50 protein-coding genes and 1 tRNA gene (1 of these 51 only partly in view) are annotated in these 56,784 nt (G+C 63.3%); 20 read left to right on the top strand and 31 right to left on the bottom strand.

Annotated elements, in window-relative coordinates:
• Both AC0ZT5_RS23150 and rnd read left to right on the top strand, forming a co-directional pair.
• Positions 1–913 carry the 3' portion of an MFS transporter gene (locus tag AC0ZT5_RS23150; RefSeq protein WP_488498330.1) on the top strand. The gene continues 332 nt to the left of window position 1, outside the view, so the window shows 913 of its 1,245 coding nt (coding positions 333–1,245); the start codon falls outside the window, past its left edge; the stop codon is at positions 911–913.
• 75 nt (positions 914–988) lie between these two features.
• The gene (gene rnd, locus AC0ZT5_RS23145) at positions 989–2,140 is read left to right on the top strand and encodes a ribonuclease D (RefSeq protein WP_477286384.1); all 1,152 of its coding nucleotides are present in this window, start codon (positions 989–991) and stop codon (positions 2,138–2,140) included.
• 50 nt (positions 2,141–2,190) lie between these two features.
• Here rnd and AC0ZT5_RS23140 read toward each other — a convergent pair whose 3' ends face one another.
• The 3 genes from AC0ZT5_RS23140 to guaB are packed head-to-tail and all read right to left on the bottom strand — an operon-like array spanning position 2,191 to position 4,711.
• Positions 2,191–2,610: an MAPEG family protein gene (locus AC0ZT5_RS23140; RefSeq protein ID WP_488498329.1), complete on the bottom strand. Its 420-nt coding sequence runs from the start codon at positions 2,608–2,610 to the stop codon at positions 2,191–2,193.
• Positions 2,611–2,634: 24 nt separating this feature from the next.
• Positions 2,635–3,258, bottom strand: coding sequence for a hypothetical protein (locus AC0ZT5_RS23135; RefSeq protein WP_488498328.1), 624 nt, complete (start codon positions 3,256–3,258; stop codon positions 2,635–2,637).
• Positions 3,209–4,711, bottom strand: coding sequence for an IMP dehydrogenase (gene guaB, locus AC0ZT5_RS23130; RefSeq protein WP_477286390.1), 1,503 nt, complete (start codon positions 4,709–4,711; stop codon positions 3,209–3,211). The genes AC0ZT5_RS23135 and guaB overlap by 50 nt, the downstream gene beginning before the upstream one ends.
• A gap of 301 nt (positions 4,712–5,012) precedes the next feature.
• Here guaB and AC0ZT5_RS23125 point away from each other — a divergent pair, with 301 nt between their 5' ends.
• Entirely contained in the window at positions 5,013–6,434 is a 1,422-nt protein-coding gene (locus AC0ZT5_RS23125; protein WP_488498327.1) for an MFS transporter, read from the top strand.
• Positions 6,435–6,455: 21 nt separating this feature from the next.
• Here AC0ZT5_RS23125 and AC0ZT5_RS23120 read toward each other — a convergent pair whose 3' ends face one another.
• Positions 6,456–7,208, bottom strand: coding sequence for an RlmE family RNA methyltransferase (locus AC0ZT5_RS23120; RefSeq protein WP_477286394.1), 753 nt, complete (start codon positions 7,206–7,208; stop codon positions 6,456–6,458).
• A gap of 58 nt (positions 7,209–7,266) precedes the next feature.
• Positions 7,267–8,616, bottom strand: a complete 1,350-nt coding sequence (locus AC0ZT5_RS23115) for a Ppx/GppA phosphatase family protein (protein ID WP_488498326.1) — start codon at positions 8,614–8,616, stop codon at positions 7,267–7,269.
• 379 nt (positions 8,617–8,995) lie between these two features.
• On the opposite strand from AC0ZT5_RS23115, the gene AC0ZT5_RS23110 reads away from it, so the two are divergent.
• Positions 8,996–9,928, top strand: a complete 933-nt coding sequence (locus AC0ZT5_RS23110) for a lysylphosphatidylglycerol synthase domain-containing protein (RefSeq protein WP_488498325.1) — start codon at positions 8,996–8,998, stop codon at positions 9,926–9,928.
• A gap of 172 nt (positions 9,929–10,100) precedes the next feature.
• Positions 10,101–10,174, top strand: a tRNA-Gln gene (locus tag AC0ZT5_RS23105).
• Positions 10,175–10,752: 578 nt separating this feature from the next.
• Here the strand turns inward: AC0ZT5_RS23105 and AC0ZT5_RS23100 are convergent.
• Positions 10,753–11,025, bottom strand: a complete 273-nt coding sequence (locus AC0ZT5_RS23100) for a hypothetical protein (RefSeq protein ID WP_488498324.1) — start codon at positions 11,023–11,025, stop codon at positions 10,753–10,755.
• Positions 11,026–11,267: 242 nt separating this feature from the next.
• Between AC0ZT5_RS23100 and AC0ZT5_RS23095 the strand changes: the two genes are divergently transcribed.
• Both AC0ZT5_RS23095 and AC0ZT5_RS23090 read left to right on the top strand, forming a co-directional pair.
• Positions 11,268–11,738 carry a nucleoside deaminase gene (locus tag AC0ZT5_RS23095; protein WP_477286402.1) on the top strand — a complete coding sequence of 157 codons (471 nt, stop codon included), beginning with the start codon at positions 11,268–11,270 and terminating at the stop codon, positions 11,736–11,738.
• Positions 11,739–11,813: 75 nt separating this feature from the next.
• Positions 11,814–13,499 (top strand): hypothetical protein, encoded by a 1,686-nt coding sequence (locus tag AC0ZT5_RS23090; protein ID WP_488498323.1) that lies wholly within the window; start codon positions 11,814–11,816, stop codon positions 13,497–13,499.
• Positions 13,500–13,508: 9 nt separating this feature from the next.
• On the opposite strand, the gene AC0ZT5_RS23085 is transcribed toward AC0ZT5_RS23090, so the two are convergent.
• The gene (locus tag AC0ZT5_RS23085; RefSeq protein ID WP_488498322.1) at positions 13,509–14,195 is read right to left on the bottom strand and encodes a D-lyxose/D-mannose family sugar isomerase; all 687 of its coding nucleotides are present in this window, start codon (positions 14,193–14,195) and stop codon (positions 13,509–13,511) included.
• A gap of 190 nt (positions 14,196–14,385) precedes the next feature.
• On the opposite strand from AC0ZT5_RS23085, the gene AC0ZT5_RS23080 reads away from it, so the two are divergent.
• A complete protein-coding gene (locus tag AC0ZT5_RS23080; protein ID WP_477286407.1) occupies positions 14,386–15,444 on the top strand; it encodes a D-TA family PLP-dependent enzyme in 1,059 nt (352 codons plus the stop codon).
• A 57-nt stretch (positions 15,445–15,501) separates the two neighbouring features.
• Here the strand turns inward: AC0ZT5_RS23080 and AC0ZT5_RS23075 are convergent, their stop codons facing one another.
• From AC0ZT5_RS23075 to hutI, 9 genes are all read right to left on the bottom strand, one after another.
• Entirely contained in the window at positions 15,502–16,254 is a 753-nt protein-coding gene (locus tag AC0ZT5_RS23075; protein WP_488498321.1) for a heme ABC transporter permease, read from the bottom strand.
• A gap of 259 nt (positions 16,255–16,513) precedes the next feature.
• Positions 16,514–18,295, bottom strand: coding sequence for a glucan ABC transporter ATP-binding protein/ permease (locus AC0ZT5_RS23070; protein ID WP_488498320.1), 1,782 nt, complete (start codon positions 18,293–18,295; stop codon positions 16,514–16,516).
• Between the two features lie 514 nt (positions 18,296–18,809).
• Positions 18,810–27,392: a glycoside hydrolase family 94 protein gene (locus AC0ZT5_RS23065; RefSeq protein WP_488498319.1), complete on the bottom strand. Its 8,583-nt coding sequence runs from the start codon at positions 27,390–27,392 to the stop codon at positions 18,810–18,812.
• 267 nt (positions 27,393–27,659) lie between these two features.
• Positions 27,660–28,247 carry a HutD/Ves family protein gene (locus AC0ZT5_RS23060; protein ID WP_488498318.1) on the bottom strand — a complete coding sequence of 196 codons (588 nt, stop codon included), beginning with the start codon at positions 28,245–28,247 and terminating at the stop codon, positions 27,660–27,662.
• Positions 28,248–28,258: 11 nt separating this feature from the next.
• Positions 28,259–29,932: a urocanate hydratase gene (hutU, locus tag AC0ZT5_RS23055; protein ID WP_488498317.1), complete on the bottom strand. Its 1,674-nt coding sequence runs from the start codon at positions 29,930–29,932 to the stop codon at positions 28,259–28,261.
• Complete coding sequence (locus tag AC0ZT5_RS23050; protein WP_488498316.1) at positions 29,929–30,303, bottom strand: hypothetical protein; 375 nt, start codon at positions 30,301–30,303, stop codon at positions 29,929–29,931. The genes hutU and AC0ZT5_RS23050 overlap by 4 nt, the downstream gene beginning before the upstream one ends.
• Positions 30,304–30,326: 23 nt before the next feature.
• The gene (gene hutG, locus AC0ZT5_RS23045; protein ID WP_488498315.1) at positions 30,327–31,139 is read right to left on the bottom strand and encodes an N-formylglutamate deformylase; all 813 of its coding nucleotides are present in this window, start codon (positions 31,137–31,139) and stop codon (positions 30,327–30,329) included.
• 2 nt (positions 31,140–31,141) lie between these two features.
• Positions 31,142–32,680: a histidine ammonia-lyase gene (hutH, locus tag AC0ZT5_RS23040; RefSeq protein WP_488498314.1), complete on the bottom strand. Its 1,539-nt coding sequence runs from the start codon at positions 32,678–32,680 to the stop codon at positions 31,142–31,144.
• Positions 32,677–33,912 (bottom strand): imidazolonepropionase, encoded by a 1,236-nt coding sequence (gene hutI / locus AC0ZT5_RS23035; protein WP_488498313.1) that lies wholly within the window; start codon positions 33,910–33,912, stop codon positions 32,677–32,679. Before hutI ends, hutH begins: the two co-directional genes overlap by 4 nt.
• A gap of 98 nt (positions 33,913–34,010) precedes the next feature.
• On the opposite strand from hutI, the gene AC0ZT5_RS23030 reads away from it, so the two are divergent.
• Positions 34,011–35,363: a formimidoylglutamate deiminase gene (locus AC0ZT5_RS23030; protein ID WP_488498312.1), complete on the top strand. Its 1,353-nt coding sequence runs from the start codon at positions 34,011–34,013 to the stop codon at positions 35,361–35,363.
• Positions 35,360–36,100 carry a histidine utilization transcriptional repressor HutC gene (gene hutC / locus AC0ZT5_RS23025; RefSeq protein ID WP_488498311.1) on the top strand — a complete coding sequence of 247 codons (741 nt, stop codon included), beginning with the start codon at positions 35,360–35,362 and terminating at the stop codon, positions 36,098–36,100. Before AC0ZT5_RS23030 ends, hutC begins: the two co-directional genes overlap by 4 nt.
• 44 nt (positions 36,101–36,144) lie before the next feature.
• Here hutC and AC0ZT5_RS23020 read toward each other — a convergent pair whose 3' ends face one another.
• On the bottom strand, positions 36,145–36,489 hold the full coding sequence (locus AC0ZT5_RS23020) for a RidA family protein (protein ID WP_477286429.1): 345 nt from the start codon (positions 36,487–36,489) through the stop codon (positions 36,145–36,147).
• Between the two features lie 237 nt (positions 36,490–36,726).
• On the opposite strand from AC0ZT5_RS23020, the gene aztA reads away from it, so the two are divergent.
• From aztA to AC0ZT5_RS23000, 4 genes are all read left to right on the top strand, one after another.
• Positions 36,727–37,545: a zinc ABC transporter ATP-binding protein AztA gene (gene aztA / locus AC0ZT5_RS23015; protein WP_488498310.1), complete on the top strand. Its 819-nt coding sequence runs from the start codon at positions 36,727–36,729 to the stop codon at positions 37,543–37,545.
• Positions 37,545–38,420, top strand: coding sequence for a zinc ABC transporter permease AztB (aztB, locus tag AC0ZT5_RS23010; RefSeq protein ID WP_095085859.1), 876 nt, complete (start codon positions 37,545–37,547; stop codon positions 38,418–38,420). The genes aztA and aztB overlap by 1 nt, the downstream gene beginning before the upstream one ends.
• Before the next feature lie 28 nt (positions 38,421–38,448).
• Positions 38,449–39,390, top strand: coding sequence for a zinc ABC transporter substrate-binding protein AztC (aztC, locus tag AC0ZT5_RS23005; RefSeq protein ID WP_488498309.1), 942 nt, complete (start codon positions 38,449–38,451; stop codon positions 39,388–39,390).
• A 124-nt stretch (positions 39,391–39,514) separates the two neighbouring features.
• Positions 39,515–39,853 (top strand): protein tyrosine phosphatase family protein, encoded by a 339-nt coding sequence (locus AC0ZT5_RS23000; protein WP_477286436.1) that lies wholly within the window; start codon positions 39,515–39,517, stop codon positions 39,851–39,853.
• A 13-nt stretch (positions 39,854–39,866) separates the two neighbouring features.
• On the opposite strand, the gene AC0ZT5_RS22995 is transcribed toward AC0ZT5_RS23000, so the two are convergent.
• Positions 39,867–40,334, bottom strand: a complete 468-nt coding sequence (locus AC0ZT5_RS22995; RefSeq protein ID WP_095085868.1) for an Lrp/AsnC family transcriptional regulator — start codon at positions 40,332–40,334, stop codon at positions 39,867–39,869.
• A gap of 136 nt (positions 40,335–40,470) precedes the next feature.
• Here AC0ZT5_RS22995 and hppD point away from each other — a divergent pair, with 136 nt between their 5' ends.
• Entirely contained in the window at positions 40,471–41,583 is a 1,113-nt protein-coding gene (gene hppD / locus AC0ZT5_RS22990; RefSeq protein WP_488498308.1) for a 4-hydroxyphenylpyruvate dioxygenase, read from the top strand.
• A gap of 52 nt (positions 41,584–41,635) precedes the next feature.
• On the opposite strand, the gene AC0ZT5_RS22985 is transcribed toward hppD, so the two are convergent.
• Genes AC0ZT5_RS22985 through hmgA form a run of 5 tightly spaced genes read right to left on the bottom strand, consistent with a single transcriptional unit; the run spans position 41,636 to position 45,695 of the window.
• Positions 41,636–42,178: a DinB family protein gene (locus AC0ZT5_RS22985; RefSeq protein ID WP_488498307.1), complete on the bottom strand. Its 543-nt coding sequence runs from the start codon at positions 42,176–42,178 to the stop codon at positions 41,636–41,638.
• Entirely contained in the window at positions 42,175–42,468 is a 294-nt protein-coding gene (locus AC0ZT5_RS22980; protein ID WP_488498306.1) for a hypothetical protein, read from the bottom strand. The genes AC0ZT5_RS22985 and AC0ZT5_RS22980 overlap by 4 nt, the downstream gene beginning before the upstream one ends.
• A 4-nt stretch (positions 42,469–42,472) precedes the next feature.
• Positions 42,473–43,486 (bottom strand): fumarylacetoacetate hydrolase family protein, encoded by a 1,014-nt coding sequence (locus AC0ZT5_RS22975; protein WP_488498305.1) that lies wholly within the window; start codon positions 43,484–43,486, stop codon positions 42,473–42,475.
• Positions 43,483–44,370 (bottom strand): MBL fold metallo-hydrolase, encoded by an 888-nt coding sequence (locus AC0ZT5_RS22970; RefSeq protein ID WP_488498414.1) that lies wholly within the window; start codon positions 44,368–44,370, stop codon positions 43,483–43,485. Before AC0ZT5_RS22970 ends, AC0ZT5_RS22975 begins: the two co-directional genes overlap by 4 nt.
• Positions 44,371–44,381: 11 nt before the next feature.
• Positions 44,382–45,695 carry a homogentisate 1,2-dioxygenase gene (hmgA, locus tag AC0ZT5_RS22965; protein ID WP_488498304.1) on the bottom strand — a complete coding sequence of 438 codons (1,314 nt, stop codon included), beginning with the start codon at positions 45,693–45,695 and terminating at the stop codon, positions 44,382–44,384.
• A 91-nt stretch (positions 45,696–45,786) separates the two neighbouring features.
• Here hmgA and AC0ZT5_RS22960 point away from each other — a divergent pair, with 91 nt between their 5' ends.
• A complete protein-coding gene (locus AC0ZT5_RS22960) occupies positions 45,787–46,242 on the top strand; it encodes a MarR family winged helix-turn-helix transcriptional regulator (RefSeq protein ID WP_488498303.1) in 456 nt (151 codons plus the stop codon).
• On the opposite strand, the gene AC0ZT5_RS22955 is transcribed toward AC0ZT5_RS22960, so the two are convergent.
• The 3 genes from AC0ZT5_RS22955 to AC0ZT5_RS22945 are packed head-to-tail and all read right to left on the bottom strand — an operon-like array spanning position 46,239 to position 48,935.
• Positions 46,239–46,664, bottom strand: coding sequence for a hypothetical protein (locus AC0ZT5_RS22955; protein ID WP_488498302.1), 426 nt, complete (start codon positions 46,662–46,664; stop codon positions 46,239–46,241). The two genes, AC0ZT5_RS22960 and AC0ZT5_RS22955, sit on opposite strands and share 4 nt — an antisense overlap.
• On the bottom strand, positions 46,661–47,695 hold the full coding sequence (gene tdh, locus AC0ZT5_RS22950; protein WP_040584004.1) for an L-threonine 3-dehydrogenase: 1,035 nt from the start codon (positions 47,693–47,695) through the stop codon (positions 46,661–46,663). Before tdh ends, AC0ZT5_RS22955 begins: the two co-directional genes overlap by 4 nt.
• A 52-nt stretch (positions 47,696–47,747) precedes the next feature.
• Complete coding sequence (locus AC0ZT5_RS22945) at positions 47,748–48,935, bottom strand: glycine C-acetyltransferase (RefSeq protein WP_488498301.1); 1,188 nt, start codon at positions 48,933–48,935, stop codon at positions 47,748–47,750.
• Positions 48,936–49,244: 309 nt separating this feature from the next.
• On the opposite strand from AC0ZT5_RS22945, the gene AC0ZT5_RS22940 reads away from it, so the two are divergent.
• Positions 49,245–51,314, top strand: a complete 2,070-nt coding sequence (locus AC0ZT5_RS22940) for a putative bifunctional diguanylate cyclase/phosphodiesterase (RefSeq protein WP_488498300.1) — start codon at positions 49,245–49,247, stop codon at positions 51,312–51,314.
• A gap of 64 nt (positions 51,315–51,378) precedes the next feature.
• Positions 51,379–52,119 carry a polysaccharide deacetylase family protein gene (locus tag AC0ZT5_RS22935; RefSeq protein WP_488498299.1) on the top strand — a complete coding sequence of 247 codons (741 nt, stop codon included), beginning with the start codon at positions 51,379–51,381 and terminating at the stop codon, positions 52,117–52,119.
• 7 nt (positions 52,120–52,126) lie between these two features.
• Here AC0ZT5_RS22935 and AC0ZT5_RS22930 read toward each other — a convergent pair whose 3' ends face one another.
• Complete coding sequence (locus AC0ZT5_RS22930; RefSeq protein WP_488498298.1) at positions 52,127–52,555, bottom strand: MarR family winged helix-turn-helix transcriptional regulator; 429 nt, start codon at positions 52,553–52,555, stop codon at positions 52,127–52,129.
• A gap of 115 nt (positions 52,556–52,670) precedes the next feature.
• Between AC0ZT5_RS22930 and AC0ZT5_RS22925 the strand changes: the two genes are divergently transcribed.
• Together AC0ZT5_RS22925 and queF are read left to right on the top strand one after the other, a co-directional pair.
• Complete coding sequence (locus tag AC0ZT5_RS22925) at positions 52,671–53,078, top strand: hypothetical protein (RefSeq protein ID WP_488498297.1); 408 nt, start codon at positions 52,671–52,673, stop codon at positions 53,076–53,078.
• A gap of 239 nt (positions 53,079–53,317) precedes the next feature.
• On the top strand, positions 53,318–53,779 hold the full coding sequence (gene queF / locus AC0ZT5_RS22920; RefSeq protein WP_488498296.1) for a preQ(1) synthase: 462 nt from the start codon (positions 53,318–53,320) through the stop codon (positions 53,777–53,779).
• A 111-nt stretch (positions 53,780–53,890) separates the two neighbouring features.
• On the opposite strand, the gene AC0ZT5_RS22915 is transcribed toward queF, so the two are convergent.
• The 4 genes from AC0ZT5_RS22915 to AC0ZT5_RS22900 all read right to left on the bottom strand — a co-directional run.
• Positions 53,891–54,499, bottom strand: coding sequence for a hypothetical protein (locus tag AC0ZT5_RS22915; protein ID WP_488498295.1), 609 nt, complete (start codon positions 54,497–54,499; stop codon positions 53,891–53,893).
• A gap of 4 nt (positions 54,500–54,503) precedes the next feature.
• Positions 54,504–54,983 carry a DUF3828 domain-containing protein gene (locus tag AC0ZT5_RS22910; protein ID WP_488498294.1) on the bottom strand — a complete coding sequence of 160 codons (480 nt, stop codon included), beginning with the start codon at positions 54,981–54,983 and terminating at the stop codon, positions 54,504–54,506.
• A 197-nt stretch (positions 54,984–55,180) separates the two neighbouring features.
• Complete coding sequence (locus AC0ZT5_RS22905; RefSeq protein WP_477286472.1) at positions 55,181–56,290, bottom strand: mandelate racemase/muconate lactonizing enzyme family protein; 1,110 nt, start codon at positions 56,288–56,290, stop codon at positions 55,181–55,183.
• Positions 56,291–56,388: 98 nt separating this feature from the next.
• Positions 56,389–56,784 (bottom strand): cobalamin-dependent protein (locus AC0ZT5_RS22900; protein ID WP_488498293.1); only part of this gene is annotated, 396 nt, incomplete at its 5' end.

Raw genomic sequence — 56,784 nt, 5'->3', positions numbered from 1 at the left:
CACCATCGTCGAAAGCTGGCTGAATTCCGGCGTCAGCAACAACGACAGGGCGCGCGTGCTGGCGATCTACAGGATGGTCGACACCGGTTCGGTGACGGGCGCCCAGTTCCTGATCCCGGTCTTCGGCGCCGGCGGCTTCACCATCTTCGCCATCATGTCGATCATGATCACGCTCTCGCTGGTGCCGGTCTCGCTGGGCGACCGCTCCAATCCGACGCCGCCCGAGGACGTCAAGCTCGACCTGGCGCGCGTCTGGCGGATTTCGCCGCTGGGCTGCTTCGGCTGCATGGCCGTAGGTGTAACCAACAGCGCCTTTCGCACATTGTCGCCGGTCTATGCCGAGCAGATCGGCATGTCGGTGGCCGATGTCGTCACCTTCGTCAGCGTCGGCATCTTCGGCGGCGCCATCATCCAGTATCCGCTCGGCTACCTCTCCGACCGCTGGGACCGGCGCCGGGTGCTGTTGATGACCACCTGCTGCGCGATGCTTTCAGCACTGGCGCTGGTGTTCATCGCCGGCAGCAATCCGCTGCTCAACTTCGTCATCATCTTCATCTTCGGCTGTTTTGCCATGCCGCTCTATTCGCTGTCGGCGGCGCATTCCAACGACCGCGCCGACACTGGCGAGTTCGTGCTGATCAACGCCGCCTTGATGTTGTTTTATTCCTTCGGCGCCATTGGCGGACCGTTCGCCGCTTCGACGGCGATGCAGTATTTCGGACCGAGCGCGCTGTTCGTGTTCAGCGCCGTCGTCTATGCGATCTTCATCGCCGTCATCCTCTACCGGATGCAGGCTCGTTCTGGCGTGCCGGCAGGCAAGCGCAGCCGGTTCACCGCGTTGTTGCGCACATCGACGATTTTCGCGCGGCTGGCCAGAAGAAACGGCGATTCCGATGGGCCGGGAAGCCCATGACGATGGCGCCAAAGCTTGACGAAAGCGCTTCCGGCTGAAATCTAGGAAGACCTTACTCCTGTCAAAAGCGATTTGATGCACGTCATCACCACCCAGAAAGAACTCGAGACCGTTCTCGCCGCTTTCGAAAAGTCGGATTTCGTCACCGTCGACACCGAATTCATTCGAGAAACGACCTTTTGGCCGATCCTGTGCCTGATCCAGATGGCCTCACCCGGCGTGACGGCGCTGATCGACCCGCTGTCGCCCGAGATCGACCTGACGCCGTTCTTCAAGCTGATGGCCAATGAGGCGGTGGTCAAAGTCTTCCACGCCGCAAGGCAAGACATCGAAATCATCGTCCATCTCGGCGATCTCGTTCCGCATCCGGTGTTCGACACCCAAGTCGCGGCGATGGTCTGCGGCTTCGGCGACAGTGTTTCCTACGATCAGCTCGTGCAGCGGATCACCGGCGCGCGACTCGACAAGTCATCGCGCTTCACTGACTGGCGCCACCGGCCGCTTTCCGACAAGCAGCTCGACTATGCGCTGGCCGACGTCACCCATCTGATCGAGGTTTACCAGCATCTCAGCGCCGAGCTGGTGCGTGAGAACCGGGCTCACTGGCTGAACGAGGAGATGGATGTCCTGACCTCGCGCGAGACCTATGATCCGCATCCCGAGGACGCCTGGAAGCGGTTGAAGATGCGGCTGCGCAAACCGCAGGAACTGGCGATCGTGCAGGCCGTGGCCGCATGGCGCGAACGCGAGGCGCGCGAACGCGACGTACCGCGCGGCCGCGTGCTCAAGGACGACGCGATCTACGAGGTCGCGCAGCAGGCGCCGCGCGACGCGGCAGCCCTTGGCAAGCTACGCACGACCCCAAAAGGCTGGGAGCGCTCCTCGACGGCGACGGCCCTGCTAGGCGCGGTCAACGCCGCGCTTGCCTTGCCCAAGGAGCAGATGCCGAAGCTGCCGAAGAACTTCCAGCCGCCCGAAGGCTCGAGCGCAGCCGCGGAACTGTTGAAAGTGCTGCTCAGGATCGTTGCCGAAAAGGAAGGCGTCGCCTCGAAAGTGCTGGCCTCCAGCGACGACATCGACCGCATCGCGGCCGAGGGCGAGGAGGCCGACGTGCCCGCCCTGCAAGGCTGGCGGCGCGCGGTGTTCGGCGAAGCCGCGCTGAAGCTGGTGCGCGGCGAGATCGGCTTCAAGTTCGACAAGCGCAAGATCGCGGTTTTCGACCTCTAGGCGCTTACCCGCTTTGCGGCGACCCTCCCGCACAGGAGGTAAGCAGATGCTTACACGGCTCCGAGCAGATGCAATGCAAACCAGATCCAGGCGAGCGCCAGCACGGTAGCACCGAGGAAGAAAGAGCGGCTGCGCAGCCGCAGATTGTTGCTGGTCAGGTGGACCCAGGCGTGGAAATAGCGCGACGCGACAAAAATCCACATCAGCGCCAGGGTCAGGAAGTTGACGCCGTTGGTCACGTGCAGCGTCAGGCACAGCACGTAGAACAGCACCGGCAATTCGAACTGGTTGATGAGATTGCTGGCAACGGTGATGCTGGAGGCCGGCTCGGTCGAGCGCACCTTGTACTGACCGACCTTGGCTTCACCTGACCTGACCGCCCCGTATCTGCGGTGACCCAGGACGATATAAACGATGTAGATCAGCAGCACCTGCGCCAGCAACGGCCAGAAGATCGTGGTCTGGTTCATGAACTGCCCTGCCCCGTTTTGGCGTCACGCCTGGTGTTTCTGGCCCGCCAGCCAGAAAGCGGCGATGACGGTCAGCGGGACGGCGAGAAGCGCGAATTTGGTGACGATCAGCGCTGACGCGAGAGACAGCGAATCCGGATTGGCCGACAGGAAATCGGACAGCAGGCTCGCCACCGCGATGTTCTGGGCATAATCGGCCAGCGTGTAGGGCAGCACCAGAATCAGCGCGAAGATCGACTGCAGCTGCCCCGGCAACACGCGGAAATTGTTCAATCGCCGGCCGGTGGCCAGGATCAGGCTGACCAGTGTCACCGACAACAGCGCCGGGAACAGCAAATCAAAGGTCAGATAGTGCCAGACGAGAATGATCTCGCCGCCGCGCCGGCCGAGCGCCGTCAGCCAGGCCATGCCTTCGTCCGGCGTGAAGCCGAGAAAGCGCATATCAAGCGACGCCAGGCCGCCGCTCAATTGGCGGAAATAGAAGAATTCCAGCACCGTCATGGCGATGAAAACCGCCGCCGACAGGAAACAGAGCGCGGCGGCGTGGCGCGACAGCCGCAGGATCGTTGCGGTCAGGTTGCGCCAGAGCCCGTACGGATCAGGCTCCGCCGGGATAATTCGGGCTTTCGCGGGTAATCGTGACGTCATGGGCGTGGCTTTCACGAAGTCCGGCGTTGGATATGCGTACAAAAGTGGCGCGTTCGCGGAAATCGGCAAGATCGCGACCGCCGACATAACCCATAGCGGCTTTCAGCCCGCCTGCAAGCTGGTGCAGCACGCCAGACACAGGTCCTTTATAGGGAACTTGCCCCTCGATGCCTTCCGGGACCAGTTTCAGCGTGTCGCGCACCTCGGCCTGGAAGTAGCGATCGGCGGAGCCGCGCGCCATGGCGCCGACCGAGCCCATGCCGCGATAGGCCTTGAAGGAGCGGCCCTGATGCAGATAGACCTCGCCCGGGCTTTCATCGGTGCCGGCCAGCAGCGAGCCGATCATGGCTGCACTGGCGCCGGCGGCGAGCGCCTTGGCGAGATCGCCGGAATATTTGATGCCGCCATCGGCGATCACCGAGACGCCTGATTTGTGCGCCGTCTCGACCGCCGACATGATGGCCGAAAGCTGCGGCACACCGACGCCGGCGACGATGCGGGTGGTGCAGATCGAGCCCGGGCCAATGCCGACCTTGACGGCATCCGCACCGGCGTCGATCAGCGCCTGCGTGCCTTCGGCGGTTGCGACGTTGCCAGCCAGGATGCGAACCGAGTTGGAGAGCTTCTTGGCGCGCGTCACTGCGTCGAGCACACGCTGCGAATGGCCGTGCGCGGTGTCGATGACCAGAAGGTCGACGCCGGCATCGATGAGACGTTCGGCGCGCTCGAAACCGTCATCGCCGACGCTGGTGGCGGCGGCGGCGCGCAAGCGGCCCTGCGCGTCCTTGGTGGCGTGCGGGTTGAGCTGCGACTTCTCGATGTCCTTGACGGTGATCAGCCCGACGCAATTGCCTCGGCTGTCGACGACGACCAGTTTTTCGATTCGGTGCTGATGCAGGAGGCGCTTGGCCTCGTCCTGGTCGACATTCTCTTTGACCGTGATCAGGTTCTCACGCGTCATCAGTTCGTAGACCTTCTGCGTCGGATCGGACGCGAAGCGCACGTCGCGGTTGGTCAGGATGCCGACCAGCCGACCGACCTTCTGGCCGCCGGTGCCGCCATTCTCGACCACCGGAATGCCCGAAATCGAATAGGTGCGCATCAGCGAAAGCGCGTCAGCAAGGGTGGCGTCGGGGCCGATGGTGACGGGATTGATCACCATGCCGGATTCGAACTTCTTGACCTGCCGCACCTGCTCGGCCTGCTCGGCCGGCGAGAAATTGCGGTGGATGACGCCAATGCCACCGGCCTGGGCCATGGCGATGGCAAGTCGCGCTTCGGTGACGGTGTCCATCGCCGCCGACAGGATCGGCACATTGAGGTCGATGTCGCCGGCAATGCGCGTGCGGACATCGGTCTCTCCGGGCATGACCTCGGAATGACCGGGCTGCAGAAGCACGTCGTCAAAGGTGAGCGCCAGTGCGCCGGTGGACGTTTCGATGATTTTTGCCATGGCCAGTCCTCGGAATACAAAAAAGCGCTTGACCAGGATGGACAGCGCCGACTCGTCTTCTTCCCTTTCAGGATTGGCGCTGGCTCGTAACACGTCCCGCCGCCGATGAAAAGCCGATGATTTCACGCTCCCGTAAAGGTGACGTGACGCCGAACGGACGTCATCCGCGGTTCCGGTCGCACAAAAGTGACAGCAAATTAATGCGACATCCCCCCCAAGCCGTGATAACCGCCCTTCGTGTCGGCTTGCCCCCAAGGTCGGCAAGCAATTGACGACGAAACATCCAGTCCGGACGCGTTCCTTGAACCGCACCATTCCGCTCATACTGGCGGTCGCACTTTTCATGGAAAACATGGATTCGACCGTCATCGCCACGTCGCTGCCGGCGATCGCCATCGACATCCACACCAGCCCGATCGCGCTAAAGCTGGCGCTGACGGCCTATCTGGTGTCGCTGGCGATCTTCATTCCGATCAGTGGCTGGATGGCCGACCGCTTCGGCGCCAAGAATGTCTTTCGTGCCGCAATCGCGGTCTTCATCGTCGGCTCGATCGCCTGCGCGCTTTCCGGTTCGCTGCCGGCTTTCGTGGTGTCACGTTTCCTGCAAGGCATTGGCGGCGCCATGATGACACCGGTCGGGCGACTGGTGCTGGTGCGCGCGACACCGAAAAGTGAACTGGTCGCGGCTATGTCCTGGCTGACCGTTCCGGCGCTGGTCGGGCCGCTGGTCGGACCGCCGATCGGTGGCTTCATCACCACCTATTTCACCTGGCACTGGATCTTCCTGATCAATGTGCCGATAGGCCTGATCGGCATCTGGCTGGCGACGCGTTTCCTGCCGCAGACCGAACCAACACAGAACCCGCCACTTGATTTCATTGGCTTCGTGCTGAGCGGTCTGGCGGCATCGGGTGTGGTGTTCGGCCTGTCGGTGGTCAGCCTTCCGTACTTGCCGCCGCTCGTCGGCATCATCACGGTAGGGGTCGGCCTGGCGTCGGGGGCGCTCTATTTGCTGCATGCGCGCCGCGCCAAAAACCCGCTGCTGGCGCTAGAACTGTTCCGCAACCAGGTGTTCCGCTCGTCGGTGCTGGGCGGCTCACTGTTCCGCATCGGCATCGGCGCCGTGCCGTTCCTGCTGCCGTTGATGTTCCAGATCGGCTTCGGGCTGACGCCCTTTCAGTCGGGGATGATCACCTTCGTCTCGGCGATCGGCGCCATCGGCATGAAATTCGTCACCGCGCTGATCTTCCGCGTCGCAGGCTTCCGCCGCGTGCTGGTCGTCGGTTCGCTGGTCGCCGCGGCGTCGATTGCCATCAACGGGCTGTTCACACCCGACACACCCTATCTGCTGATGCTGGCCATGCTTCTCGTTGGCGGCTTCATCCGCTCGATGTTCTTCACTGGCGTCAATGCACTTGCCTATGCCGAGGTTTCGGCTGAAGACACCAGCAAGGCGACGCCGATTACCGCCGTCTTCCAGCAGCTTTCGATCGCGCTCGGCGTGGCGCTGGCCGGCGGCATCCTGGAAGTTTCGACGTCAATCCATGGCGGTCCGCTTTCGCTGGACGACTTCCACATCGCCTTCTTCATCGTGGCGGCTGTATCGGCGGCGGCGGCGCTGTCGTTCGTGCGGCTGGCGCCCGATGCCGGCAACGCCATCTCCGGCCATGGCCGGCTGAGCACGCCCAAGACGCTGGAACCGGTGAGCCCGCCTGGCAATTGATGCCGACCCGGAAGGCAGCCGTCAGCCTTCGGACCGCTCCTGCTCAGCGCTTTCAACCTGGGCACCATCCGGCGCCGTGCGTCCCTTGAAATCCTTGGCCAACAGATAGAGCTCGACCGATTCGTCGCGCGACGCCGGCGGCTTGACGTGATGGACCGAGCGGAAATTGCGCTTGAGCATGGAGAGCAGTTCGTTTTCGGCGCCGCCCTGGAAGGTCTTGGCGAGGAAATGCCCGCCCGGCTTCAGGACCGACAGCGCGAAATCGGCCGCCACCTCGCACAGATGCATGGTGCGGATATGGTCGGTCCTCTTGTGGCCGGTGGTGGGTGCCGCCATGTCGGACAGCACGACATCGGGGTCGCCGCCCAGCGCCTCGGCCAGCTTCTGCGGTGCCAGCGGATCGAGGAAATCCATCAACAGCACCGGCGCACCGGGAACGGCATCCATTTCCAGATAGTCGATGCCCACGACATGGGGCTTGTCGGCTGTCGATTTCGTGCGCGCCGCCGCGACCTGGCACCAGCCGCCGGGGGCAGCACCCAGATCGATCACCTTCATGCCGGGTTTCAGCAGATGATGCTTGTCGTCGATCTCGATCAGTTTGTAGGCCGCGCGCGAGCGATAGCCATCCGCCTTGGAGCGCTGGACATAGGGATCGTTGATGTGGCGCTGCAGCCAGCGGCGCGACGATTCCTTCAGGCCGCTCTTCTTCTTGATCCGCGTCTTCAGCACGCGAATGCTCGCAGACCCTGGTTTTTCCGGTTTCTTGGTCATTGCCTAATTTCTTGCCTGAGCATGGTCTCTGCCGAAAACCGGTCGCCACTTTTCGGGATCATGCTCTGCCACGTCCATCGTTGCGCCAGACGCCGTCATCGGCCATCAGTTCGCTCAATATGCCCTCGCGCAGGCCACGGTCGGCGACGCGCAGCCGCTCCGACGGCCATACCGCGCGGATCGCCTCGAGGATAGCACAGCCGGCCAGCACCAGATCGGCGCGATCAGCCCCGATGCAAGGGTTGGCGCAGCGCTGCTGGAAATCCCAGCCGACCAGCTTTTCGACCATGCGATCGACGCTGTCGCGGTCCATCCACAGCCCGTCGACGCGCCGGCGGTCGTAGCGTTCGAGGTCAAGGTGGACGCCGGCCAGCGTCGTCACCGTGCCCGACGTGCCGAGCAGATGGAAATTCGGACTGGCCTTGAGATGGCTCAACCGGTCGCGGCCGTCGAAGCTGGCCAACCGGCCGGCGACGTCGTCGACCATGGCGGTAAAGATCTCGCGTGTCACGATGCGGCCGCCGAAACGCTCGGCCAGCGACACGACGCCGACCGGCAGCGACGTCCACGACACGATATGGTGAGCGAGCCGCGGCGAACGGTGGCCGCTGAGGTCGATCAGCGCGATTTCGGACGAACCACCGCCGATGTCGAACAGGACGACGCCTTGCGTGTCGCGCTCGACCAGCGAACCGCAGCCGGAAACCGCCAGCCGCGCTTCGGTCTGGCGATCGATGATCTCGAGCTTCAGACCGGCCTCGCGCTCGACGCGATCGAGGAATTCAACGCCGTTTTCAGCCGAGCGGCAGGCCTCGGTGGCGATCAGCCGGGCTTTTCTGATCTTGCGGTTGCGCAATTTGTCGCCGCAGATCTTCAACGCCTCGACCGCGCGGTCCATCGCCGGCTGGCCGAGCCGGCCATTGGCGGTGAGCCCCTCGCCCAGCCTGACGATGCGCGAAAAGGCATCGATGACGCGGAACTGGCCATGCCGCGTCGGCACCGCAACCAGCAGCCGGCAATTGTTGGTGCCGAGGTCGAGTGCCGCAAACACCGGAAGCTCCTGCAGCGGCGGCCGGTGGGCGCCCGGTTCGTGCCGTGCCGGCGCAACCGCGGGCAAGGCCACCGAATTGGGAAGTTTTGTCGCCTCGGCTGCCGAAGGGGCGTTGCCGGGCACAGGCGATCGATTCCCTATTGGATGCGCCTCATCGCGCGCAAAAACCTTGCGCCCGCGCCTTCGCTTGCGCCGCTTCTTGGGCTTGCCCTTCTGGTTATGGGTTGCGTCGCTCGCCTGCCCGTCGGCGGAGCGGGACTCCGTCGGGCGGCTTTGCCGCCATGAGCCTGCTGGCCCTGGGGAAGCGCTGGACGCACCCACCTCCGGCGCGCCGGCGCCGGTGTCGCGGTCTTCCACTGTCGTTCCTTCCAGCACCGCGCGAACCGATGACGGACGCAGCAGGCGCTTTGACGTGTTTTAAGTTGCCGCCAGACTAACAGTGCCGCGCCCGATCACCAAGAGCCGCGCGCTCAATTTTGCCGGCTCGGCGCGTGAACCGCCTTTGAGGCCGTGCCACGCAATGTACCCGTAAGCCTCGATTGGTAGGCGCAATGCCGGCTGGCGTCCTGTTGGGCCGCCCTCGACGCAGACAAATCCTGCTGGCTGCCGCAACGCAAAGCGTTCGCGGTTGAATAGCCGGCTTCAATGAGGCATTTCTGAAATGAGCGTAAGAATCCGGCGCAACCGGCCTCTCGACAGCAAAGGAAGCGGACCCGCAACGCATGGCAATCAGGCAATGAACTGGAGACGCTATTTCTGGCCGGTCGTCGGCATTGCGGCGGTGATTTTCTCGCTGCTCCTGCTCTGGCACGAACTGCGCGGCATCTCGCTCGACGATGTCTGGGGCGGCATATCGGCGATTCCGGCTCGCCGCTGGATTCTCGCGGCGCTGTGTTCGGTCGTCGCCTATGCCTCGCTCGCCGGCTACGACCACATCGCGCTCTTGCATATCGGCAAGAAAGTGTCGTGGCTGTTCGTCACGCTCTGTTCCTTCACCACCTATGCGCTGTCGCACAACATCGGCGGGTCGGTGTTCTCCGGCGCCGTCATCCGCTACCGCGCCTATGGCACCAGGGGCCTGACCGGCCAGGATGTCGGCGTGCTGGTGGCGATCTGCTGGATCACCTTCGTGCTGTCGACGATTCTCGCCTCCGGCCTCGTATTGGTCTTCGAGCCTGAGATTCTCGACCGGTTTTCCGGCATCGCCCATCACGGCCTGTCGGAAGCGGCGGGGATCGTGATGCTGCTGCTCGTCGCCGCCTACATATTCGGCAGCTGGCTGCATCTGCGCCCACTGAAGATCGCCAGCTTCCAGTTGCACTATCCGGCGCTGCCGATCGTCGCGCGGCAATTGCTGATCGGCCCGGTCGAACTGCTGGCGGCGGCTGCGATCATCTTCTTTGCCCTGCCATCTATCCACAATCCCGGCTATTTTGTCGTCCTTGGCGTTTTCCTGGTCTCGTTCTCGATCGCGCAGATCTCGCATGCGCCGGGTGGGCTCGGCGTGTTCGAAGTGGTGTTCCTGGCGGGGCTGTCCGACATGGATCCGGTCGGCGTGCTGGCGGCCCTGCTGGTGTTCAGGCTGTTCTACCTGGTCATCCCGCTGATTCTGGGCCTTGGTATCGTGCTGTTCTTCGAACGGTCGCAGTTCAGCCGAAGCGAGTCCTGAAGCGCAGGGTTGGACCCCAGGCCGGCGCGAAGCCTGAACATGACATCTGAAACCACCTGACGAAACCTGCCATTGAACCGCTCAGCAGGCTTGACTATTTTCCGCTGGCGGCTACAAGGCAGCGCTCAAGCGGCTTGGCCGCTCGGCCCGCACGGTTCATGACCGCGCTTGCTGGGGAATAGGTTAACGGTAGACCCACGGACTCTGACTCCGTTAGTCCTGGTTCGAATCCAGGTTCCCCAGCCAAGTTTTTACCCAATTAAATCAAGCTGTTAAGGAACATGATGGCGACGGAAACGTGTTGCATGGGGTTTCCTGCCCTGTAGCGCGCAAACGCTTGCTTTCCGGGCATGTCCCGTCCCGTCCCTTGCTGTCCATGCAACACGACTGCAACACGGAATAGTGGATTTGTTCCCGCCATGTTCGCATAGAAAAAGCCCCGTCCGGTGCCAATAGTCGCGGTGCCATTTCTTTCCTGCAACTATCGGCAGGTCCACGCGACATGGACGACACGGGGTTGGTTAAAGGCAGCATGGAAAATAATCTATCTGGGTATGCAGATCTGGTGGGGCTCGTTCTCGTTACGGCCGGCATTTACTGGGCCGCGACGTCGCGCGGAAGACAGCGTTTTGACGCCTTGATGGAGATTTCGCGCATGTCAGAGAGACTGGGCAGGCCAATACTAAGGCGGTTGAGGAGAACACGGCCGCGATCCGTGACCTTATAGGCAAGCTGGACGAGCAGAAAGGTTAGACCCGCCACCGTGAGGCAGCGGGCTCGATCGTGTCGCTGGATAAAGAAAGGCCCTGAAGCCGAAGCCGCCGTCAATTATAGCCAGTTTGAAACCACGGACTGGTGTCATCATACCCCAAGCGCGGATTATAATGATCCAGGAAGTTGGCCCCATTTGACGGTCGCGCAAGCACGGTGCCTGTCGATTTGCAATCCAGTTTCGGGGTCGGCTTGCTGCCAGCCTTCATATGAGCTGCAGAACACGAGGTTGCAGCCTGAGCTGTGGCCACCTTTTTCTTCTCTTTCGCAACAGCTGCTCCGGTGGCGGCCAATGCCATTGCTACGCCAAAGACAACGAGTTTCATTGAAACGCCCTCACCCTTGTACAATCCGATATGATTGCGCCCAGTTACCGCAACGTCAATCACCTTTTGTCGGCAACGACGGCGAACAGTGCCAGTAAAAAGAGCCCGCCACCCGCCCGCCCCAAGAGCTTGGGGCAGGTGGACGTTCAAGCGACGGTTAGCTCTTGCCAATCGCGTCGCTTTGGCCGCAATCTCGGCGCGAAGAGCCGCTCATCGGATGTCGGCGTGATGGGGATTTTGCCATGACCCGAGATCAGATGCTCGCCCACCTCCGATCCGCCGACGCGGTCGCGCGCGAGGCGGCGGCGCATGGGCACCATCCGTTCGGTTGCGTGCTGGTCGGGCCGGACGATCACGTGCTGATGCGGCAGGGCAATCTCGACACGGTGCGCCATGCCGAGACCGAGCTCGCCCGGCGCGCCGCGGCGACCTACGAGCCGGAGTTCCTGTGGCAATGCACGCTGGTCTCGACCGGTGAGCCCTGCGCGATGTGCACCGGAACACTCTACTGGGCAAATATCGGCCGGCTGGTCTACGGCTTCGAGGAGAGCAAGCTCCTGGCGCTTACGGGGAATCACGCGGAGAATCCGACGATGAGCCTCTCTTCGCGCACCGTACTCGACTCCGGCCAGAAAAAGATCGAGGTCTTTGGCCCCTTCCCCGAAATCGCGGACGAGCTGATCGCTCCGCACCGCGATTTCTGGAAGCGCTGACGTGGTGTCCAGCCCTCGGCCGGAGCGCTCTGTAATCTCACTGTGACCAAAGCGCTCGGAGAACTCGGGGGCTTAATGGATCGCTTCAACCTCGGCAGCTACCGCCGCCCCATCTCTACCCGCTCGGCGGAAACCCAGCGCTGGTTCGATATCGGCCTGAACTGGTGCTACGGCTTCAACCATGAGGAAGGCATCAAGTGTTTTGAGAAGGCACTCGCAACGGACCCTGATTGCCCGATGGTGCATTGGGGCATCGCCTATGCCGCCGGACCTTTCTACAATCTGACCTGGAAGGAGCATGGCGAGGCCGAGGCGAACAGCGCGACGAAGCGCTGCTTCGAGCATCTTCAACTCGCACGCGCCAATGCGGCTTCCGCCAGCGAGGTCGAAAGGCGACTGATCGAGGCGCTGGCCTGCCGATTCCAAAAACCGCATCGGGTGACGCCCCCGGAATTCGAGCAGTGGGATGACGCCTACGCCGCCGCGATGCGGCTGGTCTATCAAAGCTTTCCCGACGACCATGACGTGATGGCGCTGCTGGTCGAGGCGCTGATGATGCGCACCGTGCGGCGGCTGTGGGACCTCAAGACCGGTGCGCCGGCGCCGAACTCGGACGTGGTCGATGCGCTCGCGGTTTGCGAGCGGTCGATCCAGCTTGCCGACGAAGCGGGCATTGCGCAGCATCCGGCGATCGTCCACCTGCACATCCATCTCCTGGAAATGTCCACCATGCCGGAACGCGGCATGCGCTCGGCCGACCTGCTCGGAGAAATGTGCCCCGATGCCGGGCACATGAACCACATGCCGGGTCACATCTACGTGCTGTGCGGCGCGTACGAGAAGGCCAAGCTCGCCAGCGAGAAGGCGGTTCGCGCCAACGACCTCTATCTCGCCTATGCGGACGAGCCGACCTACTATTTGCTCGGCTGCTGCCACGACCTGCATCTGATGATGTTCACCTGCATGTTGCTCGGCCAGTCCAGGCCGGCGCTGTGGGCCGCCGACAAGGTGCGCAGCCTGGTGACGCGCGATGTGGTCTGCCTTCCCGACCGGCCCAAGCTCACCCAGACGGTGGAAGGCTACCACGCCATGAAATCGCATGTTGAGGTGCGCTTCGGCCGCTGGCGGGAAATCATCGACGAGCCGGTGACCGGAGAGCCCGGCCTCTATGTGCTGACGGCGGTCATGCAGCACTATGCCAAGGGTGTGGCGCACGCGACGCTCAGGCATTTCGCCGAGGCGGAACGCGAGCGCGAAAAATTCCACCGGCATCTGGAAGGCATTCCTGCCGAACGGCGCTTCCTCAGCAACCCGACCCGCGCCTCGCTGGCTGTCGGCGCGGCTCTCCTCGATGGCGAGCTTGCCTATCACCAAGGCCGCCATGAGGAGGCGTACGTCCATCTGCGGCAAGCGGTCGAGCTTGACGACAATCTGTCCTACACCGAGCCGTGGGCGTGGATGCACCCGCCGCGCCATGCGCTGGCGGCGCTGCTTCTCCACCAGGGTCACGCACAAGAGGCCGAACAGGTCTATCGCGACGATCTGGGCCTGAGCGGCAAGGTGCAGCGCTGCGCCCAGCACCCGAACAATGTCTGGGCGCTGCACGGGCTGGTGGAATGCCTGAAACGACGCAGCGAGACCGAAGAACTGCCGGCGCTGCAGGCAAGCCTTGCCGTTGCGCTGGCCAAGGCGGACGTGCCGATCAGCTCGTCCTGCCTGTGCAGGACGAGCGTGCAGTCAGCGCCCAGCTGCTGTCACTGAGCCCCGAAGCTACCCCAGCCACTTCTCATAGTCGGACACCAGCAGGTGCACCGGGGCGACATCCTCGTCGATGTTGGAGAAACGGCCGATCTGCTCGCGGAACACATTGTCGGTGAGATCGTCATTGACGGTCGACACCTCGCCGATCAGCACATCCTTGCCCTCGGCCCAGAAGGCGTGCCAGACGCCGGGCAGCAGTGTGACGCTCTGGCCCGGATCGAGCTTCAGGAGCCCGCCCGCCGGCAGCCTGTGGATGGTTCCGTCGACTGGCACCGACACCTCGGCCTTGGGATCGATGCCCCCTTCGCGATCGTGCATGAACAGTTCCAGCACCAGCTTGCCGCCGCCGCGATTGATGATGTCCTCGGCCTTGATGTTGTGGCGGTGCATGGGCGACAGCTGGTCCTTGCGCGAGATCATGATCTTCTCGGCATAGAGCATGCCCATGCCCTTCTTCATGTCTTCGTAGCGGCCGTTGCGAACGGTGAACAGGAACAGGCCGAGTTCATCGAACTTCTCCTGGCCGTAATCGGTGATGTCCCAGCCGAGCCGTGAGGTGAAAACCGCCGAGGAATCGACCTGGCGCGCCTTCGCCTCCTGCGGCGACCAGTAGGCGAAGGGCGGCATGATATAGCCGAACGAGCGGATGAAAGCGTCGGCTTCGCGGATGATGTCGTTGATGGCGGAGCGTTTCATGATCATGGTCCTTCGTGTCGACTTTTCCGACATTCGCATAGCCGAAGCCCGATGCGGTGTCGATCCATCTTGCCGCCCTGCCCTGCCTTTGCGGCGTGAGCGCATGGACCACAAATCCGCTGCGCTGGCCGCGTGACATCACGCGCTTTCAGGATCATAAACCCAGCGGATTTCCATGGGGTGACAGACGATGCCGACCATCCACGATCTCGATACGCCATCGATCCTGATCGATGCCGTGCGCGCCGAAGCCAACATTGCCCGCGCCCAGGCCCATGCCGACAAGAACGGGCTGAAGCTGCGGCCGCATATCAAGACGCACAAATTGCCCTATTGGGCGAAGAAGCAGGTCGCTGCCGGCGCCGTCGGCATCACCTGCCAGAAAATCGGCGAGGCCGAGGTGATGGCCGACGCTGGCCTGACCGATATTTTTCTTCCCTACAACATTCTCGGGCGGGCCAAGCTGGAACGGCTTCTGGCGCTGCATGGCCGTGTCACCCTGTCGGTGACGGCTGATAGCATGGACACGATCGAGGGGCTGGCGGCCACCTTCACCGATGCCGGCCATCCTCTGCCGGTGCTGGTCGAGTTCGACACCGGCATGGGCCGCTGCGGCGTGCAGACGGCGGATGAAGCCGTTGCGCTGGCAAGACAGATCGACAAAGCCGGCGGCCTTGCCTTCGGCGGGCTGATGACCTACCCAGCCGCTGGCCGCGCGGCGGAGGCCGAAGCGTGGCTTGCGGACGTCAGGCAGGCCTTGGCCGCTTCGGGCCTCGCCTGTGACCGCATCTCCAGCGGCGGCACGCCGGACATGTGGCGCTCCAACGAGGCATCGGTCGTCACCGAGTATCGCCCTGGGACCTACATCTATCTCGACCGCTACCAGGTCGCCAAAGGCGTCGGCACTCTCGACGATTGCGCGCTGACGGTGCTGTCGACGGTGGTCAGCCATCCCACAGCAACGCGCGCTATCCTCGATGCCGGCAGCAAGGCACTGTCCAGCGACACGCTGGGGCTCGCCGATTTCGGCGAACTGCTCGGCGTTTCGGGAGCGCGGGTGACCGGCTTGAGCGAGGAGCACGGCACGGTCACGCTTTCAGACCATGCCAAGCTGCGCATTGGCGAACGCGTCCGCGTCGTTCCCGACCATTGCTGCGTCGTCACCAACCTGTTCAACGAGGTCAATCTGATCGACGGCGACAAGGTGCTGGAGACACTGCCGGTGGCAGCGCGCGGACGGATGGGCTAACCCCACGCCAGCGAGTGCTGCCGCCCGCAGCAAGATTTTTTGAGAACTCGCCGGTCGTCAGCTAGCCTGTCGTGCCGCCACACGCCGCATGGCTATAACCCGGCGGCGGCGAATTTCCGTGCGCATCGCCATCAGGTGCAGCGCGAAGAACAGCACCGTGAAGCCGACGGCCATCACCAGCAGCGGCCACAGCAGGCTGGGGTCGATGGTCGGCCCGCCGAGCCTGAACACCGAAGCCGGCTGGTGCAGCGTGTTCCACCAGTCGACCGAGAATTTGATGATCGGGATGTTGATGAAGCCGACCAGGGTGATGATGGCGGCGGCCCAGGCGGCGCGTCCGGCATCGTCAATCGCGCGGGTCAGCGCGATGATGCCGAGATACATCAGGAACAGCACGAAGACCGACGTCAGCCGCGCATCCCAGACCCACCAGGTGCCCCACATCGGCTTGCCCCAGATCGAGCCGGTGATCAGCGCCAGCGCCGTAAAGACCGCGCCGATGGGGGCCGCCGATTTCAGCGCCACATCCGCCAGCGGATGCCGCCAGACCAGAGTGCCAAGTGCGGAGAACGCCATCAGCGTGTAGCACATCATGGCGAGCCAGGCGAAAGGCACGTGGATGTACATGATGCGAACGGTAATGCCTTGCTGGAAATCCTCAGGCGCGGCGAAACTCATATAGAGCCCGACGGCAAGGACCAGTGCGGCGATGGACGCCAGCCATGGCACGACCCTGTCTGCCAGCCCGACAAAGCGCGTCGGGTTGGCAAGATCCATCCAGCCGGTCAGGCGTGAAGTCGTGTCGCTCATGCGGCTCTACATAGACCGCTCGTGCGCTTGGGGCAATCGAGCGGTGGTGTCGCAGCACTTCCCTTCTCCCCTTGTGGGAGAAGGTGGATTGGCGTGCAGCGCCAAGACGGTTGAGGGGTGCTGGAAGAAATAAGCGTTGGTGACCCTGTTAGCCGTGCGTCTGAAATCTCGTTTGCGCCAAGCTGGAACCCCCCTCATCCGACCGAGCTTCGCTCGGCCACCTTCTCCCACAAGGGGAGAAGGCAGAGGCTCTACCTTGTCAGGCGGCTGCTTCCTGCTGTTGCTGCACGGTGCGGCTGAGGCGGCGGACCTCCTCGTCGTTGAGCAGGCCGCCGGCGCGCAGCAGGCTGGCAAAGCGGCCATTGCGCATCGACAGTTCGGCGAAGCCGCCCATCTCGACCACCCTGCCCTTGTCCATGAACACGACCAAATCGGCGTCGCGAACAGTGGTCAGGCGGTGGGCGATGATGAAGGTGGTGCGGTCGCGCCGCAATTCGTCGATCGCTTCCTTGACGCGGTCCTCGGTCTCGACGTCGAGGGCGCTTGTCGCCTCGTCGAGCACCAGGATAGGGGCATCCTTCAGCACGGCGCGGGCAATAGCGATGCGCTGGCGCTCGCCACCCGACAGCTGGCCGCCACGTTCGCCGACAAGCGTGTCATAGCCATTGCTCTTGGACAGGATGAAGTCCTGCGCGGCCGCCGCGTTGGCGGCGGCATGGACTTCGTCATTGGTCGCGTCAGCCCGGCCGACGCGGATGTTGTCCTCGATCGAACGATTGAGCAGGCCCGCATCCTGGAACACGGTGGCGATCGAATGGCGCAGCGACTTGCGGGTCACGCTCCGGGTGTCGATGCCGTCGATCAGGATACGGCCATGGGCCGGCGAGAAGACACGCTGCAGCAGATTGATGAGCGTGGTCTTGCCGGCGCCCGTCGGACCAACGATGGCGACCGTCTGACCGGCCTGGACCTCGAAGGAGACGTCGTCGATGCCCTGGCCCGAATTGGCGAATTCGAAGCCAACATTCTCGAAGCGGACATGGCCGGTGACGTTGGTGAGATCGCGCAAGCCGTCCGGCTCGGCCGCGTCGGCCGCGGAATCCTCGAGGTGGTAGAAGTCCTCGAGCTTGGCACGGGCCTCCGAAATCTGGTTGGCGAAAGCCGACATCTGGTCGAGCCTGGCGATCAGCAACGTGGCAAAGCCGGTGAAGGCGATGACGTCGCCGATGCGCAACTGGCCATGGGTGACCAGATAGGCGCCGATCAGCAGCACCACCATCATCGAGATCGTCGACGACAGACGGTGCAGCGCATTGGCCATCGCCCACCAGTCGAGCACCGGGTTCTGCGCGTCGAGCAGGTTCTTGACATAGCGGCGCAACGTCTCCGCCTCGTGGCCGAGGCGGTTGTAGCTCTGCAGCACGGCGACGTTGGAGACCGAGTCCGTCACATGCGCGAACACCTTGTGGTAGTGGCGCTCAACCGCGGCCTGACCTTCCTTGGTCCGCTTCATCACCAGCCGGCCGATGCCGACATAGAGCACACCGAGCGCCAGCAGCACCATCGACATGCGCAGGTCCATGCTGATCGCGGTCGGGATCAGCAGGAACAGCGCGACTGCCGTCGACAGGTGCTGACGCATGAATTCAAGCCACAGGCTGAACAGCGTCTCGACCGCGCGCAACAGGGTGTGCAGGGCATTGGAGGTGCCGCGCTGGTGGTGCCAGGCAAGCGGCATGGTGATCACGCGCTCGAACGACTGGCAAAGCACCTCGCTGCGACGCTTGTGGGCAAAGCGATCTGCACCGCGCGCCACCAGGACGAAGGCCACGATGTTGAAGGCGCCGAGACCCGCCCACAGGGCAAGCGTGGCAAACACCGAACCGCGTTCGGAAATCGCATCGATCACTCGTCCGAACATGATCGGCTCGAGGATGGCGATGATCGCGAGGGCGACGTTGGCCGAACAGATCAACGCGACGCGTTTCCTGTCTGCGGCCAGATAACCGAGCGCTCGCCAGTAGATTTGCAGAAGGGTCACCCCAGTTACTCCGCCATGCTGTTTATTGTGCACTGCATCATTTGACTCGTATCGGTTGATACGTCGCAAAACAATGGCCGTGTACCTCTTCAGTTCCCAATTCGCGAACAAAAGATGGCGACGTTCCGAAATCTGCCGTGATCACCTAACGGTTTGAGAAGACAGGTAAAATGTCAGGCATGCGGCGAAATCATGGCAGCTGACACGTGCTGCCACAATTTTAATCAACATCGATGTCTGGCGGATGACCAAGGCCGAAACGGCCTTCTACACAGTATAGCGCGAGACAAAAGCGGCCCCGCGCCCGCCAACGGCGACGAGAGACCAAGCCCGGCCGGCCGGGGCGGCGCATGCAGTAGGCATCAAGCCTTTGATTTTATGTGCTTTTCATAGGCACGCCCTTCACCCAAGGCGATAGCCACGCCGGGTGGCATGGCGCCTTTCATCCTGTCGTGGTCCCGAAAACCGCCCCCGGGCTCTTGAGCCCAAGAGCACGCTTTCTGGGCAAAATGCCTCAGGCCGGGATCCTGATGACGACGTCGGTAACTTCGCCATCCTTCAGTTCGACTGCCGAAACCTTGGTCTTGGCCCCATTCAGCTCCAGCGAGACCGCCTTGGCCTTATTGTCGCGGACGACGCGAACCTTGAGTTCCGCCCCCAGCATCTTGAGGGTTGCCGAGTAACCGTCCCAATGGCGGGGGAGTTTTGGCTTGAACTGAACACGCTTGCCGCGCCGTTCGATGCCGAGGATCCCTTCGACCGCAGCCCTGTAGAGCCAGCCGGCCGAGCCGGTATACCAGGTCCAGCCGCCACGGCCGCCCTTGTCGTCCCCGGCGTAGATGTCGGCTGCCACGACATAGGGCTCGACGCGATAGTGCTCGGCCGAGGCCTCGTCGGTCGCATGGTTGACCGGGTTCAGCATCGAGAAACAGCGATAGGCCTCGTCGGTCCGCCCCATCTCGGCGAGCGCGATGACGAACCACGTGGCGGCGTGGGTGTACTGGCCGCCATTTTCGCGGACACCGGGCGGATAGCTCTTGATGTAACCCGGTTCCTTGTCCGTCTTCGAGAACGGCGGCGTGAACAGCTTGACGATCTTGAGCTTGTCATCGACGAGCAGTTTGGTCGCCTGCTCCATCGCCGTCGTCGACCGGGGCGGATCACCCTCTCCCGAAAGCACGCTCCAGGACTGGGCGATCGAGTCGATCTTGCACTCCTGCGAGGACCGCGACCCGAGCGGCGTGCCGTCGTCGAAGCTGCCGCGCCGGTACCATTCGCCATCCCATGCCGTGCTTTCAAGCGCCCGCTTCAGCGCATCGGCGTGCTTTGCCCAGGCTTGCGCGTGCTTGGCATCGCCTTCGGTCTTGGCAATTGCGGCGAAGTCGCCCAGCGTCTTCAGCAGGAACCAGCCGAGCCAGACGCTCTCGCCCTTGCCGTGCTCGCCAACGCGGTTCATGCCGTCGTTCCAGTCTCCGCCGAGGATCAGCGGCAGCCCGGCGGGACTGCTGCGCTTGATGGCAAGATCGAGCGCCCGCGCGCAATGGTCGTAGAGCGACGCCGTCTTCTTCAAAATTTCCGGGGTGAAGAAGGCATCGTGCTCGCCCTCGCCCAGCGCCTGCCCATCGATGAAGGGCAGTTGCTGCTTTAGGATGGTGGCATCGCCGGTGACCAGCAAATAGCGCGCCGTGGCGTGGGCCAGCCAGACCACATCGTCGGAGATCATGGTACGCACGCCGGCCCCGGTGCGCGGCAGCCACCAATGCTGCACGTCGCCTTCGGGGAACTGCCGCCGCGCCGCGTTGAGGATCTGGTCGCGCGCCAGTTGCGGGTCATGCGCAAGCAATGCCAGCGTGTCCTGCAACTGGTCGCGGAAGCCGAACGCACCGCTTGCCTGGTAGAAGGCGGAGCGGGCGCGGATGCGGCACGCGAGGCTCTGATAGGGCAGCCAGTGGTTGACCATGGCGTCGAGCGCCTTGTCCGGCGTCTCGACCTGGATGGTGTCGAGGAAGCCGCGCCATTCGCGCTCATTGTCGGCCAGCCGCCGGTCGAAATCCCTAGCCCGATGCTCCTGCACCAGGGCGCTGGCCTCCTCGACGGTCTCGGCATCGCCGAGCAGCCAGAGCAGCGTCACGTCGCCGCCCGCCGGGATTTCGATGTCGCGGGCAATCGCCGCGCAGGGGTCGTCTCCGGCCTCGACACGGCCCGACAACGCCGCGCCGCTCAGCACCGCCTGTGGAAGCTCGCTGGAGCCATGCCGGCCGAGGAACTCCGAACGGTCGGTGGTCACCGAATGGACGCCGCCGTCGGCGGCAAGGAAAGCCACCCGCTCGCTGAAATCGAGCCCGTAGGGATTTTGCGCCAGCAACGCACCGGTGGCAGCGTCGCGAGACGGGACGATGGTTGCCGCCGTGCGCGAGCGATGCCCGCCGAGCACCCATTCGGCATAGGCGTAGACCCGCAGTCGCGCCGGCACCGAGCCGGAATTCTGGATGCGCAGCCGCGAGATCTTCACCGGGTCGATCGGGTCGACGACATGGGTGAGGTCCATCGACAACGGGCCGCGCCGCGAACGGAAGGTCGAGAAACCCTGGCCGTGCCAGGCCTCGTAGGTCATCGAGGGGTCGCGTACCATGGCGGCGAGCGGCGAGAACGCCTTGCCGCTGGCCTGATCGTATATGTAGATGCCCTCGCCCGGCCGGTTCGAGACCGGATCGTTCGACCACGGCGTCAGCTGGTAGTCGCGGCTGTTGCGGCTCCAGGTGAAGGCGGCGCCCTCGGCGGAGGTGTGGAAGCCGAACGAAGCGTTGGAGACGACGTTGATCCATGGCTGCGGCGTCGTGCGCCGGCCAGCCAGGCGCACGACATAGTGCCGCCCGTCGCCGTCGAAACCGCCAAAACCATTCCATTGGCTGAGGCCGCTTCCATCGGCGCTGACATCCGCCACGGCCTGCGAGGCGTGCATCACGGGCACCGGCGACGGCAATTCGCGCGCGACCGCCAATGCTGCCGGCTGCAGGGCGTCGCGCGCCTGCAGGGCGGCCGCCTCGGCCCGCTCGATCTGGTCGAAGATGGTGCCGTTGCGCGTGTGCAGGACGACGCGGGCGACAGCGAGCAGCGTCTTGTAGGTGGTCTCGTCCATCAGGTCGCGGCGCACCGCGAAAATGTGCTGGCGAGGCCCGAGTTCCTTGCCGCGCAGGCGGCTGTTTTCGCACAGCGTCTCCACTGCCCGCTGCAGGTCCTGGACATAGGACGACGCCTGCTCGTTGACGACGACGAAGTCGATCATCATGCCGCGGGTGCGCATGTATTCCTGGAAACGCAGCGCCTGGGCGACGATTTCGAGATCGGCGACGTCGCCGATCCTGACCAGGAAGATCGGGAAATCGCCCGATATGCTGGTCGGCCACAGGCTCGACTGCTTGCCCAGCCCCGTTGCAATGGATTCGGCCGGAAGACGCAGGAACGGATCCGGATAGATCAGATAGCGCGCCAGTTTTTGCACATTGGCGGCATCGGTCAGGCTGAGGCCCATATGGCGGGTCTGCACCTGGCTGCGCGTCCAGGCGAGCATGGCCTGGCGGGCAAAGCTCTCCGGATGGTCAAGCCGGGCAAGGGCCTCTTCCAGTTCGGCGCGGCTGGCGCCGACGACGGTCCAGAAGGTCAGCGATATCTTCTTGTTGGCAGGCACGCGCACCTGGCGGCGCAGCGCTGCGACGGGATCGAGCGTGAAGCCCGAATGGCCGCCAAGCCTGGCGCCGGGATCGAACGCGGCCGCGTCGACGATGGTGCGGCCGCGGCCGATGAAGGCACGCCGGTCGGTCTCGGCTTCGGCATCGCGCGCCGATCCGGACGGATCGGTGACGAAATGCACCATGGCGATATCGGGCTCGCTGGTGTCCCGCTTGCGCCGCGTCGCAAATATCTGCGCGTTGTTCGACGCGATTTCAGTTTCGACGAACATCTTCGAGAAGGCCGGATGCGCGTTGTCCGACGCCTCCAGACCGAGCACCAGTTCTGAAAAGGAGGTGACTTCGATGTGACGGTCGGACGGCCCGTCATTGTACAGCGTGACCCGACGGCCCTCGCCATTGCCTTCCGAAATGACAATGCATTCGACCTCGGAGCGCAACGTGCCCACCGATTTGACGAAGCTCGCCTTGTCGTCGGAGAACAAGGTCTGCGCCTTCTCCTCGGCCGCACGCTTCGGCTCGGCCGTCGCCGACCACCAGTCGCCGGTGCCCGCGTCACGCAGGAAGATGTAGGAGCCGAGCCGGTCCTCGGTCGGATCCGGTTGCCAGCGGGTGATGGAGAGATCGCCCCAGCGGCTGTAGCCCGAGCCAGTCGCGGTGACCATCACCGAATAGCGGCCGTTCGACATCACACTGGTCGACCGCAGCGACCGCAACGGATCGAGCACGATGCGGGTGTCGGGGCTCTCGACTTCTGTCTCGTCCTTGGAGCGTTCGTCGGCCTCGGTCCTGACGGTCGCGGTCGGGATGTCGCGCGGCGCCCTCTCCTGCAGCAGCAATTCGGCCGATTCGATGACCGGATCACTGTGGAAGCGATCGCGCATGCGGCCTTCGAAGATGGCGTCGGCGACCGCCACGATCGACATGCCCGAATGGTGGGCCATGTAGTTCTGCACGACGACATGATCGGTGCCTTCCGGCACACGCTGCGGCGTGAAGTCGACAGCGTCGTAGTAACCGTGGCGGCCAAGCGCGCCGATCTCCCGCAGCCGGGCGAGATTCTGCACGGCTTCGCGCGGATTGAACTGTGCCGCGAGGACGGTGGCGTAAGGCGCGATCACCGTGTTCTGGCCAAGGCCGCGCTTCAGGCCGAGCCCGGGCACGCCGAAATTGGTGTACTGGTAGGTCAGTTCGCGGTCGCGGGCGTTGTAGGCCGCTTCCGAAATGCCCCACGGCACGTTCTTCTGGCGGCCATACTGGATCTGGCGCTTGATGATCAGCTTGCTGGTCTGGTTGAGGATGCTGCCTTGCGGCTCCTTCATCACCAATGGCGGCATCAGATATTCGAACATCGAGCCGGACCAGGACATCAGCGCGCCCTTGAAACCGATCTCGACGATCGGCCGCCCAAGCCGGAACCAGTGCTCGGTCGGCAGGTCGCCCTTGGCGATGGCGAACAGGCTGGTCAGCCGCGCCTCGGAAGCCATAAGGTCGTAGCAGCTTTCATCGAGCTGGTGCTCCTCGACCCGGTAGCCGATCGACAGCAGCTTGCGTTCGGGCCGCATCAGGAAGGAGAAATCCATCTCGAAAGCGAAGCGGCGCGTGCGCTCGCGCAAGGTGAGCAGCTTAGCGCGCAGCGCCTCGACGGCATTGTCGTCGCTATGCGCGTCATGGACATGCGCTTCGCAGGTGGCCTCGAGCCTGGCCGCCCAGTCGACGATGACGTCGCTCTGGGCCGACGCCGCCTCGGTGTGGATGGCGGTGGCGAGCTTGCGGATCTCACCGGCCAGGACGGCCAGATTGATGGTGCGGATCGACGCCATTTCCGGCTGCGCCTTGATGGTCTCGACCGCGCGCCGCATGCCGTCGAGACGGTCGACGAGGCGCTGGCGCAGGGGTCGCAGCTGGCGGCGGTCGTCGGGCAGTTCGTCGAGGCTCTCGCTGAGGATGGTCACCGTGTCGAGAATGCCTTCGAAATCGCCCTGGAGATGGACCGAGGGCGCTTCCGCCCATTCGGCGCATGCCGCCGCCACCGCCACCAGATGGCCAGCAAGATTGCCGCTGTCGACAGCCGAGATGTAGAGCGGGTAGAGCGGCTTCAGCGTCGTCGTGTCATACCAGTTGAAGAGGTGGCCGCGGTCGCGCGGCATGCCTTCGATCGTCGTCATCGTGGCGTCGATGCGGGTGATGGCATCGGACAGGCTGATCCAGCCGAAGTCGCGGGCCGAGACGACGGACAGCAGGTAGACGCCGATATTGGTCGGCGAGGTGCGCGGCGCCACGACCGGCGCCGGGCTTTCCTGGAAATTGTCCGGCGGCAGATTGTGGTGCTCGGCCGTCACGAAGCTTTCGAAATAATGCCAGGTGCGCCGCGCCACCGTACGCAGCGCGTGGATATCGGCTTGCGATATGCGCAAGCGATCCTCGGTTTCGGCCGAGCGGCTGATCCAGCTGGCGATGGCCGGCGAGGCGATCCAGAACAGGGCGAAGAAGAAAGCAACGAAGGCGCCGGTGGAATCGGCCAGCACCGGGATGGCGAGGCCGACGAAGCCGATGATCACGGCGCCATACATCATGCCGTAATAGGAGCCGACATCGTTGTCGCCCGCCTTGTGCGCCTGCGAGGCGGTGCGCCATTCCAGCAGGTTCTGGCGGCTGACGAAGAGCCGATAAATCGTGCGGATGATGGCGTCGCCCATCATCCAGGCGTTGTGCGCCATCAGCACGATCTTCAGCGCCACCATGGCGGTGCCGAAGGCTACGTCGCGCGCCAGGGCCGAGAAATGGCCGCGCGGCGTCTGGTCGCCGCTCTTGGGTAGGATGGCGTTGACGATGTCGAATGTCGGCGCCATGAACAGGCTGAGGATCAGCAGGGCCTGCCATTGCGCGGCCTGCGTGAAGGGCAGCAGCGTCCAGCCGGCGATCGCGGCCATGACCCAGAAGATCGGCGTCAGCGAGCGGCGCAGATTGTCGACCATCTTCCAGCGCGACAGAGCCGGCACGCCGGAGCGCGGATCGAGCATGAAGCCGAGAAGCTGCCAGTCGCCGCGTGCCCAGCGATGGTGGCGCGAGGCGTCGACCGAATAGCGGGTCGGATAGTCCTCGACCAGTTCGACGTCTGTGACAAGCGCCGAGCGCGCCAGCGCGCCTTCCAGCAGGTCGTGGCTGAGGATGGTGTTTTCCTCGATGCGGCCCTGCAACGCCGCCTCGAAAGCATCGACGTGATAAAGGCCCTTGCCGGTGAAGGACCCGTCGCCGAAGACGTCCTGATAGAGATCGGAGACGGCAAAGACGTAAGGGTCGAGGCCACGATTGGCCGAGAAGACCCGCTGGAAAAACGACGCATCATCGCCACTGGTCAGCGACGCGGTGATGCGCGGCTGCAGGATGGCATAGCCGGCCGTGACAACACGCTTGGTAGCATCGAAATGCGGACGGTTGAGCGGATGGCAGAGCTTGCCGACCAGCGTCGCGACCGCGTCGCGGGTGGTGCGCGTGTCGGCATCGAGTGTCATCACATGGACGACGTTCTCGGGCAGCGGCACGTCGAGCGGCAGGAATGTGGTGTCGCTGTCGCCGCGCAACAGAAGGTCGAGCTCGTGCAGCTTGCCGCGCTTGCGCTCCCAGCCCATCCAGGACCCTTGCGCCGCATTGAAGAGCCGGCGCCGGTGCAGGATGTAGAAACGCGGCGCGCCTTCGGATGGATGGCGGGCGTTGAGACGAGCGATCTCGGCGCGGGCGAATTCGAGGATTTCGGTATCGGCCGCATCGATCTCGATCTTGCTGTCGGGCCAGTCCGACAGCAGCGCGAAATAAATTTCATCCGCCGTGTTGGCGAGATGATGCACCTCGATATTGCGGATGTTTTCCTCGACGTCGTCGCGTGAGCCGATCAGCGACGGTACCACCACCAGGGTGCGCGCCTCGGGCGGCACGCCGTGCCTGTAATCATAGCCAACGAGGCGCGTCGGTTTCAGGAACAGCGATACGACGGTGTTGAAGAAGGCGAGAGCGCCCTCGCTGGCCGGTACCGCAAACAGCGCCAGCATCACGACGATCGACGGCACCGACAGGCCGAGATTGGCCAGCGCGTTGCCGGTGAGAACAAGAAGCAGGGCCGTCAGCGCAAATACCGGTACGACGATGCCAAGCCATCCGGTCTTGCGGAAGGTGCGCTTGACCATCTGGCTGATGGTCGGCCGGTAGCCGATCGCCTTCTCCAGTTCCAGCCGGCGCGGACCGACGAGGAAGAAACCGACATCGGTGTGGGCGGATGCAACTTGAGCGACAGCGCCTTCATCATCGGCCGATAGGGTCTCGGTGGCGACGTGATCGGCCAGCTCGATGGCCTTCTCGGCGACGCGGTATTCCGAAAGGTCGGAGCGGCGCGCCAGTTCCTCGATCGCCGTCCGGTACTGGTCACGCGAGAAGAAGTCGAGCGCGGCGAAATCGGTGCGCTCGCGCAGCACGGTGTCGATGCGGCTGACGCCTTCGAACCACACCGTCCAGTCGACGTCGTTGATGAGGCGCAGGCCGCGGATGATGTTTCCGGTCGTCACATTGCCGCTGGACAGCGTGTGATGTTCGGAAATGATGATTTCCTCGGCGTCGGAGCCGGTTTTTTCGAGCTCGCCTTCGAGCCATTCCAGGGCCTTGCCGGCATTCTGCGATCCATCGCGCAAGCGATAGAGCAGCTGGGTGGCGAAGGTGGTGTCCTGTGCGTGAGCGCTGAATTTGGACAGGATCGCCTGCCGGTCCGGGCTGTCGTCGGTCGCCAGAACCTTGTCGGCGACATCGTTGGCGATCTGGCGCATCTGGCGGGTGCGGTTGACCCTGACCGCCAGCCGGCGGAGATTTTCGATCAGGACGAAGCGCAGAAGCGACGGCAGCGCCCAGAGTTCGCCGATCTTCAGCGGCTCGAGCGACTGGAAGCCCTGGACGATGGACTTGAACATGGTCGCCGAGACGGAACTGTCCGAATGCGCCACATAGGTCCAGGCCAGTGCCAGCGCGCGCGGCACACTACCGCCCTCGGGCAGTTTCAGGCTGGGCAGCTGGCGGTAGAAGCGGCGCGGCAGATCGCGCTTGACCTGGAAAATGGTTTCTTCGACCAGATAATTGTTGTCGAGTAGCCACTGCGCCGCCGGCGTGATCGTCTCGCCCCTCGCCTGCGCGGCATTGGTCGAGCGGTAGACTTCCAAGATCTTCTTGGCGCTGTCGCGGATGCGGGCCTGAAAATCGAAGGGCGTCAGGCCGAACAGATCGGTAAGGTCGCCTTTTGCCAGGCTTTCGCCAAGCAGGCGAAGACGCTCTTCGGGCAGGAAATTGGATCGGATCGGCTCTTCCGTGATGGCCGGAAAGCTCGCGCTCGTCTTCTCGATCTGGGCAGGGGTCGTCTGAATATTCATTGAAAATTCCGTATGCGGACACTGAGCGGCGTCACCGCCACGGCAATGGCCCTAAAACCGATTCAAATGCAATTGGTTGCATAATCCCACTTGCTGAAAGTTTGTTTCCGCACCACGACAGGGCGTTATCTCTCAGCAAAAATTCCAAGACGAGCGCCCCTCTTCCCGTCAGGCTCGATCGACGGGGAGGATTCAGGCTTTTTCGTGATGCCGCCGACAGCTTACGCTATATTTCGCCGGCACCGCGATCATGTTTGGAAACAAGCGTTAATCGTTGCCGGAGATGCCGCCGATCCGGATCACGAACAGCGTCGTCTCCTGGACGGGCTGGACAAAGAGGCTGGCGGTGTCCGGGCCGAGCAGCAGCGCGTCGAGCGGCCCGAGGTGAACCGGCTCGGTGCCGGGCACGGTGGCTTTGCCGTTCAAACACAGGACCAGGATCGTCCCGGTCCCCGTCCTGATTTCCACAGGGTTCGAAACCATGAGGCGTTCGACCGAATGCGTCGTCCGGCCGCGGCGGGTCATGACGTTGAGGTCGGTGATCGGGCCGCCGATCAGCGCGGCCGCGGTCGCCACGTCAGCCGGGAAGGAAAACGGGTCGCTCGCCCTGGTAACTGATATCGGCGGGCAGCCAGCAATATCGAGCACGATTCCCTCGCCTTCGAGCACGGCAAGCGTTCGATCGATACCGGCAAACTGCGAGAACGGACCGCTGGCTTCGACGCGCGCCATCGAGACGCGCCAGTCGAAGTCATTTAGCCCGGCGTCGGCAGGCGAGACGGCGACCTCGGTCGTCACCCCGCCGCCGTTCTTCCAATGCATGGACTTGTATTCGGATGCCCGCAGGACGCGCATCTGCCAGTCCATCACCCGAGAATGCCGGGCAGGTTGAGCTGGTGCTCCTTGGCGCATTCGACGGCGAGGTCGTAGCCGGCATCGGCGTGGCGCATGACGCCGGTCGCCGGGTCGTTCCACAACACCCGCTCGAGGCGCCTGGCCGCATCACGCGTGCCGTCGGCGACGATGACCATACCGGCGTGCTGTGAGAAGCCCATGCCGACACCGCCGCCATGGTGCAGCGACACCCAGGTGGCGCCCGATGCGGTGTTGAGCAGCGCGTTGAGCAGCGGCCAGTCGGACACCGCATCCGAGCCGTCCTTCATCGATTCCGTCTCGCGGTTCGGCGAGGCGACCGAACCGGAATCGAGGTGATCGCGGCCGATGACGACAGGCGCCTTGAGCTCGCCCTTGGCCACCATCTCGTTGAAGGCGAGGCCGAGCCGGTGCCGGTCTCCGAGGCCGACCCAGCAGATGCGCGCCGGCAGGCCCTGGAAGGCGATGCGCTCGCGCGCCATGTCGAGCCAATTGTGCAGGTGAGTGTTGCCGGGCGTCAGTTCGCGCACCTTGGCGTCGGTCTTGTAGATATCCTCGGGATCGCCCGACAGGGCCGCCCAGCGGAACGGGCCGATGCCGCGGCAAAACAGCGGACGGATATAGGCCGGCACGAAGCCGGGGAAGGCAAAGGCATTCTCGAACCCCTCCTCCTTGGCCACCTGCCGGATGTTGTTGCCGTAGTCGAGCGTCGGCACGCCGGCATTCCAGAACGCCACCATCGCCTCGACATGTTCGCGCATCGAGGCGCGGGCGGCTTTCTCAACTGCCTTCGGGTCGCTGACGCGCTTCTCACGCCACTCAGCCATCGTCCAGCCCTTGGGCAGATAGCCGTTGATGGGGTCGTGGGCCGAGGTCTGGTCGGTGACCATATCAGGGCGAATGCCGCGCCTGAACATTTCCGGAACGATCTCGGCGGTATTGCCGAGCAGGCCTACCGACTTCGCCTCGCCTGCCTTGGTCCAGCGCTCGATCATCGCCATCGCCTCGTCGAGTGTCTCGGCCTTCTCGTCGACATAGCGGGTGCGCAGGCGGAAATCGATCGAATCCGGGTTGCATTCGATGGCCAGACAGCAGGCGCCGGCCATAACTGCGGCGAGCGGCTGGGCGCCGCCCATGCCGCCGAGGCCGCCGGTCAGGATCCACTTGCCCTTGAGATTGCCGTCATAGTGCTGGCGGCCGGCCTCGACGAAGGTCTCGTAGGTGCCCTGCACGATGCCTTGCGTGCCGATGTAGATCCACGAGCCGGCCGTCATCTGGCCGTACATCATCAGACCCTTCTTATCGAGCTCGTTGAACTTTTCCCATGTCGCCCAGTGCGGCACCAGGTTGGAGTTGGCGATCAGCACGCGCGGCGCGTCGGGATGGGTGCGGAAGACGCCGACCGGCTTGCCCGACTGCACAAGCAAGGTCTCGTCATCGGCCAACGTCCTCAACGAGGCGACGATGCGGTCAAAGTCGTTCCAGGTGCGCGCCGCCCGGCCGATGCCGCCATAGACAACCAGCTCGTTGGGGTTTTCGGCGACGTCCGGGTCGAGATTGTTCATCAGCATGCGCAGCGGCGCCTCCGTCAACCAGGAGCGGGCGCTGATTTCCGTGCCGCGCGGGCTGCGGACTTCGCGGATGTTGTGGCGAGGATTGTTCATCATTGTCCCTTTCGAATGAGGTGCGCGGCATTGCGGTGGCCGTCTGCACTGATCCAGGTGACCTGCTCATGGGCAGGGTCGGAAGTATCGATGGTCATGGCGTAGCAGGCCCAGACATCCGAAGGCGGCCATAGCGAGCAGTACTGGTCGCCACGAACATCCCAACGCCCGGGAGACTGGGTGCCGCCTTTTGTGTAGATGGTGGCGCCGCCATCGTCGAAGCTCTGTTTCCAGTCTGGCCCTTCGACATGCGCGCCTTTCAATGTGGCGAGGATAGCGGCGCCCTTCATCGTCACCTCATCGGCGGATGCGCCGAACGCCGGCGCGGTTGCGAACAGAATGGCGAGAAAGCCAATCCTGGCATGGCGGTTCATGACATCCTCCCGATGTTTCGATGTCAGCTCTGCGCCCAGGTGATCGCGGTCTCGAGAATTTTCTTCAGCTTCGCGGCCATGGGTGCGGCGAACGCGGCATCATAGGGCACCGGCCAATTGTCCGGTTCACCCTTGCCCTCGGGCTCATGCAAGTAGCCGCGATCGGCAAGTTCCATCTGCAGGGCATGGAAGCCGCCTTGCGGATTGCCGAAGTAGCGGGTGATCCAGCCACCCTTGAAACGGCCGTTGATGACGTAGCTGTCGCCGCTTTCGGCCATGATCTGGCCGACCAGGCCCTGCAGCACCGGATCGGCGGTCTGGCCGTCATTGGTGCCGAGATTGAACACCGGCAGCGTGCCGTAGAACAGACGCGGCAGAACCGAGCGGATCGAGTGGCAATCATAGATCACGACCTTCTGATGCAGACCGCGCAGCCTGGTCGCCTGAAACCCGAGCATTTCATGGTAGGGCGCGAAATATGACTGATAGCGCTGGCTGATTTCCACCGGCGTCGGTTCCTCGCCGGGCAGGTAAAGCGGATCGCCGTCGAAAGTCTCTGTCGGGCAAAGCGTCGTCGTCGTCTGCCCGGGATAGAGCGAGGCGCCGGAGGGATCGCGGTTGACGTCGATGACGGTGCGCGAGATCGACGTATGCACGACTGTCGCGCCAAGGCCAGCGGCGAAATCGTAGAGCTGGTCGATCCACCAGTCGCAGTCGCGGCGGCCGAGCCAGGGCGAGACCAGCCGGTTGTCGATGCCGGCTAGATCGATGCCGGTATGCGGGATCGACACCACTAGAGGTGCCGTGCCTTCGGTCACTGTCAGCCAGTCGGTCATGTTCAGGCTCCCGAGATCGAAGGCAGTGTTACCGCGCCGGCTGCCTTGACGGTCGCACCACTGCGCACAATGGCGATGGCTTTTTCCATATCAGGATGGAAGTGGCGGTCATTGTCGAGATGCGGCACCTCGGCCCGGACCAGCTTGCGCACCGCCTCCAGGGCATCGCTCGATGCCAGCGGCGCATGGAAATCGCAGCCTTGCGCCGCGGCCAGCAGTTCGATGCCGATCACCGCCGTCGCATTCTCGACCATGCCGATCAGCCGGCGCGCGCCGTGCGCCGCCATCGAAACGTGGTCTTCCTGGTTGGCCGATGTCGGGATGGAATCGACGCTGGCCGGATAGGCTTTCTGCTTGTTCTCCGAAACGAGGGCCGCCGCCGTCACCTGCGGGATCATGAAACCGGAATTCAAGCCGGGCTTCGGCGTCAGGAAGGCCGGCATGCCGGACAGCGCGGGATCGACTAGCATGGCGATGCGGCGTTCCGACAGCGAACCGATCTCACAGACGGCGAGCGCGATCATGTCGGCAGCGAAGGCCACCGGCTCAGCATGGAAATTGCCGCCGGAAAGGGCGGTATCGTCCTCGGCGAAAATCAGCGGATTGTCGGTGACGCCATTGGCCTCGGTGCCGAGCGTGTCCGCCGCCTGGCGCAGGACGGTGAGTGCCGCACCCATCACCTGCGGCTGGCAGCGTAGGCAATAGGGATCCTGCACGCGCTCGTCGCCAACGCGATGCGATTCACGGATGGCACTGCCGGCCATCAGATTGCGCAGCGCATCCGCCGTCTCGATCTGGCCGCGATGCTTTCTCAGTTGATGGATGCGCGGATCGAAGGGCGCGTCGGAGCCTTTTGCCGCGTCGGTCGACAAGGCGCCGGCGACCAACGCCGACTGATAGAGCACTTCAGCCTCGAACAAAGCGGCCAGCGCATAGGCCGTCGAGAACTGCGTGCCGTTGAGCAGTGCCAGACCTTCCTTGGCGCCCAATGTCACCGGCTCGAGCCCGTGCGAGACGAAGGCGACCTTGGCCGGGAAACGGCCATGCGGGGTAAAGCATTCGCCGACGCCGATCATCACCGCGGTCATGTGCGACAGCGGGGCAAGGTCGCCGGAGGCGCCGACGGAGCCTTGCGCCGGCACCACAGGGATGACGTCGTTGGCCAGCATCGCCTCCAGCAACTCGATGGTCTGCGGTCGTACGCCGGAGGCGCCCTGCGCCAGGCTGGCCAGCTTCAGCGCCATCATCAGCCTGCAAACAGCGGCCGGCATCGGCTCGCCAACGCCGGCGGCATGCGACAGCACGATGTTGCGCTGCAAGGTCTCGAGGTCCGCGGCGGGGATGCGGACGCTGGCCAGTTTGCCGAAGCCGGTGTTGATGCCATAGACCGGGTCGCCCTTGGCGACGATCCTGGCGACGGCCTCGGCGCTCGCCTTGATTTTTGGCTTGCAGGCATCGTCAAGCTTGGGCACGGCGCCACGGTAGATGGCGCGCCAGTCGGCCAGCGTCGCATTGCCGGGCTTCAGGGTCAGTTCGGTCATTGTCCTCTCCAGATGCGGGCATGCAGCGGGTTGAAGCCCATGCGGTAGACGAGTTCAGCGGGGCGCTCGATGTTCCAGATCGCCAGATCGGCGGATTTGCCGGCTTCGAGCGTGCCGGTCTCTCCCAGTAGGCCGAGCGCACGGGCGGCCTCGCGGGTAACGCCGGCCAGGCATTCGTCGACCGTCAGGCCGAACAGGGTCGCCGCCATGTTCATGGTCAGTAACAGCGAGGTCAGCGGCGAGGTGCCGGGATTGTTGTCGGTGGCGACCGCCATTTTGACGCCGTGCTGGCGGAACAGGCCGACCGGCGGCTTCTTGGTTTCGCGAATGAAATAGTAGGCACCGGGCAGGATCGTCGCCACGGTTCCCGCCTTCGCCATTGCCGCGGCGCCTGCTTCGTCGGTGTATTCGAGATGATCGGCCGACAGCGCACCATAGCGCGCGGCAAGTTCGGCACCATGCAGGTTGGAGAGCTGGTCTGCGTGGAGCTTGACCGGCAAGCCTGCCGCCTTGGCGGCATCGAACACGAGCGCCATCTGCTCCGGCGAAAAGGCAATGCCTTCGCAAAACCCGTCGACGGCATCGGCCAGCCCCTCGGCGGCAACCGCCGGGAGAATTTCTCTTGCGACCAGATCGATAAAGGCGTCCTTGTCGCCTTTGGCTTCCGGCGGCAACGCATGGGCGCCGAGGAAGGTCGTGCGGACCGTCACCGGCCGCTCACCGCCCAGCCGCCGTGCGGCGCGCAGCGACTTCTTTTCGTTTTCCAGATCGAGCCCATAGCCCGACTTTACTTCTACCGTCGTCACGCCCTCGGCGATCAGCGCATCGAGGCGCGGCAGCGATTGCGCGACCAGATCGTCTTCGCCGGCGGCACGCAAGGATTTGACCGAAGAGACAATGCCGCCGCCGGCCCTGGCGACCTCTTCATAGGTTGCGCCGGCCAGCCGCATCTCGAATTCATTGGCGCGATTGCCGGCATGGACCAGATGGGTATGGCAGTCGATCAGGCCGGGCGTGATCCAGCGCTGCTCGCAATCGATCGTCTCGACATTTTGGGCAAGCGCTGCGGGCATGCCCGATTCAGGGCCGGCATAGACAATGCGGCCATGACGAACCGCGACCGCGCCGTGTTCGACGACGCCAAGTCCGGCGGCCGCCTCGGCCATGGTCGCCAGACGCGCATTGCGCCACAAGCGAAGACCCCCTGCCCGGCTTTTGCTCTCTGCAGCCATCATCTTTTCCGTTTCAATCGGTGGCGATTATGTATATACATATTGAAACGCACTGCAAGTGCCATCATCGCATATGAGACAGGGAACCGGAGAGAAAAGTGACTGACATCTTCGCGGAACAGGCGCTCCTTCCCAATGGCTGGCACAGCAATGTGCGGATCACCTTGGCCAAGGGACGCATAACAACTGTCGAACCGGGTGCGACCGCCGTGGCCGGCGACGAACGCCACGCGATCCTGCTGCCCGGCATGCCCAATTTGCACAGCCATGCCTTCCAGCGCGGCATGGCCGGATTGGCCGAGCTTCGCGGGCCCTCCGCCGACAGTTTCTGGAGCTGGCGCGAGGTGATGTACCGCTTCGCCCTGTCGATGACGCCCGACCAGGTCGAGGCGGTTGCCGCGCAGCTCTATGTCGAGATGCTGGAGGCCGGCTTTTCACGCGTCGGCGAATTTCACTATCTGCATCACGACCGCGACGGAAAACCCTATGCCAACCCTAGCGAGATGGCCGAGCGCATCGCAGCGGCGGCCGGCGAAACCGGCATCGGCCTGACGCTGCTTCCGGTGTTCTACGCTCACTCTTCTTTTGGAGGCGCTGCGCCAAACGAAGGCCAACGGCGTTTCATCAACGATGTGAATCGCTTCTCCAGGCTTGTTGAGAAAAGCCGGGAATGCGTTCGCACTTTGAATCAAGCTGTTGTCGGCGTCGCTCCGCACAGTCTGCGCGCCGCGACAGCTGAGGAATTGTCCGAAGTGGCCGCCATGGCGCCGGATGGGCCGATCCATATCCACGTCGCCGAGCAGGTGAAGGAAGTCGAGGATTGCCTTGCCTGGTCGGGCGCGCGACCGGTCGAATTCCTGCTGGCCAATGCGAAAGTAGACCAACGCTGGTGCCTCATCCACGCCACGCACATGACCGATGCGGAAACGGTCGGGATGGCGAAAAGCGGCGCGATCGCCGGCCTTTGTCCGATCACCGAGGCCAATCTTGGCGACGGCACTTTTGCAGCGCCGCTATTCGGGGAGCATGGCGGCCGCTTCGGCGTCGGCTCCGATTCCAATGTGCTGATCGGCCTGCCCGACGAATTGCGGCAGCTCGAATATTCGCAGCGCCTTGCGCACCGCGCCCGCAATGTGCTGGCGGTGGCCGGCGGGTCGACCGGACGCGCGCTTTTCGATGCCGCGCTCGATGGCGGCAGTGCCGCCCTCGGGGCCGGCGCCTCACAAATCGCCACCGGCGCATCCGCCGATCTCGTCTCGCTCGACGGCAATCACCCCTCGCTGGCCGGCAAGACCGGTGACGCGATCCTCGATGCCTGGATCTTCGCCAATGGCAGCAAGGTCGAGTCCGTCTGGGTGCATGGCAACAAACAGGTCAGCGGCGGCCGGCACGCAAGGCGAGAGGCCATCGCCGAGCGGTTTCGCAGCGTGATGAGGGCACTTTCGGCATGAGCATGATCGAGACAGCGGATGCGGAAGGCGGCGTCTCGCTGCACCAGCGCATCCTGTCCGACATCAGCGAAAAGATCCTGTCCGGCGCCTGGGCGCCCGGCCATCGCATCCCGTTCGAACACGAACTGAGCGCGCAATACAATTGCTCGCGCATGACGGTGAACAAGGCGCTGTCGCAGCTTGCCAAGGCGGGGCTGATCGAGCGGCGGCGCCGCTCAGGCAGCTTCGTCCGCCAACCGAAGTCGCAAGCGGCGGTGCTGGAGATCCATGACATTCGGGTCGAGGTCGAAGCACTCGGCCTGCTTTATCGCTACGAGCGCGTGGCGCGCCACAAAAGGCGCAGCGACGCGGAGGATCGCGCCTTGCTGGAGCTTAGTGCCGCCGGGCCGGTGCTGGCACTGGAATGCCGGCATTTCGCCGGCAAGCGGCCGTTCGCGCACGAGCAGCGGCTGATCAATCTGACCGCCGTGCCGGAAGCATCAGACGAGGAATTCCTGACCATCGCGCCCAGCCCGTGGCTGATCGGCCGCGTGCCGTGGAGCGAAGCCGAGCACCGCATTCGTGCGGTCGGCGCCGACAAGCAGGTCGCGGCGGCACTCGACATCGCGGCCGGCGCGCCCTGCCTGGTGGTCGAGCGGCGGACATGGAGCGCCGAACACCCGGTCACCCATGTGCGCTTCACCTACGCCGCCGACAACCACACGCTGGTGGCGCGATTCAGGCCGTCGCAGGGGTAGCACCACACCTTCTCCCACAAGGGGAGAAGGTGAAGCGCTGCGCCTCAAACCGCTGCGGTAATAATGATCTCGACCAGGTATTCCGGTCCAGCGAGCTTTGCTTCGCCGGTGGCGCGGGCCGGAGTGTTGCCTTGCGGCACCCACTTGTCCCATTCGGCATTCATCTCGGCAAAGGTGCTCATGTCGGCCAGCCAGATGATCGCCTGCAGGATCTTGGTCTTGTCCGTACCGGCCTTGGCCAGCAGTTCGTCGATGGTCGCCAGGACATCCCTGGTCTGCGACGCGACATTGCCGCCCGGCTGACCAACCTGGCCGGCCAGATAGACGGTATTGCCGTTGATGACGATCTGGCTCATGCGCGGGCCAACATCGATGCGACGAATGCTCATGGGAGGTTCCTTCCTTTGTGGTCGCGTTTCTTTAAGGTTGCGGCCGGCTTCGGGCAAGGTCGCCCAGTCGAATCCCCTGGCAAATCCCCTTGGGCCAAGGGCGTCTGATGTCCACACACGGCAAGTTGACCCGGCAGTCGTAATTCCGCCCGATTGGCTTGTTGACTAATGTAATAACATCACATATCCAATCGGCGGCTGCCAGCAGCCGGATTCCGCTGCCCCACGGATCGCAGAATGACAAATACCTGCCTGACCTTTCGCGACTTGACGCTTGGCTACGGCAGCCACCCGGCGATCCATCATCTTGACGGTACGATTCGCAAAGGCTCGCTGACTGCCGTGGTCGGCGCCAACGGCTCCGGCAAATCGACGCTGATGAAAGGCATTGTCGGCGTCCTAAAGCCGATGGCCGGCGAGGTCATCCGCGCGCCCGGCGCGCGTGCCGCCTATCTGCCGCAGCAATCGGAACTCGACCGCTCCTTCCCGGCGCGGGTGGTTGACCTGGTCTCGCTCGGCCTGTGGCCACGGCGCGGCCTGCTCGGCCGCCATACCAGGGAAGATCGCGATTCCGTCAGCCACGCGCTGATGGCCGTCGGTCTCGGCGGCTTCGAAAAGCGGCCGATCGACACGCTGTCAGGCGGCCAGTTGCAGCGCACGCTGTTTGCGCGGGTCTTGCTGCAAGACGCCGACCTCATCCTGCTCGACGAGCCGTTCAACGCCGTCGACGCCAAGACGGTCGGCGACCTGATCGCACTGATCAAGCGTTGGCATGGGGAGGAACGCACCATCCTGGTCGTCGTTCACGATCTGGATCTGGTGCGCCAGAATTTCCCCGAAACGCTGCTGCTTGCCCGCCAGCCGATTGCCTGGGGCGAGACCAGGGAGACGCTGAAGCCGGAGAATCTGTTGCGCGCCCGCCGCTTCCACGAAGCCTGGGAAGAGAATGCGCCCTGGTGCGAGCCAGACGGGCACGCTCATGGTCACGATCACGACCATCATGGCCATGCTCACGGGCATGACCACCACCACGATGCCGGACCGAGGGCTGCCTGATGGACACGCTTTACGGTCTCTTCATCGCGCCCTTCGCCGATTTCGGCTTCATGCAGCGGGCGCTGATCGGTTCGCTGATGCTGTCGCTCGGCGCCTGCCCGGTCGGCGTGTTCCTGATGCTGCGGCGCATGAGCCTGTCCGGCGACGCCATGGCGCACGCCATCCTGCCGGGCGCCGCCGCCGGCTTCCTGCTCTATGGCCTGGAAATCCTGCCGATGACCATTGGCGGCCTGATCGCCGGCGTCATCGTGGCGCTCGGCGCCGGCGCCGTCTCGCGCTTCACCATCCAGCGCGAAGATGCCTCGATGGCGGCATTCTATCTGATTTCGCTCGCCATCGGCGTGCTGATGGTGTCGATCCGCGGCTCCAGCGTCGATCTCATGCATGTGCTGTTCGGCACCGTGCTGGCGCTCAACAACGAAGCACTGACGCTGATCGGCGGCATTGTTGCCGTGACGCTGGTCAGCCTCGCCATCTTCTGGCGGGCGCTGGTCGCCGAATGCCTCGATCCGCTGTTCCTGCGGTCGGTCAGCCGGCTCGGCAGCCCGGTGCATTTCATCTTCCTCGGCCTCGTCGTGCTCAATCTCGTCGGCGGCTTCCAGGCGCTCGGCACGCTTCTATCGGTCGGACTGATGATGCTGCCGGCGGCAGCCGCCCGTTTCTGGACCGTGCGCGTCGAGCCGATGTGCGTGCTGGCGGTGCTGATCGGCTTTGCCTCCTGCATCGCCGGACTGCTTTTGTCCTATCACGCGTCGCTGCCGTCCGGCCCGGCCATCATCCTATCGGCCGGCGTCGTCTATTTCGCCTCGATCCTGTTCGGCACGCGCGGCATCCTGCGCGCCCGCATCGTCCATCACCGTCACAGAACGGCCTGATCCCCCGCCCCTAGAAGGAGACCCGTCCATGCTGAAATCGATCCGAGCCGCCTTGGCGATGAGCGTTATAACATTAACTGTCATTGGCGCCTCGCCGGCTTTCGCGGCACCGCTGAAAGTGGTCGCCAGCTTCACCGTCATCGCCGATTTTGCCAAAAATGTCGGTGGCGACCGCATCGATGTCACCACGATCGTCGGACCGGACGGCGATGCCCACGTCTACGAGCCGAGCCCGGCCGACGCGGTGGCGATGGCCAACGCCGACATCGTGCTGGTCAATGGCCTGCATTTCGAGGGTTTTCTGCAGCGGCTGGTCGATGCCAGCGCCACCAAGGCGTCGATCGTCACCTTGACCAAGGGCGTGACGCCGATCGATTTCAAGCCTGAATTCGCTGACGCCGACGCCGCCGAAGGTGCCGGCACCGGTGGCGGCAAGACGGTCACCGATCCGCACGCCTTCCAGTCGATCGCCAATGCCAAGATCTACGTGACGAACATCGCCGAAGCCTTCTGCGCCGCCGACTCCGACGGCTGCGTCAGCTACCAGACCAATGCCGCTGCCTATACGAAGAAGCTCGACGCGGTCGAAGGTGAAGTGAAAACCGCGATCCAGTCGATCCCCGAAGCGAAGCGCGTCGTCATCACCTCGCATGACGCCTTCGGCTATTTCGAACACGAATACGGCCTGACCTTCCTCGCCCCGCAAGGCATCTCGACCGACTCCGAACCGTCCGCCGCCGATGTCGCCAAGCTGGTCGACCAGGTGAAGCAGGACAAGGCGGCGGCGATCTTCGTCGAGAACATCACCAACCCGCGCCTGATCGAACAGATCGCCAGCGAGACCGGCATCAAGGTCGGCGGCACGCTCTATTCGGATGCACTGTCGCAGCCCGACGGCCCGGCTTCGACCTATATCGACATGATGCACAACAACATCCGCCAGATCAAAGGCGCCATCCTCGGCAGCTAACGCGGCCCGTCATTCCATCCGGCCGGGCTGAGACAAGCTCGGCCGGATTCTACCTGATGAGTGTTGCCGGTTCCGCCGGAGAGTGGCAAGACTTCTCGCCAAATCAGATTGCGAGGATACTGCCATGGAATATCGCGAAATCAGCGAAGACTATTCGGTCTCGGGCCAGATCCAGCCCGAAGATGTCGCCGCCATCAAGGAAGCCGGCTTCAAGAGCGTCATCTGCAACCGGCCCGATGACGAGCAGCCCGGCCAGCCTTCGGCCGACAAACTCAAAGCCGCGGTCGAGGCCGCTGGCATGGCCTTCCGTTACATCCCCGTCATCAGCGGCCAGATCACGGCCGAGAATGTCGAGGATCAAGCCGAGGCGCTCGACGAGCTCCAAGGCCCGGTGTTCGCCTATTGCCGCTCCGGCGCGCGCTGCACCAACCTCTACGGGCTGATCCAGCAGTCGAAGGGTTAAATCGACCCAAGGTTCAAATCGGCAACGCGCCGGTTTCCTTCAGCGTCTCGAGCACGATCGCCGTCTTCACATGCTGCACGGATTCGTGCGGCAGCAGTACGCCGTTGACGAATTCCGATAGCGACTTCAGGTCGGGCGTCACCACTTTCAGGATATAGTCCATCTCACCGGTCAGCGCGTGCGCCTCCTGCACCTCGGGCAGCCGCGCCACCAGTTCGCCGAAGCGCCTGGCGTTGTCGCGATTGTGGGTGGCTAACGTCACCGAGATGACGTTGACCAAGGAAAAACCGAGTTTGTCGCGGTCGAGTACGGCGTGATAGCCCTTGATGTAGCCGTCCTCCTCCAGCCGCTGGCGGCGGCGCGAGCATTGTGACGCCGACAGGTTCACCCGCTCCGACAAATCGTTGTTGGTCAGCCCCGCATCCCCCTGCAGCAGCGCCATTATCTTGCGGTCAAACTGATCAATGCGCGTCTCATCCATGGATTTCTGCCCTTTCGTGCACGCTTTGCGCATGAACTGATCATTTCAAGCGTTTGAATGCAAGCACCATGCGCCGGCTCCGCGCTATAGTGGCGTCAGGTGGCCTTTCAGGCCAAGCCATATCCGGAGGACTATCATGGGCCCCTTCCCGCACGACGCCCCGCCCGCCAAGATCAGCAAGGACAACCCCGCCGGCACCGACGGGTTCGAATTCGTCGAGTTCGCGCATCCGGAGCCGGAAAAGCTCGCCGAACTGTTCACCCGCATGGGCTATGTCGCGGTAGCCAAGCACCGCACCAAGAACATCACCGTCTGGCGCCAGGGCGACATCAACTATGTCGTCAATGCCGAGCCAGGCTCACATGCGATGAAGTTCGCCGACAAGCACGGCCCTTGCGCGGCCTCGATGGCCTGGCGGGTGGTCGATGCCAAGCACGCTTTCGACCACGCCGTTGCCAAGGGCGCCACGCCTTACGAAGGCACTGACAAGGCGCTCGACGTGCCGGCCATCGTCGGCATTGGCGGCTCGCTGCTGTATTTCATCGAGACCTATGGCAAGAAGGGCTCGGCCTACGATGCCGAGTTCGAGTGGCTCGGCGCGCGCGACCCGCGGCCGCAAGGCGTCGGCTTCTATTTTCTCGACCACCTCACCCACAACGTCTATCGCGGCCAGATGGACAAATGGTGGGATTTCTACCGCAATCTGTTCGGCTTCAAGCAGATCCACTTCTTCGACATCGACGGCAAGATCACCGGCCTGGTCAGCCGCGCCATCACCTCGCCCTGCGGCAAGATCCGCATCCCGCTCAACGAGTCCAAGGACGAGACCAGCCAGATCGCCGAGTATCTGAAGAAGTACAATGGCGAAGGCATCCAGCACATTGCGGTGGGCACCGACGAGATCTACGCCGCCACCGACAGGCTAGCCGAAAACGGGCTGAAGTTCATGCCCGGCCCGCCGGAAACCTATTATGACATGTCTTATGACCGCGTGAATGGCCATGACGAGCCGATCGAGCGGATGAAGAAGCACGGCATCCTGATCGACGGCGAAGGCGTGGTCGACGGCGGCATGACCAAGATCCTGCTGCAGATCTTTTCGAAAACCGTGATCGGGCCGATCTTCTTTGAGTTCATCCAGCGCAAGGGCGACGAAGGCTTTGGCGAGGGCAATTTCCGCGCCCTGTTCGAATCGATCGAGCAGGACCAGATCAAGCGCGGCGTGATCAAGGTTCAAGCGGCGGAGTAGGCTTCAGGTCGAGCGGACTGTGCATGCCCCTGGTTTCGGGTCATGCGCCAAATCAGATCTTGAGGCCCAGCCGCTCGACCTCTTCTTTCCTCAGCTTCACATCGTAGTCGAGCAGGAATTCATCGAGCTGCGGCGGCGCGACCGACGTGCCGGAGAGCATCGCGTGCACCTGGCCGCGATGGTGGATGTCATGCAGGAAGAAATGCGCGAGGATGTCGCCGATGCGTTCGGGGATCATGCCGTCCGCGCGCCGGTCGGTGAAGACCTGACGATCGAGATCGGCCGCCGAGAGCCGGTCGCAAAAAGCGATCAGGCGACGGTCCGCGGCGACCTGGGCGGCAAACAACGCCTGCGGCTCGTCGATCGGCACGAAATCGTCATGGGCGGCGGCACCGACCCCGCCCCCTTCGAGAAAATCGAGATAGAGAAGATCGACCGCAAGGATGTGGTTGAGCGTTGCCTCGATCGACGGGAAGAAACTGGTGCGTTCGGCTGCGAATTCGCCGGGCTTGAGCTGCAAAACAGCACGGTACAGCCGATCGTTCGACCAGAGATTGTTGCCGGCCATGCGGCGCAGGTGGTCCAACAGGGTCATCCGGCCGACCGAACCAGATACAGACCCGCCCACATAACCGCAAATCCGGCGAGAACGATCAGCAACAGCCTGTTCATGCGCCGCCGCAAGCCTTGTGTTTCCTCGTCCCGCGCGACTTTCATGTTGGTGATGGTGTGGAACATCATCGCCCTGCGCGGAAAGCCGCTGCGGTTCGTCAGGTCCGGCGAGCGCGCCTCGATGCGGTAGCTGAGCCGGATCGCCAGGATGAACACAGCCAATATGGCAAGCGCCCAGACGCCGGCCAGCAGATAGAATGCTTCCCCCGTCACTCCCTCACCTCTCGTATTTCTCGACCTTCTGCTCGATGGCGCCGAAGATCGAATTTCCGCTCTTGTTTTTCATCTCGATGCGCACCGTGTCACCGAAGCGCAGGAACGGCGTTTTGGGCGCGCCTGATACAATGGTCTCGATCATGCGCAGTTCGGCGATGCAGGAATAGCCGGCTCCCCCGGCCGAGACAGGCTTGCCCGGCCCGCCGTCGAGCTTGTTGGAGACGGTGCCGGAGCCGATGATCGTACCGGCGGCCAGTGGCCTTGTCCTGGCGGCGTGAACGATCAGCGCCGGGAAATCGAAGGTCATGTCGACGCCCGCATTGGCGCGGCCGAACGGCTTGCCGTTTAGGTCGGCAAGCAGCGGCAGGCTCAACTTGCCGCCATCCCAGGCGTCGCCCAACTCGTCCGGCGTCACCGCGGCAGGCGAAAACGCCGAGGAGGGCTTTGATTGGAAGAAGCCGAAACCCTTGGCGAGCTCCGGCCCGGTGAGCGCGCGCAGCGTCACGTCGTTGACCAGCATCACCAGCCGGATCGCGGCGCGTGCCTCATCGAGGCTGGCGCCCATAGGTACATCGTCGACAATGACAGCGACTTCCCCCTCCATGTCGATGCCGAAGGCCTCGTCGGCCATGCGGATCGGATCACGCGGCGCGATGAAGGAATCCGAGCCGCCCTGGTAGATCAGCGGGTCGGTCCAGAAACTTGCCGGCATTTCGACGCCGCGCGCTTTCCGCACCAGTTCGACATGGTTCACATAGGCCGAGCCATCGGCCCATTGATAGGCCCGCGGCAGCGGTGAGTGCGCGTCATGCTCGTGGAAGCGCTCCGACGGCACCGCGTTGTTCTCCAGCGATTCCGCTATTGTCGCGAGGTGCGGGGCGATGCGCCGCCAGTCGTCGAGCGCTGCCTGCAGCGTGCGCATCAGGAACGAGGCGTCGGTGAAGCGTGTCAGGTCGCGCGAGACGACGACGAGTTTTCCGTCACGCGTCCCGTCCTTCAGTGTGGCAAGCTTCATGCGGGTTCCTCTCCTTGTGCAGCTTTCTCGCTGCTTAACTCCACAACAAGGCCGTCGCGAGCGATCGTCAAGTCGCCGCCCCATGATTTCCTGACAGCGGCGATCCAGTCGGCCTCGACGATCCCGGGATCGTCGGCCGGAATGAGGTGGTTGAGCACCAGCCTCTTCACGCCGGCATCGCTGGCGATGCGCCCGGCCTCCTCGGCAAAGCTGTGGCTAGCGAGCAGATGTTCCCGCAGCCGCGCGCCATTGCCGGTTTTGGCCACCAGCCGCTCGATGCCTTCTTCCAGCATGGCTTCGTGGACGAGGATATCGGCGCCTTGGGCAAAATCGGCGAGTGGTTGAAAGAACGCCGTATCGGCGGAGAACACTACGCTTTTCCCGCCATGTTCGAAGCGCAGCGCAAAGCAGTCGGTCACCGGCGGATGGTCGACGCGTAGAGCGGAAACCTTGAGGCCGCGTTGCTCGACAATCAAGCCTTCGGTGAATTCGTTGATCGAAACCAGTTCGCGAATATCCGGCCGGCCCTCGTCGACGATGCGGATCTCGATGTCGAAATCCATCGCCTGGCAAAAGCGCCGCCAGTAATGGCCGATGCCGGGCGGACCGAACACGCCGACGGGCGTGGCCAGACCCGCCGTCCAGGCGGTGTGGATCAGTGGCCCGAGTTCCAGCACATGGTCGGAATGCAGATGCGTGACGAAGATCAGGTCGAGCGCCTTCAGCCCGATGCCGGCGTCGACCAGAGCGCGCGTCACGCCAAGCCCGCAGTCCACGACAATGGTCCGGCCGCCAATCTGCAGCAGCGACGAACTCGGCCATGGGCCACCCGGCCGCAGCGCAGGGCCGCCCTTCGAGCCCAAAAGCACCAGCCGGTCCGGCATGGGCTCGCTGCTCAAGACCAGTCGCCCTCGGGTGTGCCGTTGAAGCGCTTCTTCAGGTCGGCCCAGCAGTCGATGTAGTTGTCCTGCCGGGTTTCGAGTTCGGCGCCGTAGCGGGTCAGCATCTGCGGAAAACGGGTCTCGAACATGAAGGCCATGGTGTTGTCGAGCTTGACCGGTTTCAGGTCCGCGCGGAAGGCTTTTTCGAAACCTGTCGAGTCAGGCCCATGGGCCAGCATCAGATTGTGCAGACTGATGCCGCCGGGAACGAAGCCCTCCTCCTTGGCATCGTACTGGCCGTGGATCAGCCCCATGAACTCGCTCATGATGTTGCGGTGATACCAGGGCGGCCGGAACGTATCCTCCGCCACCAACCAGCGCGGCGGGAAGATGACGAAGTCAATGTTGGCGGTGCCTTCCTCGCCGCTGGGCGCCGTCAGCACGGTGAAGATCGACGGATCGGGATGATCGAAGAGGATGGCGCCGACCGGCGAAAAGGTGGCCAGATCATATTTATAGGGTGCGTAGTTGCCGTGCCAGGCAACGACGTCCAGCGGCGAGTGGCCGATCTCGGTCACATGGAAGTTGCCGCACCATTTCACCGTCAGCCGGCACGGTGTCTCCTTGTCCTCGTACCAGGCGCAAGGCGTCTTGAAATCGCGCGGATTGGCCAGGCAATTGGCGCCGATCGGGCCACGGTCCGGCAAGGTCAGCTTGGCGCCATAGTTCTCGCAGACATAGCCGCGCACTTCGGCATCGACCAGTTCGACCTTGAAGACAAGCCCACGGGGCAGCACGGCGATCTCGCCGGGCCGAAGCTCGATGACGCCCATCTCGGTGACGAAGCGCAAGGCGCCGACCTGCGGCACGATGAGCAACTCGCCATCGGCGTTGAAGAAATGGTCGTCAACCATCGAGCGGTTGGCGACATAGACGTGGGCCGCCATGCCGGTTTGCCCGAGCACGTCGCCGGCGGTGGTGATGCTGCGCATGCCGGAGATGAAATCGGTCGGCTCCTTCGGCATCGGCACCGGGTTCCAGCGGTACTGGCCGAGCGCTAGCTCGTGGTCGCCGATATTGGGAGCGCTCTTCCACAATGGATAGTTCGCCGGTTTGAAACGGCCGGTGTGCTTCACGCTCGGCCGGATCCGATAGAGCCAAGAGCGCTCGTTTGTGCCGCGCGGCGCGGTGAAGGGCGAACCGGAAAGCTGCTCGGCATAGAGGCCGTAGGCCGGCCGCTGCGGCGAGTTCCGCCCCTGCGGCAGCGAACCCGGCAGCGTTTCGGTTTCGAAGTCGTTGCCGAAGCCCGGCATGTAGGAAAAGGCCATCGCTTCCTCCCGGAATTGACCAAACTGGTTTCATTTGTAACCATCGAAAATGTAACTATCAATGCCAATGCCTCTGCCGGGATATGCAACAATGGAAATCCTCGATCTGGAAAACTTCCTGCCCTACCGGCTCTACCGCCTGGCCGACGCCGTCAGCCGGGCATTCGCTGGGATATACAAGGACAGTCATGGCCTGACGCGGCCGGAATGGCGCACGCTTTCGGGTCTGGGCCAGCACGGCACCATGACCGCGACGGCCCTCGGCGAGCAATCGGCCATGCACAAGACCAAGGTCTCGCGCGCCGTTGCCGAACTCGAAAGGCGGCGCTGGCTGGCGCGCACTCCCGATGAAAACGACCGCCGCGTCGAGCATCTGACGCTGACTAGGGCCGGCCTTGCCGCCTATCGCGAAATGGTGCCGCTGGCGAAGGCCTTCGAGCGGGACTTGCTGGAGAAACTGAGCAATGGCGACCGCTCGGCAATTAAAACAGCGTTGGCCACACTGGAAGCTCGCGTGGGAGTAAGTCACCCTGAACGAACAGACTAGTCGGCGCTTGGCAATTGTCGGGTTAGCGACCAGTCTTCAGCAATGACTTCGATGGTGTCATCGCGAAAATAGAACAGAAATTGCCGCGATTTAGACCCGTCTGGAGACAGAACTTCCCAGTCGTCTTCGCCAATGGGCCGACTATCGCCGATCACCTCGTAGAACTCGCCCCATTTTGGAGCTTGCTTGCCGTAGAGGCCTTTCCCTGCAAACCAAGCGTCATCGTTCGTGAGGTCCCATCGCCATCGGCTGCAGCCGATGAAACGAGGGGTTCCCGTCTCTCCCTTGCTCGCGTCATAGGCCCAAGAATTCAAGAGAAATACAAGCTGAACCGTGTCACCCTCAACCGTCAGCTCTACATCGGGAGCGTTGGGCTCAGCGTTCCAGTCCAAGTTCAGGTGACGAAAAAATAACTGCGTCACCAGTCCATCACCACCTTGCCGGAACTGCCGCTGCGCATTGCATCGAAACCGGTCTGGAAGTCGTCGATGCCGATGCGATGCGTGATCAGCCCGGAAACATCGAGCGGGCCCTGCACCAGCGCGATCATCTTGTACCAGGTCTCGAACATCTCGCGGCCGTAGATGCCCTTGAGATGCAGCATCTTGAAGATGACCTTGTTCCAGTCGATCTCGAAGCCGGTGGGCGCAATGCCGAGAATGGCGATCTTGCCGCCATTGTTCATCGTGTCGATCATGTCGCGGAAGGCGGGCGCCGCTCCCGACATTTCGAGACCGACGTCGAAACCCTCAGTCATGCCGAGCACCGGCATGACGTCGCGCAGCTTTTCCTTCGAGGCGTCGACGACATGCTGCACGCCAAGCTTTTTCGCCAGCGCCAGCCGCACCGGGTTGATGTCGGTGATGACCACCTTTCGCGCGCCGACGCATTGCGCCACAAGCGCGCCCATGATGCCGATCGGCCCGGCGCCGGTGACCAGCACATCCTCGCCGACTAGGTCGAAGGACAGGGCTGTGTGAACCGCATTGCCGAGGGGATCGAAAATCGCGGCGATCTCGTCCGGCACGTCGTCTGGGATCGGCACGACATTGTGCTGCGGGATCGCCAGATACTCGCCGAAGGCGCCGGGGCGGTTGACGCCGACGCCGAGCGTGTTGCGGCACAGGTGCCCCCTGCCCGCGCGGCAGTTGCGGCAATGGCCGCAGACGATGTGGCCTTCGCCCGACACGCGCTGGCCGACCTTGTATTCGGTGACCGCGGCGCCGAAATCGGCAACCGTTCCGACGAACTCATGGCCGGTCACCATCGGCACCGGCACGGTCTTCTGCGCCCACTGGTCCCAATTGTAGATGTGGACGTCGGTGCCGCAGATCGCCGTCTTCCTGACTTTGATCAGCACGTCGTTGGGGCCGATCTCAGGCACCGGCACTTCTTCCATCCAGATGCCCGGTTCGGCCTTGGCCTTGACCAGCGCCTTCATCATGTTCGACATGCTTTTGTCCCTTGAATCTCTTGTTCCGGAAGCGCTTTGCGACTTCGGCTTTTCAGGAAATCACCCCAAGTTCGCGCCCGACGGCGCCGAACGCCTCCACCGCACGGTCGATGTCGGCACTGGAATGCGCCGCCGACATCTGCGTGCGGATACGCGCCTGGCCCTTCGGCACCACCGGGAAGGAAAAGCCGATGACATAGATGCCACGCTTCAGCATGCGCGCCGCCATCTCCTGCGCCAGCGTCGCGTCGCCAAGCATCACCGGAATGATCGGATGATCGGCCCCAGCCAGCGTGAAGCCCAGCTTGCCCATCTGCGACCTGAACCGTGCCGCATTGGCATATAGGCGTTCGCGCAAGGCATCGCCATTGCGGATCAGGTCGAACACCTTGATCGAGGCACCGGCGATCGCCGGCATCAGCGTGTTGGAAAACAGATATGGCCGCGAGCGCTGGCGCAGCCAGTCGACCACTTGGCTTTTGCCCGATGTGTAACCGCCGGACGCGCCACCGAGCGCCTTGCCGAGCGTGCCGGTGATGATGTCGACCCTGCCCTCGACGCCGCAATGCTCGGCCGAGCCGCGGCCGTTCTGGCCGACGAAGCCGACCGCATGGCTGTCATCGACCATCACCATGGCATCGTACTTGTCGGCGAGGTCGCAGACACCCCTTAGATTGGCGATGATGCCATCCATGGAAAACACGCCGTCGGTGGCGATCAGCCGGAAGCGGCATTCCTTCGCCTCCTTCAACCGTGCTTCGAGGTCGGCCATGTCGTTGTTGGCGTAGCGGAACCGTTTTGCCTTCGACAACCGCACGCCGTCGATGATCGAGGCGTGGTTCAGCGCATCGGAAATGATCGCATCGTCCTCCCCCAACAGGGTTTCGAAAAGGCCGCCATTGGCGTCGAAGCAAGAGCCGTAGAGGATGGTGTCCTCCAGGCCGAGGAAGGTTGAAATCGTCGCCTCGAGTTGCTTGTGCTCCTCCTGTGTGCCGCAGATGAAGCGCACCGAGGCCATGCCGTAACCATAGCGGTCGAGCGCCTGGCTGGCCGCCGCGCGCAGGTCGGCGCTGTCGGCAAGGCCGAGATAGTTGTTGGCGCAGAAATTGAGCACCTTCCGGCCGCCGACCTCGATCTGCGCCGACTGGGTCGAAGAGATCACCCGCTCGGATTTATAGAGGCCGGCCGATTTAAGGCCCGCGAGTTCGCCGTCGATGTGGGAGAGAAACGCTGCGGTCATGATCAGGCCCCATTTGATGTGGGCCGACTGTCGTCCGGCCCGCGCGAAAAATCCATCGCAAAAACGACCGGATCGGGGGCAGCCGGTCCCGATATGCATCGTCATGCGGCCGCGGAAGCGACGTCACGGCAACAGTGCTGACCGACGACCGCTCAAATGCCGACACAGTGCTAAACCAGCCGATAACCATCTCGCGATCTTTAAGCGTTTCCCTATCGCCGTCCGGCTGTCGATTTCCACACCTGTTAACGTTTGCAAGCCAATGGTCCTCGCAACAAGAATCCGTTGGCGAGAGGGCCGCCCCCCAACATGTCGCAGCAGCCGGTGCAAACCATTTCAGGCAAGCTCACATTGCTGATCAAGGCTGGCTACTGGCTGGCCCTGCTGATCATTGCCGCCATGGTGATAGCCTCCTTCATCCTGCTGCAGCAGATGATGGCCACCCAACAGCACAACAACACCTTGCTCGACATCGTCAGCACGCAAAAGACCCTGTCGCAGCGCATCGTCTTCCTTGCCGGTGCAACGAGTTCTGGTACGCGCGACAAGCAGCCGGCGCTGGTCAGCGCGCTCAAGCAGGCGACGGCGGAGTTCGAAACGAACTACGATCTGCTGCTCGAGCAGACCAACGCCGACCCGATGTCGCCTGCCCGATTGGACCCGAAATCGACCGAGAGCGTGCTGTTCGCCAAGCCGTTCCATCTCGATTATTTCTCTGTAGGCCTCGTCGCCAATGGCAAGCGGCTGATTTCATCCTTTGAATCCCAGCTGACGGGCGCCAGTGACGGCTACAAGGGCAGTGGCGAGCGCGTCAATCTCGATGCTTCTGTCGCCAATGCGACCTTGTCGGGCTACGCAGCCCTTGGGCAGCGCATCAGCGCCGATGCCGACGAGCGCTCCGAGAAGCTGCTCGCGCTTCACCGCACGCTGTTCTACGCCACCCTCGGGGTCATCGTGCTGGTGGCGCTCTTCATCTTCAGGCCGATGTCGAACGCCATCCTGCGCAAGACGCATGAGCTGATCGACGCGCGCAATTCCATGGCCTTCATCGCGGTGCATGACGGCCTCACCGGCCTGCACAACCGCACGTTCCTGACCGATCATTTCGATACGCTGATCAAGGGCTCGCAACGGCGTCGCGAGCGGCTTGCCGTCGTCCAGCTCGACCTCGACCGGTTCAAGCAGATCAACGATACGCTCGGCCACGCCGCCGGCGACTATGTGCTGGTCGTCACAGCGCAGCGCATGCGCGATTCCTGCCGGGCATCGGACCTGTGCGTACGCCTGGGCGGCGACGAGTTCGTCATGATCCTCGGTGGCGCCGGCGGCACCGAAGACATCAACATGCTGGCGCGGCGTATCCTGGCCCACATCAACGAGCCGATCATCTTCCAGGGCACGACCATACTTCCGGGGGCCAGCGCCGGCATCGCCGTCTACCCGGTCGACGCCGACAATGCGCAGGATCTGCTGGTCCACGCCGATCTGGCGCTCTACTCCGCCAAGAAGCTGGGAGGCAGCAACTTCTCGTTCTTCTCCGAGGAGTTGCGCCGCGAGCTCGACTATCGCAAGCAGCTCGAGCACGACATCAAGGTCGCCATCGCGGACCGGGCGTTCCAGGTCTATTTCCAGCCTCAGGTCTCGCTGACCAACGGCACGATCAGCGGCATCGAGGCGCTGGTGCGCTGGAACCATGCCGAGCGCGGCATGATCCCGCCCGGCGAATTCATTCCGGTCGCCGAAAAATGCGGCTTCATGCCGGAGATCGGCCGCATTGTCATCTCGAAGGCGATCAACGAAGCCGCCGAATGGAACCGCGCCGGCATCGCCTTCGGGCGGCTTGCCGTCAACGTTTCAGGCACCGAACTGCGCGAGCACGATTTCGATGCGTTTCTGTTCGAGACGCTGGAAAAGGCCGGGCTGCCACCGCAGAAACTGTCGCTGGAAATCGTCGAATCCGTCATTCTCGACGACGAGAAGACCGGCATCGCCGCCAAGCTGCGCCACATCAGGGCAGCCGGCGTCCATCTTGAACTCGATGATTTCGGCACTGGCTACGCCTCGCTCAGCCATGTCAACCCGAACGAGATCGATCGGCTGAAAATCGATCGCCGCTTCGTCCAGAACATCCATGAGAATGGCGACAACTCGAAGATCGTGCGCGCCATCACCGAACTGGCGCGTGGCCTTGGCATCTCGATCGTTGCCGAAGGTGCTGAAACCGAGGCCGAGCTCGATTCGCTCATGGCGATCGGCTGCGACCAGGTGCAGGGTTATTCCATCGCCTTCCCGATGCCGCACGACAAGGCGCTGGAATGGCTGACGGCGCGGATGCCAAAGAAGGCCAAGCTGACGGTGCTGCAGGGAAGCCTGGCGTAGCCCGCCTTGACAACCCTCCATGGACATGGCGGCCTGTCGTCATCGCAACCTGATAGTGCGGGTGATGACACCGTTTCGGATTGTCCTGGCGGCACTGTTGATTTTTGCGTTCCCCGCCCATGGGGCGGATCGCACCATCTATCTCACCTTTGACGATGGCCCGCTGAACGGCACCAGTAACATCCTCGACGTGCTGGAAGCCGAGCAGGTTCCGGCGACCATGTTCATGGTCGGCATGCATGCGCAGGCGAGCGCCGCCAACAGGGCGCTCGTCCAGCGCGCCAAACAGCTTCCGCTGGTGACGCTCGGCAACCACAGCTACAGCCACGCCAACAACCGCTACCAGCATTACTACGCCGACACCGAAGGCGTCGTCGCCGACATGATGCGGGCAAACGCGGTGCTCGGCCTGAAGCCGGTGGTGCACGCGCGGCTGCCGGGGCGCGACGTGTTCAGGCTGCCCTCAATGTCGAAGAACGACACTTCGCTTGGCCTGGCCCAGGAGGGCCGCGAGGAGCCCGACTACGAGTTTGTCGCGGCCTCGGGTTTCTATCTCTACGGCTGGGACCACGAATGGGTGCACAAGGACAGCGGTGAGCCGGTGCAGAGCGTCGACCATCTGGTCAGCGAGATCGATCACCTGTTCGGCTACGGCCGCTTCGTCAAGCCGCGCAAGCTGATCTTGTTGATGCATGACGAGATGTTCCAGGACAGTTTCGACGGCAAGGCGAAGCTGACCAACCTGATCACCGCACTGAAGCTGCGCCACTACACCTTTGGCGCAATCCAGAGCTACGACGACTGAGCCTGCCCTAGCTTTCCACATTGCCCCGCAAGGCCGCCAGCACCTGTGCGAACTCCGCCAAGCGCTCGTCGGAAAGCCCCACCCGCAGCCGCTTGTCGAAAACAAGGGCTGCCTTGCGCAATGTCTCGAACATCGCTTCTCCGGCCTCGGTCAACTCGACCAGGTGAACCCGGCGGTTGACGGGATCGCGGCGGCGCGTCAGCAGGCCCTGCGTCTCCATCGCGTTGAGATGGTGTGTCAGCGTCGCGCCCTGGATGCCGATCATGCCCGCAAGTTCGCGCTGGTTCGCAAGCTTGCTCGATTTGACCGAAAGCAGAGTGAGCCAGACAGGCAACGTGCCGCCGGCTTCGACCAGGGCGGCATCGAAGGCCTGGGCGACAAGCTTGGCGGTGCGGCCGAGATTCATGCCGACTGGCGGGCGTTCGAAAGGCGTCATCACAAGACACTAGAACAAGGGAAAGGCCGATGGAACTGGCTCCGGTTTATACATTGACACCTAACCGTTAGATATCTAACTATATGGCAATGGCGGACGAAAGAGGAGAACGGTCATGCAGTACGTCTACATCGTCGTTATCGGCCTTCACGTCATGGCCGGCGTCTTCTGGGCAGGCACGACGATCACGCTGGCGCGTGATCCCGATATCCGGGCCGAGCGCTTCATCCAGCCGCAAATGGGCGCGGCCGGCATGGTTTTGCTGACCGGAGCGCTGCTCTGGTATTTCTTCCACGGCGCCTATTTCGGCTCGATGGAAATGGTGCTGGCGCTTGGCATCCTGACCGCTTTCGCCGCCGCGGGCGTGCTCGGCGCCATGGTCAGGGCGCCCAGCCGGCGGCTTGCCGGCGCAAATGCGGAAACTGAAACGCAACTGCGCGCCAGAATGGCAGCGGGCGAGCGCATTGCCGCGCGGCTGCTGGTCGTCACCGTGCTCTGCATGGCCGTCGCCAGGATGGTCTGAGACGCAGCAACTCATAGAATCGTACGTTGTCTGGCGACAAGCCAATGACGTGCGGGCGCGCGGTCTGACCGACGTACACGGGCTCTCGTACGCAGGGCCGACCGCGCGCCACCAACGATGCCTGGGCACTTTTCGGTCCGATGGTTCAGATCCCATTTAATCATCGGATTCATCCGAAAACCGCTGCGCGCTTTTCGGTCCGGTGCTAATGAGCGGCAAAATTCGAAGGAATGCTGCCCATGACCGCAACGAAGAACCTCACCCAGCTCGGCGCACACGTCGAGACGCCACAGAGCCCCGATCAGGCGGTGCTGGAGACCGTGCCGTTTACGCGCGGCGACGGCCCGCCGGCCATCGTGCGCTTCACCTGCCCGGAATTCACCTCGCTGTGCCCGGTCACCGGCCAGCCGGACTTCGCCCATATCGTCATCGACTATGCCCCCGATGCGCTGCTGGTGGAATCGAAGTCGCTGAAACTGTTCATGACTTCGTTTCGCAACCACGGCGCCTTCCATGAAGAATGCACCGTCATGATCGGCCGCCGCATCGTGGCCGCAACCAAGCCGCTGTGGCTGCGCATCGGCGGCTACTGGTTCCCGCGCGGCGGCATTCCGATCGACGTGTTCTGGCAGACCGGCGCGCCGCCGGAAGGTGCCTGGCTGCCGGATACCGGAGTGGCGCCCTATCGCGGGCGCGGCTAATGCATGTCGCCCAGAAGTGGCGCCGGTTTGGGGCAACGACATGCTTAAAAACAAGGGCTTAAGGCGCGTCGCCTGAATCCGTTTCAGCGCGACGTGGCTTTGGTCTCCCGCTCATTCGCATTGATACTGGCTGAGCGCCCATTCGCCGGTCACCGACAACAGGTCCGATATCTTCCAGTCCCCGTCGACCTTCCTGAACTTCCATTCCAGCCGGTGCGGGTTGCCGGCGACGACGAAGGCGACAATGACCTTGGCCTGGTCGCCATTGATCGCTTCAAGCGTCTTCAGGCTCTTGTCGATCTCGGCCTTGTCATAGTTCGCGTTGTCGAGCGCCATGTTGGGGTCGAGGCATTCGCCCTGTCCGGATTTGCGCAAGGCGTCGCTCTTGTCGAGAACGGTTTTCGCCGGATCGATGAAATGGCTGCGCTGCGCCGGATCGAGTTCGAGCCCGACCTGATCGTAAAATGGCCGCACCACCGCTGTCGGCGATCCCGGTTGGATGGGCGCGGCGGGCTCGCTGGGCGGCCATGCAACTGGTGGCGTTGCGGGTTCCACCGCACCGCCGGGCGCATTTGCGGGCGGCGCCCCGCTGTCGCTCGGGGCGGTGTCAGCCGGCGCGTTTGCCGGCGGCGAACCGAACAGCCCTTGCGCGGCGGCGGCGCTCAGACCGGCCGCCAGCAGGCACACAGTCGACAGTGCCAGGAACCGGCGACGGACCATCGCCTCACTCCGGCGTCTGGCCGGCAATGCATTCCAGCGCACTGAGCTTCCAGTCGCTGGTCTTGGAGGCAATGTCCGATATCTTCCACTTGCCGTCGATCTTCTTGAGCGACCAGACCATCTCACGTTTGGAGTCATCGCCTTCCGAAAAAAGGCTGAAGGATGCCGTAACCTCGGCGTTGTCACCATCCAGCTTCTCGGCCAGTTTCAGCGTTTTCGAGACGGTCTTCTGATCGAAGTCCTGCGCATCCAGACCAGGATCGAAATCGATGCAGGCGACCTCGTCAGGGTTCTTTTTCGTTGCCTGGTCGTTCAGGTTGAACAGGTTCGTCACCGGCTCGGTGAACCGATCCCGGTATTGCTCGTCGGCCTCGAATTTGACCGCCGGCACATAGAAGAACTTCACCGCGTCGGACACTGGTCCGGCGAAGGCGACCGTGGGCAAGGCTATCGAAAGGGCGGCAACGAGCACTGTCAGTCTCATGCAGGATCTCCGGCTTCTGATGGCTTGAAGCTATCAATACCACACATCCTGCATATCGGCTTTTTTGCGGCTCATGAAGTCCTGGAGCGCCAGCCCAAGGCGCCCCGCCAGACATTCTGGGGATTCGCAAAAGCACTTCCGCGGTTAACTGCCGACGATACTGGCCAGATACAATCGCCCCGAACACCACAGGATCCTCAGCCTCCGAAAGTCGCGACAGGCGATTTGAGCCGGGAACGCTCAGGCTTGACACCGAGCCCTGGCATCTGCGGGACGCGTATATGCCCGTTTTCGATGACGACGGGGTTTACGGGGTCGGTATGCCCTTCGATGTATTCCTGCGCGATCCAGGCGCCCTCAAAACGGCTCGGCTCGACGGTAGCGGCGAGGTGCACGCATGCCGCAGCGATGACGTCCCCACCCCAGGCATCGTCGCAGGTGTGCGGAAGCGATCGTATCGCACACAGGTCGCGGACCGTGACCATCTTGGTGAGGCCGCCAAGGCGGGTGACCTTCAATCCGAATCCGTCCGCGATACCTGAAGAAACTGCCCGCAGGACGGCATTCAAATCCTCGGCATTCTCATCGAGGTAGACCGGATGGGTCACGCGTCCCTTGAGACTCGCGACTTCCTCCATGGTGTTGCAAGGCTGTTCGAACACGAACGGGATTGCCTGGCAAAGCCGATCGATGTGCAGCGCCGCCGCGGCGGTGAGGCCACGATTGGCGTCGACTGCTATCCGGGCTTTGAAGCCAACCGCTTCCCATACCTTGTGCACGGTGGCGACGTCTTGCTCGAGATCCCGTCCGCCTATCTTGATCTGAAGTCGTGGGTATCCGGCCTTGACCTTGTCGATGGCAATACGCGCCGTCTCGTCCGGTGCACCGACAATAGTCGAGTAGTAAGACGGCACACGATCGGTGAGCGCACCGCCCAGAAGTGTTGAAACCGGTACGCCCAGCCGCAGGCCGGCGAGGTCGAGGAGAGCTATGTCCAAGGCCGCCTTGGCATAGTTGTGACCGTTCAACCGCTCGTCCATTCTTTTCGCGAGGCGGCGCATGGACGCAGTGTCCTCACCAAGGAGTCCAGGCGCTATTTCGGCAATTGCCGCTCTCGCACCCAGAGCATGTTGGGGCTGATAGACAGGGCCGACCGGGCATGTCTCACCCCAGCCTGACAGTCCGTCCTCGGTGGTCACTTCAACGAGTGTGCTATCCAGATTCTGCACGGTATCGCTAGCCATCCGGTAGGCGCCGCCTTTGACAGGCAGAAGGACCTGATAGACTTTGATCGACTCGATGCGCATACGGACCTCAGCCCCCTTCGAGCCAAGCGATTCTGGCCATCTTGCCATCCGGGTGCATGACGGCGCTGTCGGTTACAACATGGACCGAACTGCTGTGCTCAAGTCCGCACGTTATGCTTGCGCTTCATGAAGTCCTTGGCGGTCTCGACCGCCACCGCGGCGTCGCGGCAGTAGGCGTCGGCGCCGACGGCCTTACCGAATTCCTCGTTCAGCGGCGCACCGCCGACCAGCACGACATAGTCGTCGCGGATGCCCTTTTCCTTCATCGTGTCGATGACGACCTTCATATAGGGCATGGTCGTGGTCAGAAGTGCCGACATGCCGATGATGTCGGGCTGGTGCTGCTCGATAGCATCGAGATACTTCTCGACCGCATTGTTGATGCCGAGGTCGATGACGTCGAAGCCGGCACCTTCCATCATCATGCCGACGAGGTTCTTGCCGATGTCGTGGATGTCGCCCTTGACGGTGCCGATGACCATCTTGCCTTGCTT

The organism is Mesorhizobium sp. CNPSo 4670, from assembly GCF_057784235.1.
Note: the sequence above shows the minus strand (reverse complement) of the source record. Positions and strands in the feature narration are given on the sequence as shown.

Bases quoted from the DNA above. Each gene is read 5' to 3' on its own strand.
- aztA (WP_488498310.1), top strand. From the start codon at position 36,727: ATGACAAATACCTGCCTGACCTTTCGCGACTTGACGCTTGGCTACGGC.
- AC0ZT5_RS22930 (WP_488498298.1), bottom strand. From the start codon at position 52,555: ATGACGCCTTTCGAACGCCCGCCAGTCGGCATGAATCTCGGCCGCACC.
- AC0ZT5_RS23020 (WP_477286429.1), bottom strand. From the start codon at position 36,489: ATGAGCATTCGTCGCATCGATGTTGGCCCGCGCATGAGCCAGATCGTC.
- AC0ZT5_RS22995 (WP_095085868.1), bottom strand. From the start codon at position 40,334: ATGGATGAGACGCGCATTGATCAGTTTGACCGCAAGATAATGGCGCTG.
- AC0ZT5_RS23110 (WP_488498325.1), top strand. From the start codon at position 8,996: ATGAACTGGAGACGCTATTTCTGGCCGGTCGTCGGCATTGCGGCGGTG.
- AC0ZT5_RS23000 (WP_477286436.1), top strand. From the start codon at position 39,515: ATGGAATATCGCGAAATCAGCGAAGACTATTCGGTCTCGGGCCAGATC.
- AC0ZT5_RS23060 (WP_488498318.1), bottom strand. From the start codon at position 28,247: ATGCGCGTCCTGCGGGCATCCGAATACAAGTCCATGCATTGGAAGAAC.
- AC0ZT5_RS23100 (WP_488498324.1), bottom strand. From the start codon at position 11,025: ATGAAACTCGTTGTCTTTGGCGTAGCAATGGCATTGGCCGCCACCGGA.
- hutH (WP_488498314.1), bottom strand. From the start codon at position 32,680: ATGACCGAACTGACCCTGAAGCCCGGCAATGCGACGCTGGCCGACTGG.
- aztC (WP_488498309.1), top strand. From the start codon at position 38,449: ATGCTGAAATCGATCCGAGCCGCCTTGGCGATGAGCGTTATAACATTA.
- tdh (WP_040584004.1), bottom strand. From the start codon at position 47,695: ATGTCGAACATGATGAAGGCGCTGGTCAAGGCCAAGGCCGAACCGGGC.
- hutI (WP_488498313.1), bottom strand. From the start codon at position 33,912: ATGGCTGCAGAGAGCAAAAGCCGGGCAGGGGGTCTTCGCTTGTGGCGC.
- AC0ZT5_RS22975 (WP_488498305.1), bottom strand. From the start codon at position 43,486: ATGAAGCTTGCCACACTGAAGGACGGGACGCGTGACGGAAAACTCGTC.
- AC0ZT5_RS23075 (WP_488498321.1), bottom strand. From the start codon at position 16,254: ATGAGCGACACGACTTCACGCCTGACCGGCTGGATGGATCTTGCCAAC.
- hutC (WP_488498311.1), top strand. From the start codon at position 35,360: ATGAGCATGATCGAGACAGCGGATGCGGAAGGCGGCGTCTCGCTGCAC.
- hutG (WP_488498315.1), bottom strand. From the start codon at position 31,139: ATGACCGACTGGCTGACAGTGACCGAAGGCACGGCACCTCTAGTGGTG.
- AC0ZT5_RS22915 (WP_488498295.1), bottom strand. From the start codon at position 54,499: ATGGTCCGTCGCCGGTTCCTGGCACTGTCGACTGTGTGCCTGCTGGCG.
- AC0ZT5_RS23140 (WP_488498329.1), bottom strand. From the start codon at position 2,610: ATGAACCAGACCACGATCTTCTGGCCGTTGCTGGCGCAGGTGCTGCTG.
- AC0ZT5_RS22935 (WP_488498299.1), top strand. From the start codon at position 51,379: ATGACACCGTTTCGGATTGTCCTGGCGGCACTGTTGATTTTTGCGTTC.
- queF (WP_488498296.1), top strand. From the start codon at position 53,318: ATGACCGCAACGAAGAACCTCACCCAGCTCGGCGCACACGTCGAGACG.
- AC0ZT5_RS22910 (WP_488498294.1), bottom strand. From the start codon at position 54,983: ATGAGACTGACAGTGCTCGTTGCCGCCCTTTCGATAGCCTTGCCCACG.
- AC0ZT5_RS23080 (WP_477286407.1), top strand. From the start codon at position 14,386: ATGCCGACCATCCACGATCTCGATACGCCATCGATCCTGATCGATGCC.
- hppD (WP_488498308.1), top strand. From the start codon at position 40,471: ATGGGCCCCTTCCCGCACGACGCCCCGCCCGCCAAGATCAGCAAGGAC.
- AC0ZT5_RS23050 (WP_488498316.1), bottom strand. From the start codon at position 30,303: ATGAACCGCCATGCCAGGATTGGCTTTCTCGCCATTCTGTTCGCAACC.
- rnd (WP_477286384.1), top strand. From the start codon at position 989: ATGCACGTCATCACCACCCAGAAAGAACTCGAGACCGTTCTCGCCGCT.
- hmgA (WP_488498304.1), bottom strand. From the start codon at position 45,695: ATGGCCTTTTCCTACATGCCGGGCTTCGGCAACGACTTCGAAACCGAA.
- guaB (WP_477286390.1), bottom strand. From the start codon at position 4,711: ATGGCAAAAATCATCGAAACGTCCACCGGCGCACTGGCGCTCACCTTT.
- AC0ZT5_RS22905 (WP_477286472.1), bottom strand. From the start codon at position 56,290: ATGCGCATCGAGTCGATCAAAGTCTATCAGGTCCTTCTGCCTGTCAAA.
- hutU (WP_488498317.1), bottom strand. From the start codon at position 29,932: ATGATGAACAATCCTCGCCACAACATCCGCGAAGTCCGCAGCCCGCGC.
- AC0ZT5_RS23095 (WP_477286402.1), top strand. From the start codon at position 11,268: ATGACCCGAGATCAGATGCTCGCCCACCTCCGATCCGCCGACGCGGTC.
- AC0ZT5_RS22945 (WP_488498301.1), bottom strand. From the start codon at position 48,935: ATGACCGCAGCGTTTCTCTCCCACATCGACGGCGAACTCGCGGGCCTT.
- AC0ZT5_RS23065 (WP_488498319.1), bottom strand. From the start codon at position 27,392: ATGAATATTCAGACGACCCCTGCCCAGATCGAGAAGACGAGCGCGAGC.
- AC0ZT5_RS23135 (WP_488498328.1), bottom strand. From the start codon at position 3,258: ATGACGTCACGATTACCCGCGAAAGCCCGAATTATCCCGGCGGAGCCT.
- AC0ZT5_RS22970 (WP_488498414.1), bottom strand. From the start codon at position 44,370: ATGCCGGACCGGCTGGTGCTTTTGGGCTCGAAGGGCGGCCCTGCGCTG.
- AC0ZT5_RS22985 (WP_488498307.1), bottom strand. From the start codon at position 42,178: ATGACCCTGTTGGACCACCTGCGCCGCATGGCCGGCAACAATCTCTGG.
- AC0ZT5_RS22925 (WP_488498297.1), top strand. From the start codon at position 52,671: ATGCAGTACGTCTACATCGTCGTTATCGGCCTTCACGTCATGGCCGGC.
- AC0ZT5_RS23090 (WP_488498323.1), top strand. From the start codon at position 11,814: ATGGATCGCTTCAACCTCGGCAGCTACCGCCGCCCCATCTCTACCCGC.
- AC0ZT5_RS22960 (WP_488498303.1), top strand. From the start codon at position 45,787: ATGGAAATCCTCGATCTGGAAAACTTCCTGCCCTACCGGCTCTACCGC.
- AC0ZT5_RS23120 (WP_477286394.1), bottom strand. From the start codon at position 7,208: ATGACCAAGAAACCGGAAAAACCAGGGTCTGCGAGCATTCGCGTGCTG.
- AC0ZT5_RS22940 (WP_488498300.1), top strand. From the start codon at position 49,245: ATGTCGCAGCAGCCGGTGCAAACCATTTCAGGCAAGCTCACATTGCTG.
- aztB (WP_095085859.1), top strand. From the start codon at position 37,545: ATGGACACGCTTTACGGTCTCTTCATCGCGCCCTTCGCCGATTTCGGC.
- AC0ZT5_RS23085 (WP_488498322.1), bottom strand. From the start codon at position 14,195: ATGAAACGCTCCGCCATCAACGACATCATCCGCGAAGCCGACGCTTTC.